The following is a 54,395-nucleotide window of genomic DNA, read 5'->3' on the forward strand; positions in this document are numbered from 1 at the left end:
GAGTACGTCCGGTACACGGGCGCCCCTCCGCCTTGCGAGGCACCGCACCGGACGACCCGGGCTCATCCGACAAGATCCGAAAGAGACGACCTAGCGCTTGCGTTCGACTCTACGTTCGTCCCAGACGGGTTCCTGAGTCTCCCGCACAACACCGTCCGAACCGAAGACCAGGTAACGGTCAAATGTGCGCGCGAACCACCGGTCGTGCGTGACGCACAGCACAGTGCCGTCGTACGCCTCCAGTCCGTCCTGCAGGGCCTCGGCCGACTCCAGGTCCAGGTTGTCCGTCGGCTCGTCCAGCAGCAGCGCCGTGGTACCCGCCAGCTCCAGCAGCAGGATCTGGAAACGCGCCTGCTGCCCGCCCGAGAGCTTCTCGAACGGCTGCTCGCCCTGGCGCTCCAGCTCGTACCGGCGCAGGGCGCCCATCGCCTGCCCCAGCGGCTTGGCCGCCTCCGTCCACAGGATGTCGACGAGGGTCCGCCCGAACAGCTCCGGGTGGGCGTGGGTCTGCGCGAAATGGCCGGGAACCACCCGCGCGCCCAGCTTCCACGTACCCGTGTGCTTGACGTCCTCGCCCGCCATCAGGCGCAGGAAGTGCGACTTGCCCGAACCGTTCGAGCCGAGGACCGCGACCCGCTCCCCGTAGAAGATCTCCAGGGAGAACGGCTTCATCAGGCCGGTCAGCTCCAGGTTCTCCACGGTCAGGGCGCGCACGCCCGTCCGCCCGCCCTTGAGCCGCATCTTGATGTCCTGCTCGCGCGGCGGCTCCGGCGGCGGGCCGGCGTCCTCGAACTTCTTGAAGCGGGTCTGCATCGCGTGGTAGCGCGAGGCCATGTCGGGGCTGATCGCGGCCTGGTTGCGCAGCCGCAGCACCAGCGCCTTCAGCCGCGCGTGCTCCTCGTCCCAACGCCGCTTGAGCTCCTCGAAGCGCGCGAAGCGCTCCTTGCGGGCGTCGTGGTAGGTCGCGAAGCCCGCGCCGTGCACCCAGACGTCGGAGCCCGTCGGGCTCGCCTCCAGGCTGATGATCTTCTCGGCGGCCTGGGTCAGCAGCTCCCGGTCGTGGGAGACGAAGAGCACCGTCTTGCGGGTGGCCTTCAGCTGCTCCTCCAGCCAGCGCTTGCCGGGAACGTCCAGATAGTTGTCCGGCTCGTCGAGCAGCAGCACCTCGTCGGGCCCGCGCAACAGCGCCTCCAGCACGAGCCGCTTCTGCTCACCGCCCGACAGCGTGCGCACCTCGCGGAACTGCGCGGAGTCGTACGGGATCGCCAGCGCGGCCATGGTGCAGACGTCCCACAGCGTCTCCGCCTCGTACCCCTGGACGTCCGCCCAGTCGCTCAGCGCCTGCGCGTAGGCCATCTGGGCGGCCTCGTCGTCCACCGTCAGGATCAGCTGCTCGGCGGCGTCCACCGCCTTGGCCGCCTCCCGGATGCGCGGCTGGGCCACCGAGACCAGCAGGTCCCGTACGGTCGTCTCGTCCCGCACCGAGCCCACGAACTGCGACATCACGCCGAGGCCGCCGGAGACGGTGATCCCGCCGCCGTGCGGCTTGAGCTCACCGGAGATCATCTTCAGCAGGGTGGTCTTACCGGCCCCGTTCGCCCCGACGAGCGCGACGACCGACCCCTCCCCCACACGGAAGGAGACGTCAGGGAGCAGTACCCGCCCGTCGGGAAGGTAGTACTCCAGGTGGCTGGCTTCGAGATGTCCCATGCCGGGCATTGTCCCGGTCCGGCGCCCATCCGCCCAAACGGATTAGCCGGGCGCCGACGGGGGTGGTCAGCAGCAGCCGGCGGCCGGCAGGGTCCGCATGTTGCGGGCTTCCTTGCTGCGGGCGGCCAGCAGCTCGTCGGCCGGGTAGCCGACCTCCTCCAGGGTCAGGCCGTGCGGCTTGACCACGTGCACCGAGGAGTCCCGTACCGCGGCCGCCAGCACCTTGCCGGGCCAGTCGGTGGGCCGGTGCCCGTCGCCGACGTGCAGCAGCGCGCCCACCAGCGAGCGGACCATGTTGTGGCAGAAGGCGTCGGCGCGGACGGTCGCGGTGATGATCCCGTCCTCGGCGCGCTCCCAGCTGAGCTGCTGGAGCGTACGGATGGTCGTGGCGCCCTCGCGCTTCTTGCAGTACGCGGCGAAGTCGTGCTCGCCGAGCAGCGGGGCGGCGGCCTCGTTCATGGCGTCCACGTCGAGCGGCCACTGGTGCCACAGCACGTGCCCGCGGCGCAGCGGGTCGACGCCGCCCTGGTGGTCACCGACGCGGTAGGCGTAGCGGCGCCAGATGGCGGAGAACCGCGCGTTGAACCCCTCGGGGGCCTCGGCGACCTTCCACACCCGTACGTCGTGCGGCAGCCGGCCCGCGAGGCGGCGCAGCAGCCTGTCCTGGTGCTCGGCCCACACCTCCTCGGCGAGGTCGAACTGCGCGACCTGACCGCGGGCGTGCACGCCCGCGTCGGTCCGCCCGGCCACGGTCAGCTCGACCGGGTCCGGCAGCCGCATCACGGTCTGCAGGGCGCTCTCCAGCTCGCCCTGGACGGTCCGCAGCACGCGCTGCTTCGCCCAGCCGGAGAAGTCCTTGCCGTCGTAGCTCAGGTCCAGCCGCACCCGGACGTGCCCGGGCTCCACCTCGTCACTCACGTGACCGATCCTCTCAGAAGCACCCATATGCAGAACGGGCCCGCCCCGGAAGGGGGCGGGCCCGTTCAGAGCCGTTCAAGCAAGCGTGATCCCGAGGGATCAGGCCTCCTTGGTCTCCTCGGCGGGGGTCTCGACAGCCTCCGCCTCCTTGACCGCGCGCTTGGTGGCGGCCTCGGCCTCACCGGTGGCCTGCTGGGCGACCGTAAGGGCCTCGACCAGCTCGATCACGGCCATCGGGGCGTTGTCGCCACGACGGTTGCCGATCTTGGTGATGCGCGTGTAACCACCGGGGCGGTTCTCGTAGCGCGGGGCGATCTCGGTGAACAGCGTGTGCACGATGCTCTTGTCCGTGATCGTCTGCAGCACCAGGCGACGGTTGTGGATGTCGCCCTTCTTGGCCTTGGTGACCAGACGCTCGGCGTAGGGACGCAGGCGACGGGCCTTGGCCTCGGTGGTGGTGATGCGGCCGTGCTCGAAGAGCGCCTTCGCGAGGTTCGCGAGGAGGTGCTTCTCGTGCGCGGCGCTGCCGCCCAGACGGGCACCCTTTGCGGGACGCGGCATGGTGTTACTCCTTCATATCTGCACCGGCCGTGTCAGGTACCGGTGTCAGTTCCCCCGAGGCGGATGCCGCGGGAAAGTGTTCGGTTCAAGCCCGGCCGGCGACCTGGGCGAAAGCCTCGGCCGCCGGCGGCGGGATGAATCAGTACTGCTCGGTCTCGACGAAACCGGCGTCCGCGTCGTCGTCGGCGCCGAAGGCGTCGGCGGCGGCGGTCGGGTCGAATCCGGGCGGGCTGTCCTTGAGGGCCAGGCCCATGCCGGCCAGCTTCGCCTTGACCTCGTCGATCGACTTCGCACCGAAGTTGCGGATGTCGAGCAGGTCGGCCTCGGAGCGGGCGACGAGCTCACCCACGGAGTGGATGCCCTCGCGCTTGAGGCAGTTGTACGAGCGGACCGTGAGCTCGAGCTCCTCGATCGGCAGCGCCAGGTCGGCGGCCAGGGCGGCGTCCGTGGGGGACGGGCCCATGTCGATGCCCTCGGCGTCGATGTTGAGCTCGCGCGCCAGACCGAACAGCTCGACCAGGGTCTTACCGGCGGACGCCATGGCGTCACGCGGGCGCATGGCCTGCTTGGTCTCGACGTCGACGATCAGCTTGTCGAAGTCGGTGCGCTGCTCGACTCGGGTCGCCTCGACCTTGTAGGTGACCTTGAGGACCGGGCTGTAGATGGAGTCGACCGGGATACGGCCGATCTCCTGGCCCAGCTGCTTGTTCTGGACGGCGGAGACGTAGCCGCGACCGCGCTCGACGGTCAGCTCCATCTCCAGCTTGCCCTTGCCGTTGAGCGTGGCGAGGACCAGGTCCGGGTTGTGCACCTCGACACCGGCCGGGGGCGCGATGTCGGCAGCGGTGACCAGGCCGGGACCCTGCTTGCGCAGGTACATCACGACCGGCTCGTCGTGCTCCGAGGAGACGACCAGCTGCTTGATGTTGAGGATGATGTCGGTGACGTCTTCCTTGACGCCCGGCACGGTGGTGAACTCGTGCAGGACGCCGTCCACGCGGATGCTGGTGACAGCGGCACCCGGGATGGAGGACAGGAGGGTACGACGCAGCGAGTTGCCGAGGGTGTAGCCGAAGCCCGGCTCCAGCGGCTCGATCACGAACCGCGAGCGGTACTCGTCGACGACCTCTTCGGTCAGCGAAGGACGCTGAGCGATAAGCATGTCTGTGTTCCTTCATTCGTGGACGCCCACTATTTGACGCCCGACGGGATGCCGTACCGGGGGTACGGCTACTGCAAGGGTACGGGCGGCACGTCCCCCGAAGGGGTCGTACCGCCCGGACACTCAAGAACGCACAGGTGCGTCCGCTGCGTCAGACGCGGCGGCGCTTCGGCGGGCGGCAGCCGTTGTGCGGGGTGGGGGTGACGTCCTGGATCGAGCCGACCTCGAGGCCGGTGGCCTGGAGGGAGCGGATCGCGGTCTCGCGGCCGGAGCCCGGACCCTTCACGAAGACGTCGACCTTGCGCATGCCGTGCTCCTGCGCGCGGCGGGCGGCCGACTCGGCGGCCATCTGCGCGGCGAAGGGGGTGGACTTGCGCGAGCCCTTGAAGCCGACGTGGCCGGCGGAGGCCCAGGAGATCACGTTGCCCGAGGGGTCCGTGATCGAGACGATGGTGTTGTTGAACGTGCTCTTGATGTGGGCGTGCCCGTGAGCGACGTTCTTCTTTTCCTTGCGGCGCACCTTCTTGGCAGCGCCCTGACGACCCTTGGGGGGCATCTAAATCTCCTACGGGAGGTGGTCGGTCCTACAGCGCAAGACCGCTGAACAGGACTACTTCTTGCCCGGCTTCTTCTTACCGGCGATCGCGCGACGCGGGCCCTTGCGGGTACGCGCGTTGGTGCTGGTGCGCTGACCGTGCACCGGGAGGCCGCGACGGTGGCGGATACCCTGGTAGCACTGGATCTCGATCTTGCGGCGGATGTCGCCCTGGATCTCGCGGCGGAGGTCACCCTCGGTACGGAGGTTGGCGTCCACGTACTCGCGGATCTTGACGAGGTCCTCTTCGGCCAGGTCACGAACGCGGGTGTTCGGGTTCACGCCGGTGGAGGCGAGGATCTCCTTGGACCGGGTGCGCCCGATACCGAAGACGTAGGTGAGTGCGATCTCCACGCGCTTTTCGCGCGGGATGTCAACACCGGAAACGCGTGCCATTCAATGGCTCCTGTGTGTTCGGGGGTCTTCAGCAGAACCGACCCCGACCGCCGACCACCCGAAAGTGGGTGATGGTACGCCCGGGTCCCCGGCCCCCGCCGGAGGTGCCGCCGGCCCCGTGAAGGGCTGGGCGGGTTCTGCGTATGTACGTTTTCTTACGTCGCGCGAAGAACTGCGGAAGGCAGGTCGGTCGGCGTGCGTCAGCCCTGGCGCTGCTTGTGGCGCAGGTTGTCGCAGATGACCATGACCCGGCCGTGACGGCGGATCACCTTGCACTTGTCGCAGATCTTCTTGACGCTCGGCTTGACCTTCATGTTGGTGAGGTTCTCCGGGTCAGTGCCACCACCCGCACCGGGACGGATGCCCAGGCAGGAGTGAGAGCAAGATCTACTTGTATCGGTAGACGATCCGGCCACGCGTCAGGTCGTACGGAGACAGCTCCACAACGACCCGGTCATCGGGGAGGATGCGGATGTAGTGCATACGCATCTTGCCGCTGATGTGCGCGAGGACCTTGTGACCGTTCTGGAGTTCCACCTTGAACATCGCGTTCGGGAGGGACTCGATCACGGTGCCCTCGATTTCGATGGCACCTTGCTTCTTGGCCACGCTTCGCCTTTCGAATCGGCTACCTTGATCGGCTCCGTGCGCCATGCAGACATGGAAGTGCACGAGAGCCGACGAGTCAGTCTACGTCAGGGCACCCAGAAAGACGAATCCGGAAAGTTTGCCCCAGAGTCTAGATCATTAACCGAGGGGGTCCGGAGCCGTGGTGACTCCGTACTCCGCCAGCTTCGCCTTGCCGCAGTCCGGGCTGGTCAGGACGATGGGCCCGGCCTCCGTCAGCGCGATGGAGTGCTCCCAGTGCGAGGACCAGGTGCCGTCCGTGGTGATGACCGTCCAGTCGTCCGAAAGGACCTCCGTCTGGGCGGTGCCCAGGGAGACCATCGGCTCGATCGCCAGGCAGAGACCCGGCACGAGCTTGATCCCCTTGCCCCGCTTGCGCGAGACGTAGTTCAGCAGGTGGGGGTCCATGTGCATCTCGGACCCGATGCCGTGGCCGCCGTAGTCCTCGATGATCCCGAACTTGCCGAGGCTGTGCTCACCGGTGGTGGGGCGGGGCTGGCGCTTGATGTACGTCTCGATCGCCTTGGAGATGTCCACGAGGCGGTTGCCGAGCTTCATGGCGGCGATCCCGGCCCACATGGACTCCTCGGTCACCCGGGACAGCTCCACCAGCTCGGGCGCGTGCCCGGTGCCGACGAAGGCGGTGTACGCCGCGTCACCGTGCCAGCCGTCCACGATCGCGCCGGCGTCGATCGAGATGATGTCGCCGTCCTTGAGGACCGTCTTGTCGTCCGGGATGCCGTGGACGACGACCTCGTTCACCGAGGTGCAGATCGTCGCGGGGAAGCCGCCGTAGCCGAGGAAGTTCGACTTGGCACCGGCATCGGCGATGACCTTGCGGGCCACCATGTCCAGATCCCGCGTCGTGGCGCCCGGCACGGCCGCCTCACGGGTCGCAGCGTGGATCGCGGCGACGACCAGCCCTGCCTCGCGCATCTTCGCGATCTGCTCGGGGGTCTTGATCTGGACCATGGGAAATGCCTGCCCTTCTGTGCGGCCGAACCGCCGCCGCTCTCGCGGAGGTGGTTGCTCTCCGCTGTGGTTCCTCAATTATTGGCTGAGGTCGTCAGCATCCGCTTCACGCAGACGGCCGCGGCGTCTCGAGGACACCGCGGCCGTAGGCACGAACGGAGTACTACTTCTTGAGGGCGTCCATCGCGCGCTTCGTGACGTCCGCGACCTCACCGAGGGCCGGGATGGTCACCAGCAGGCCCTGGGCCTTGTAGTAGTCGATGATCGGCTCGGTCTGCGTGTGGTAGACCTCGAGCCGGTTGCGCACCGTGGCCTCGGAGTCGTCGCCGCGCTGGTACAGCTCGCCGCCGCAGGTGTCGCAGACACCCTCGGCCTTCGGCGGGGCGTACGTCACGTGGAAGACGTGCGAGGAGTCGTTGCGGCAGATCCGACGACCGGCGATCCGCTTGACGACCTCGTCCTCCTCGACCTCCAGGTCGAGGACGGCGTCGAGCTTCATGCCCTCGGCCTGGAGCATCACGTCGAGCGCCTCGGCCTGCGAGACGTTGCGCGGGAATCCGTCGAGCAGGAAGCCGTTCACGGCGTCCGGCTGTTCCATACGGTCCTTCGCCATGCCGATGGTCACCTCGTCGGGCACCAGGTCGCCGGCGTCCATGTACGCCTTCGCCTGCTTGCCCAGGTCGGTGCCCTGGCTGATGTTGGCCCGGAACAGGTCGCCCGTGGAGATGTGCGGAATCGACAGGTTCTTGGCAAGGAACGCGGCCTGCGTTCCCTTGCCCGCACCGGGCGGTCCAACGAGGACGATTCGCATCAGCGGAGGAACCCTTCGTAATTACGCTGCTGGAGCTGGCTCTCGATCTGCTTCACGGTTTCCAGACCCACACCCACGATGATCAGGATGCTCGTCCCGCCGAACGGGAAGTTCTGGTTCGCTCCGAAGCCGGCCAACGCCATCGTCGGCACAAGAGCGATGAGACCCAGGTACAGCGACCCCGGCCAGGTGATCCGGTTGAGTACGTAGCTGAGGTACTCGGCGGTAGGCCGACCCGCGCGGATGCCCGGGATGAACCCACCATACTTCTTCATGTTGTCTGCAACTTCCTCGGGGTTGAACGAGATCGCCACGTAGAAGAACGCGAAGAAGACGATCAGGAGGAAGTAGGCGGCGATGTAGTACGGGTGGTCGCCCTTGACGAAGTGCTTCTGGATCCACGTGGCCCAGCCGGCCTGGGATCCGCTGAACTGCACGACCAGCGCCGGGATGTAGAGCAGCGACGAGGCGAAGATGACGGGGATGATGCCCGCCTGGTTCACCTTGAGCGGGATGTAGGTCGAGGTACCGCCGTACGCACGGCGGCCGATCATGCGCTTCGCGTACTGGACCGGGATCCGGCGCTGCGCCTGCTCGACGAAGACCACCAGGCCGACCATCGCGAGGCCCACGAGCATCACGACACCGAACTCGACCCAGCCGTCCGCGATCTTGCCCTGGAGCTTGATCTGCCAGAGGGCGCCGATGAAGCCGGCGGCGATCGAGATGAACATGAGGATCGACATGCCGTTGCCGATGCCGCGGTCGGTGATCAGCTCACCGAGCCACATGACGACGCAGGTACCGGCGGTCATGGTGATCACCATGACGACCGTGGTGAAGATCGAGCGGTCGGGGACGATATCGCGGGCGGCCGAGCAGCCCTGGAACAGGGCACCCGTGCGGGCCGTGGCGACGAGGCCCGTGCCCTGCAGGATCGCCAGCGCGACCGTCAGATAGCGCGTGTACTGAGTGATCTTCGCCGTGCCGGACTGGCCCTCTTTCTTGAGGGTCTCCAGCTTCGGGATGACCACGGTCAGCAGCTGCAGAATGATGCTCGCCGTGATGTAGGGCATGATCCCGAGCGCGAAGATCGTGATCTGCAGCAGCGCACCGCCGCTGAACATGTTGACCAGACCGAACAGCCCATTGCTGCTGCCCGCCTGGTCGACACAGATCTGAACGTTCTTGTAGCTCACGCCGGGTACCGGGATATGGGACCCGAGCCGGAACAGCACGATGATGCCGAGCGTGAAGAGCAGCTTCTTGCGCAGGTCGGGCGTCTTGAACGCCCGGGCGAACGCGGTGAGCACGGTGCCTCCTGCGACCCCCGCGCTACTGCGTCAGAGGTGACGGTCTGAGGGATCGACGAATACGACAAAGCAAAGGTGCACGCCACCTTACCGGCGAGTGTGCCTTCCGTGGAACGACCGACCGGGGATGCCCCATATGTGAGGCATCCCCGGTCGGGTTTCGAGCTATTCAGCCACTGAAATCGTCTTAGACGAGCTCGGTGACGGTGCCGCCGGCAGCGGCGATCTTTTCCTTGGCGGAGGCGGAGACGGCGTCAACCGAAACCTGCAGCGCCACGGAGATCTCGCCCTGGCCCAGGACCTTGACGAGGCTGTTCTTGCGAACCGCGCCCTTGGCGACCAGGTCGGCCACCGTGACTTCTCCACCCTCGGGGTAGAGAGCGCCGAGCTTGTCCAGGTTGACAACCTGGAACTCGGTGCGGAACGGGTTCTTGAAGCCCTTGAGCTTCGGCAGGCGCATGTGGAGGGGCATCTGCCCACCCTCGAAGCGCTGCGGGATCTGGTAACGGGCCTTCTGGCCCTTCGTACCACGACCGGCCGTCTTACCCTTCGACGCCTCACCACGACCGACACGGGTCTTCGCGGTCTTGGCGCCGGGGGCGGGACGGAGGTTGTGGGCCTTCAGCGGGCTGTTCTCAGCCATGATTAGTCAACCTCCTCAACCGTCACGAGGTGGCGGACGGTGTGCACCATTCCGCGGAACTCGGGGCGGTCCTCCTTGACGACGACGTCGTTCAGGCGCTTGAGCCCGAGCGAACGCAGCGTGTCGCGGTGGTTCTGCTTGCTACCGATGTACGACTTCGTCTGCGTGATCTTGAGGCGAGCCATTACGCACCCGCCCCAGCACGCGCACGGAGCAGAGCCGCGGGGGCGACGTCCTCGAGGGGCAGACCACGGCGAGCCGCGATCTCCTCGGGACGCTGCAGGCCCTGGAGGGCCGCCACGGTCGCGTGCACGATGTTGATCGCGTTGTCGGAGCCGAGCGACTTCGACAGGATGTCGTGAACGCCGGCGCACTCCAGAACGGCGCGCACCGGGCCACCGGCGATAACACCGGTACCGGGGGAAGCAGGCTTCAGCAGGACAACGCCGGCCGCCTTCTCGCCCTGGATCGGGTGCGGGATGGTGCCCTGGATGCGCGGAACCTTGAAGAAGTTCTTCTTGGCTTCCTCGACACCCTTGGCGATGGCCGCGGGAACTTCCTTGGCCTTGCCGTAACCGACACCTACAGTGCCGTCACCGTCGCCCACCACGACCAGCGCGGTGAAGCTGAAGCGGCGACCACCCTTGACAACCTTGGCGACGCGGTTGATCGCGACAACGCGCTCAACGTAAGCGGTCTTCTCGGCGGCAGGGCCACCGTCGCGACCCTTCCGGTCCCGCCGCTCGCCGCCACCGGCACCGCTTCCGCGGCGCTGGGGTCCAGCCATTGGATTACCTCTCTCTGTTACGTCCGTGAGTCCCGGAACCGGGGCTTAGAACTTCAGCCCGGCTTCGCGGGCGGCGTCAGCCAGAGCGGCAATGCGCCCGGCGTATCGGTTGCCACCGCGGTCGAACACGACGGTCTCGACACCCGCGGCCTTGGCACGCTCGGCGACGAGCGCGCCGACAGCCTGGGCCTGCGAGCTCTTGTCGCCTTCGCCACCACGGATCGAAGCGTCCAGGGTCGACGCGGACGCCAGGGTGTGACCCTGGAGGTCGTCGATGACCTGAGCAACGATGTTGCGGTTGGAACGCGTCACGACGAGGCGCGGACGCTCCGCCGTACCCGAGACGTTCTTGCGGATGCGGATGTGGCGGCGAGCCTTGGCAGCGCGCTTGTACGCGTCGCCCTTGGCGATCTTCACACCGTATGCCATGGCTACTTACCAGCCTTTCCGACCTTGCGGCGGATGACCTCGCCGGCGTACTTGACACCCTTGGCCTTGTACGGGTCGGGCTTCCGCAGCTTGCGGATGTTGGCGGCGACCTCGCCGACCTTCTGCTTGTCGATGCCCTCGACCGAGAACTTGGTCGGCGACTCGACCTTGAAGGAGATGCCCTCGGGCGCCTCCACCAGGATCGGGTGGCTGTAACCCAGCTGGAACTCCAGGTTGGAGCCCTTCGCCAGGACACGGTAACCGACACCGCTGATCTCGAGAGCCTTGACGTATCCCGTGGTCACACCGGTGATCATGTTCGCCACCAGCGTGCGGGACAGGCCGTGGAGGGCCTTGTTCTGACGCTCGTCGTTCGGACGGGTGACGTTCAGAACGCCGTCCTCGCCCTTGGCGACGGCGATGGGAGCCTTAACGGTGTGGCTCAGGGAACCCTTGGGGCCCTTCACCGAGACCGTGCTGCCATCGATGGTGACGTCCACACCGGCGGGAACCTGGATGGGGAGCTTGCCGATTCGCGACATTGCTTTTCCTCCGTTCCCGACTACCAGACGTAGGCGAGGACTTCCCCACCTACGCCCTTCTTGCCTGCCTGCTGGCCGGTGAGCAGACCGTGCGACGTGGAGATGATCGCCACGCCCAGGCCGCCGAGCACCTTCGGCAGGTTGGTGGACTTCGCGTACACGCGCAGACCGGGCTTCGAGATCCGCTTGATGCCCGCGATGGAGCGCTCACGGTTCGGCCCGAACTTCAGCTCGAGGACGAGGTTCTTGCCGACCTCGGCGTCCTCGACCTTCCAGCCGGTGATGAAACCCTCCTGCTTGAGGATCTCTGCGATGTGCGACTTGATCTTGCTGTGCGGCATCACGACGGTGTCGTGGTACGCCGAGTTAGCGTTACGCAGACGGGTCAGCATGTCTGCGATCGGGTCAGTCATGGTCATGAAGTGGCCTTCGGCCTCTCTCGCCGGGGTTTCCTGTATGCGCCATCCCTCTCCCCACTCAGTGGCGGGACGGGTGCGGTGCGGGGACCTACGGCGTAGTAAGTCGATAGGGCGGCGGACGCCCAACCCCACAAGCCTACGGCATGCGGCGCTGGGCACCCACCGACCAGATGCTTACCGAGAGTCTCTGGAACTTCCCAAGTCCTTACGGACGGAAGGGAATTACCAGGAGCTCTTGGTCACGCCCGGCAGCTCGCCACGGTGAGCCATCTCACGAAGGCAGACGCGGCACAGGCCGAACTTGCGGTACACGGAGTGGGGACGACCGCAGCGCTGGCAGCGGGTGTACGCACGCACACCGAACTTGGGCTTGCGGGCAGCCTTCGCGATGAGAGCCTTCTTCGCCATCTCGCTTACGCCTCCTTGAAGGGGAAGCCGAGGTGACGAAGGAGCGCGCGGCCCTCAGCGTCGTTGGTCGCCGTGGTGACCACGGTGATGTCCATACCCCGGGTACGGTCGATCTTGTCCTGGTCGATCTCGTGGAACATGACCTGCTCCGTGAGACCGAAGGTGTAGTTGCCACGGCCGTCGAACTGCTTCGGCGACAGACCACGGAAGTCACGGATACGCGGCAGCGCGAGCGACAGCGTACGGTCCAGGAACTCCCACATGCGGTCACCACGGAGGGTGACGTGGCAGCCGATCGGCTGACCCTCACGCAGCTTGAACTGCGCGATGGACTTGCGGGCCTTCGTGACGGCCGGCTTCTGACCGGTGATCGTCGTCAGGTCGCGGATGGCGCCGTCGATCAGCTTGGAGTCGCGGGCGGCGTCGCCCACACCCATGTTGACCACGATCTTCACGAGGCCGGGGATCTGCATGACGTTCTCGTAGGAGAACTCCTCACGCAGCTTGCCCGCGATGTCCTCGCGGTACTTCGTCTTGAGACGCGGAGTGGTAGCCATCAGATGTCCTCACCCGTCCGCTTGGCAACGCGGATCTTGTTGCCCTCGTCGTCGAAGCGGTAGCCGACGCGGGTGACGACCTTCTTGCCGTCCTTCTCCACAACCAGCTGAACGTTGCTGACGTGGACCGGGGCCTCGGTGATCACAATGCCACCGGCCTGGTTCTGCGCAGCCTTGGTGTGCTTCTTGACCCGGTTGACACCCTCGACGAGGACACGGTTGTCGGCGGGGAAGGCAACGATGACCTTGCCCTGCTTGCCCTTGTCCTTACCGGTGATGACCTGGACCAGGTCGCCCTTCTTGATCTTCATGCTTACAGCACCTCCGGCGCGAGCGAGATGATCTTCATGAACTTCTTCTCGCGCAGCTCACGGCCCACCGGGCCGAAGATACGGGTGCCGCGAGGGTCGCCGTCGTTCTTCAGAATGACGGCGGCGTTCTCGTCAAAGCGGATGTACGAGCCGTCCTGGCGGCGACGCTCCTTGACGGTGCGAACGATGACCGCCTTGACGACGTCACCCTTCTTCACGTTGCCACCGGGGATCGCGTCCTTGACGGTGGCGACGATGACGTCACCGATGCCCGCGTAGCGGCGACCGGAACCACCGAGAACACGGATGCAAAGGATTTCCTTGGCACCAGTGTTGTCGGCGATACGCAGTCGCGACTCCTGCTGGATCACGTGTATCTCCTGTTTGTCTGCCGGTTCCCGGCGGGGGCTTCACTCCGGAGAGCGTCGCCCCCACCGAGCCTGGCGGAACGAATCCGGGGGAAACCCCCCGGACGAATTACTTGGCCTTCTCGAGGATCTCGACGATGCGCCAGCGCTTGCTCGCCGACAGCGGACGCGTCTCCATGATGAGGACGCGGTCGCCGACGCCGGCAGCGTTCTGCTCGTCGTGAGCCTTGAGCTTGTTCGTACGGCGGATGACCTTGCCGTACAGGGCGTGCTTCACGCGGTCCTCGACGGCGACGACGACGGTCTTGTCCATCTTGTCGCTGACGACCAGACCCTCACGGGTCTTGCGGAAACCGCGCTCGGTCTTCTCAGTCACGTTGTTCTCGCTCATCAGGCGCTCTCCACCGTCTCGATACCGAGCTCACGCTCGTGCATCAGGGTGTAGATGCGAGCGATGTCCTTACGGACGGACTTGAGCCGGCCGTTGTTCTCCAGCTGACCCGTGGCCGCCTGGAAGCGGAGCTTGAACAGCTCCTCCTTGGCCTCGCGCAGCTTGCCAACGAGCTCCTCGTTGCCGAGCTCACGCAGCTCGGACGCCTTGGTTCCCGTCGCCATCACGACTCACCTGCCTCGCGCCGAACAATCCGGCACTTCATCGGAAGCTTGTGAGCAGCGCGGGTGAGCGCCTCACGAGCAATCTTCTCGTTCGGGTAGGACAGCTCGAACATGACCCGGCCCGGGTGCACGTTGGCGATCCACCACTCAGGAGAACCCTTACCGGAACCCATGCGGGTCTCGGCAGGCTTCTTCGTCAGCGGGCGGTCCGGGTAGATGTTGATCCAGACCTTGCCGCCACGCTTGATGTGGCGGGTCATCGCGATACGAGCCGCCTCGATCTGGCGGTTCGTCACGTACGCCGGGGTCAGCGCCTGGATGCCGTACTCGCCGAACGTGACCTCAGTACCGCCCTTGGCCATACCGCTGCGCTTCGGGTGGTGCTGCTTGCGGTGCTTGACCCTACGAGGGATCAGCATGTCGGTCAGGCCTCCGTTCCGGTGCTCTCGGCCGGAGCGGCGGCGGGAGCGTCGGCCTTGGGGGCCTCCACACCAGCAGCCTGCTGCGGCTTGCGGCCACCACGGCCGCCGCGCTCGCCACCACGGCCACCACGGCCGGCGGGACGGTCGCCAGCGCCCTGCGCGCCACGGGCCGGGCGGTTACCCGCACGGGCCGCAGCGTTCTCGGCGCGAACCTCGGCGATGTTCTTGACGTCGCCCTTGTAGATCCAGACCTTCACACCGATACGGCCGAAGGTGGTCTTGGCCTCGAAGAAGCCGTAGTCCACGTTCGCGCGCAGCGTGTGCAGCGGCACACGACCCTCGCGGTAGAACTCGGAGCGGGACATCTCGGCGCCGCCGAGACGACCGCCACACTGGATCTTGATGCCCTTGGCGCCGGCCTTCATCGTGCCCTGCATGCTCTTACGCATGGCGCGACGGAAGGAGACGCGGGAGGAGAGCTGCTCGGCAACGGCCTGGGCGACCAGCTGGGCATCGAGCTCGGGGTTCTTGACCTCGAGGATGTTCAGCTGGACCTGCTTGCCCGTGAGCTTCTCGAGGTCACCGCGGATGCGGTCGGCCTCGGCGCCACGGCGGCCGATGACGATGCCCGGACGAGCGGTGTGGATGTCCACACGCACGCGGTCACGGGTGCGCTCGATCTCAACCTTCGAGATGCCGGCGCGCTCCATGCCGGACGTCATCATCCGACGGATGGCGACGTCTTCCTTGACGTAGTCCTTGTACAGCTTGTCGGCGTACCAACGCGACTTGAAGTCGGTGGTGATGCCGAGCCGGAACCCGTGCGGGTTTACCTTCTGGCCCATTACCGGGAACCTTCCTTGCTGCTGACGACCACGGTGATGTGGCTGGTCCGCTTGCGGATCCGGTAGGCACGGCCCTGGGCACGCGGACGGAACCGCTTCAGGGTCGGGCCCTCGTCCACGTACGCCTCGCTGATGACCAGCGTGGAGGCGTCGGGGTGGTTGTAGTTGTGTGCGGCGTTGGCAATGGCGCTGTCCAGCACCTTGCCGACCGGCACGCTCGCGGCCTGCGGGGCGAAACGCAGGACCGCCTGAGCCTCCGTGGCATCCATGCCACGGATAAGGTCCACCACTCGGCGGGCCTTCATGGGCGTGACGCGGATGTACCGCGCCTGGGCCCTGGCTTCCATGGTTGTCCCTTCGGTGTAAGTCATAGTCGTAACCACCCCGCCTTTAGCGGCGCTTCGACTTCCGGTCGTCCTTGACGTGGCCGCGGAAGGTGCGAGTCGGCGAGAACTCGCCGAGCTTGTGGCCGACCATCGACTCGGTGACGAACACCGGGACGTGGGTCTTGCCGTTGTGCACCGCGATGGTGTGACCCAGCATGCTGGGGATGATCATCGAGCGACGGGACCAGGTCTTGATGACGTTCTTGGTGCCGGCTTCGTTCTGGACGTCCACCTTCTTTACGAGGTGGTCGTCGACGAAGGGCCCCTTCTTGAGACTGCGCGGCATCTAAACCCGCTCCTAGCGCTTCTTGTTCGTCTTGCGGCGGCGGACGATGTACTTGCTCGAAGCCTTCTTCGGCGAGCGAGTACGACCCTCCTTCTGACCCCACGGGGAGACCGGGTGGCGACCACCACTGGTCTTGCCCTCACCACCACCGTGCGGGTGGTCAACCGGGTTCATCGCGACACCGCGGACGGACGGGCGAACGCCCTTCCAGCGCATACGGCCGGCCTTGCCCCAGTTGATGTTCGACTGCTCGGCGTTGCCGACCTCGCCGACCGTGGCGCGGCAGCGGGCGTCGACGAGACGGATCTCGCCCGACGGCATACGAAGGTGGGCCATCGTGCCCTCCTTCGCCAGCAGCTGCACGGAGGCACCCGCGGAACGGGCGAACTTGGCGCCACCACCGGGACGGAGCTCGATCGCGTGGATCGTGGTACCGACCGGGATGTTGCGGAGCGCGAGGTTGTTACCGGGCTTGATGTCGGCCGTGGGGCCGTTCTCAATCCGGTCGCCCTGCTTCAGAGCCTTCGGCGCGATGATGTAGCGCTTCTCGCCGTCCGCGTAGTGCAGGAGCGCGATGCGCGCGGTGCGGTTGGGGTCGTACTCGATGTGCGCGACCTTGGCCGGCACGCCGTCCTTGTCGTGACGACGGAAGTCGATCACGCGGTAGGCGCGCTTGTGTCCACCACCCTGGTGGCGAACGGTGATCCGACCGGTGTTGTTACGGCCGCCCTTGCTGTGCAGGGGGCGAACCAGCGACTTCTCCGGCGTGGACCGCGTGATCTCGACAAAGTCGGCGACGCTGGAGCCACGACGGCCCGGGGTCGTCGGCTTGTACTTGCGGATACCCATTTCTCAGTCCTCGTCCGATTCCGGACGACTAGACCTCCGTTAGGAGGCCTGGCCGCCGAAGATGTCGATACGGTTGCCCTCGGCAAGGGTCACGATGGCGCGCTTGGTGTTGGCGCGCTTGCCGAAACCGGTCTTGGTGCGCTTGCGCTTACCCTGACGGTTGATCGTGTTGACCCCGGTGACCTTGACCGAGAAGACCGCTTCCACGGCCTGCTTGATCTGGGTCTTGTTGGCGCCGGGCGCGACGATGAACGTGTACTTGTTCTCGTCCAGCAGCGCGTAGCTCTTCTCCGACACAACCGGCTTGATCAGCAGGTCGCGCGGGTCGGTGAAGGTCTTGCTGGTAACGGTCGCCTCAGACATCAGGCGTCGCTCCCTTCGGTCTCATCGGCCTTGGGGCCAGACACGAAGGACTCGAAAGCGGCCTGGGTGAAGACCACGTCGTCAGAGACGATCACGTCGTACGTGTTCAGCTGGCCCGGCTCCAGGATGTGAACCTGGGGCAGGTTGCGGGCGGACAGCCACGCGGCCTCTTCGGCGCGGTCGACGACCAGGAGCAGGTTCTTGCGCTCCGAGATCTTGCCGAACAGCGTCTTGGCGGCCTTCGTGGAGGCGGCACCCTCGACCACGCCGGTGACGACGTGGATGCGGGAGTGACGCGCACGGTCCGAGAGGGCACCGCGGAGGGCGGCGGCCTTCATCTTCTTCGGGGTCCGCTGGGAGTAGTCACGCGGCTGCGGGCCGTGGACCACGCCACCGCCGACGAACTGCGGCGCGCGGGTCGAACCCTGGCGCGCACGGCCGGTGCCCTTCTGGCGGTACGGCTTGCGGCCACCACCACGGACTTCGCCGCGACGCTTGGTCTTGTGCGTGCCCTGACGGGCAGCAGCCAGCTGAGCGACAACGACCTGGTGGATCAGCGGAACGCTGGTCTTCGCGTCGAAGATCTCCGCGGGGAGCTCGACGGTACCGGCCTTGTCGCCTGCCGGCGAAAGGATGTCAATGGTGCTCATTACCTCAAGCCCCCTTGGCCGCGGTACGGACCAGGACGAGGCCGCCGTTCGGACCGGGGACCGCACCCTTGATGAGGAGCAGACCCTTCTCCGCGTCAACCGCGTGGATGGTCAGGTTCTGGGTGGTGACGCGCTCGTTACCCATACGACCGGCCATGCGCATGCCCTTGAAGACACGCCCAGGGGTGGCGCAGCCACCGATCGAACCGGGGGAGCGGTGCTTGCGCTGCACACCGTGACCGGCGCCGAGGCCCCGGAAGTTGTGCCGCTTCATGACACCGGCGAAGCCCTTGCCCTTGCTGTTGCCCGTGACGTCGACCTTGACGCCGGACTCGAACACCTCAGCAGTGATCTCCTGGCCGAGCGTGTACTCGCTGGCGTCGGAGGTGCGGAGCTCCACCAGGTGGCGGCGGGGGGTGACGTCGGCCTTGGCGAAGTGACCCTTGAGGGGCTTGTTCACCTTGCGCGGGTCGATCTCGCCGAAGGCGATCTGGACCGACTCGTAGCCGTCGATGTCGTTCGTACGGACCTGGGTAACGACGCAGGGTCCGGCCTTGACCACGGTGACCGGGACGACACGGTTGTTCTCGTCCCAGACCTGGGTCATGCCGAGCTTCTCGCCCAGGACGCCCTTGATCTGCTTTGCCATCTTCTCGACGCCTCTCAGAGCTTGATCTCGATGTCAACGCCGGCCGGAAGGTCCAGGCGCATCAGCGAGTCAACGGTCTTGGGGGTCGGGTCGAGGATGTCGATCAGGCGCTTGTGCGTGCGCATCTCGAAGTGCTCGCGCGAGTCCTTGTACTTGTGCGGCGACTTGATGACGCAGTACACGTTCTTCTCAGTGGGCAGCGGCACCGGGCCCGCGACCGACGCACCAGTGCGCGTCACCGTCTCGACGATCTTCTTCGCCGAGGAATCGATGACCTCGTGGTCGTAGGCCTTGAGCCGGATGCGGATCTTCTGTCCCGCCATGGCTACTCCGTAGTCCTGTCTGTATGTGGAAACGCTCTGGCTCCCGGTCGGCCGTGGGACGGATCCCACTGCCTCTCCTCCGACCCACGCGGTCGGGCGTGTCGCACTCCCTCTACAGAAAATTCCCATACGGAAATTCCCTCGTCCAAGGGGGTACGGTCCCAGTGACCGCGATTCGGGGGAGAAACACCCACCGAGTGCCTGGTGGGCACCGTGCTGACACTTCCCAGAAGATTCCCGTACGTCCGTCCCCATTGCTGCCCCGAGAGGCAGATTAAGGACGACGAGTACTGTGGGACTCGCTTCCGGTCCTCCCGGCGGGAGGCGCGCAGCATCGGCACTCAGCCGAGCAACTTGAGTAGTCTGCCATACGAGGCACGTACCTGGCTAATCGGGCCGAAGAGAATACCCCGCCACGCTGCGTGGTCAAACCGCACCACGCGCGGGCGCGGCAAGGCCTCCGCCGCCGAGGGATCAGCGCGTCATGAGGTCAGACCTCGGCGAGCTGTCCTTCGGTCGCCGCCGTGACCGTACGGGCCGGAACGGCGCCGCGCAGGGTCAGCAGCATCGCCGCGGCCGTGGCCATCGAACCGACCGCGTAGGCGAGGCCCACGCGCAGGGCGATGTCCCCGGGCACCAGCGTGATGCCGAGCAGCACCGCGGTGCCGAACACCCAGCACACCAGCTGGGCCCGGTGCTTGTGCAGCACCATCTGGGCCTGGCCGAGCACCATGGCCAGCATGTAGCAGGTCGTCCCGATGGCGAACCAGAGGAAGTCGAGGCGGCCGAGCTGCCCGGGCTCCGCGCGGAACAGGACCTCGATGAGCCAGGGTCCGATCAGCACGGCCGGCACACCGCCGAGGGTGCCGAGTCCGAGCACCACCAGGCAGGCCTTGCGGAGCATCCGGGCGAAGCCCTGATGATCGCCGCCGGCCACCACGGTGGACAGCCCGGACAGCAGCGAGGCCTGCAGCGAGCCGAAGACGAAGAGCGGGATCCGGGCCAGCACCAGGGCGCTGAGCAGGCCCGCGATCAGTGCGGTACGGGTCGGCTCCAGCAGCTGCGTGCTCATCACCGCCGCGTTGACGACCACCTGCGCCAGCAGCGTGGAGGCGGTCAGCGGACCGAGGCCACGCACCAGCTCCCGGGTGGTGATCGGCCCGCCGGGCCGGGTCGCGGACCGGGTCGGGGACAGCGTGAGCAGCAGGGCGACGAACGGTGCCACGACGAGGATCAGGCTGAACGCGAGCGCCGAGTGCAGCCCGGCGACGGCGCAGGCGAAGGCCAGCACGATCCGCAGACCGCCGTCGATCGCGAGCTGGGTGCCGTACGCGGTGAACCGGCCGGTGCCGGCCAGGACGCCCCGGGTGAGGTAGCACAGGGCCATCCCGGTGAAGGCGGCGCCGAGTACGGCGACCATCGCCCGGTCGCCGCGGAACAGCCGGTCGGCGATCGGCCCCGCGAAGAGGGTGAGCGCGCCGAGGACCACGGCGAGGACACCCGCGGTGAGCAGCCCCGCCTTGCGGAGCACCGGTGCGGCGCCCTCACCGCGTACGGCGCGGGCGGCGACGATCCGGGTGAGCTCCTGCTCGATCGGGAAGAACAGGCCGATCCCGACGGACATCACCAGCGTCCACAGCACCGAGACCCCGGCCTTGTCGGCCGTCCCGAGGCTGTGTCCGGCCACCGCGAGGTGGATGTAGGAGGCGGCGCCGAGCACAGCGGTGCCCCCCGCGACCATGGCGGTCCCAGGGGGCAGGGCCTTGAGCAGTTTTGCTATCGGGTTCATGCCGTGGCTTTCATCGGCCGGACGCTCAGCGCGTGGCGTGGCGGAGCATGGCGCTGACACCGGGCCGGCCGGCCTTCATCGCGGCGCCGGGCAGCAGGGTGATCGCGTGCAGCCGGGAGGAGAGGTGCAGCCGGGACACCTTGGCGGCGCGCGGCCAGCCGTGTCGGTCCAGGCGGTCGGCGGTCTCCACGAAGAAACGCTTGGCCTCCTCGAAGCGGCGGCCCGTGTAGGCCGTCGCCGAGGACTCGCTCTCGGCGTGCCGACGGTAGCTGAAGCAGACCTCCGGCGTGGTGGCCAGGGTCTCCCCCGCCACCAGCAGGTCCACGACCAGGGCGAGGTCCTGGATCACGCCCAGGTCGGCCCGGAACGGGAAGCGCTTGATCGCCTCGGTGCGCCAGCAGATGGACGGGAAGTACAGCCAGTTCCCGCGCAGCAGGCTGGTGGCCAGCTCCTCGCCGCCGAGCAGGGCCCGGCCCGGGCCCTTGGGCGCGTACAGCTTGCGCTTGGTCCGGTCGGCCAGGGTGTCGTACGGGAGGCCGTCGGTGCCGATCACCTGGACGCCGGGCTGGATCATCGCCGCGGTCGGCTCCCGGTCGGCGGTCGCCCGCACCACCTGGAGGTAGTTCGGCTTCATGAGGTCGTCGCAGCCCATGAGCACGAGGTACTCGTACTCGGCGAGCTCGACGCAGCGGTTGAAGTTGCCGGTCACACCGAGGTTGCGCTCGTTGCGGAGGTAGCGGACCCGGGGGTCGGCGAGCTGCTCGAACCACTCGGGGACGCCCGGCTCGGTGCCGTCGTCGACGACGGTCAGCCGCCAGTCGTCGCCGTCCTGGGCCAGGACGCTGCGGACGGCGTCCTGCATCAGCGCGACATCGCCGTAGTACGGCAGGAGGAACTCGAAACGCGACATGTTCTCCGCCTAGGCCTTGGTCAGCTCGCGGTCGACCAGCTCGGCGGTGCGCTGCTGGAAGGCGGTGTACGCCGGGGTGCCGGGCGTGAAGGTCTTGAGCTCGCCGGGCATCCGGCGGATCATCGCGAGCAGCAGCACGAGGCCGGCGCGGGTGAGGTAGACCATCGCCCTGAACGGCGAGGCGCTCGGCCGGCCGGTGGTGCGTTCACGCATCGCCACGGGGATCTGACGCACGGTGAAGCCGGAGCGGGCGGCGCCCACCATGGACTCGATGGTGTCCCCGAGGTACTCCACGGGGTACCAGCGGGCGAAGAACTCTATGAGCGGCCGGTTGCAGGCGCGGAAGCCCGAGGTGGTGTCGGTGAGCTTGGTCCGGGTGATGCGCGACAGCACCACGGACAGCAGCGACATCGCCCACTTGCGCGGGCCGCGCACGGTGTAGTCGCCGTCGCCGGCGAAGCGGGCGCCTATGACCAGGTCGGCGTCGCCGACGGCGAGTCGCTCCAGCAGGGCCGGCACGTACGCCGGGTCGTGCTGGCCGTCGGCGTCCACCTGGATCGCCACGTCGTAGCCGTGCTGCTGCGCGTAGCGGTAGCCGAGCCGCATCGCGCCGCCGACACCGAGGTTGAAGGGCAGCTGGGCGACGGCCGAGCCGGCCGCACGGGCCACCTCGGCGGTGTTGTCCGCCGAGCCGTCGTCGACCACGAGGGTGTCCACGGAGGGCAGTTGCTGCTGGATCTCACGCAGGACGGACGGCAGCCCGTCCTCCTCGTTCCAGGCGGGAAGAATGATCAGAACGCGACGACCGTCGTTCACGAGTTCACCTGTGCCTCGATGGCGCCGGATTCCTCCGCGCGCGGCGACGTGCTGGGGTAACCGCCCTGCTGGACGAGGTGCGCGCGGATCAGCGCGACGTCCTCCGCCAGGGTGCGCGTCTCCGCCTCCAGCCGGCTGGTCTCCCAGCTGAGGTGCAGGCTCACCAGCAGGACCAGGACGAACCCGATGAAGAACACCAGGCTCACGCCGGATGCGACGCCGAGGCTCTTGGCCACCGGGTCCAGCAGGTCGGGGACGAACCCGAGCGGGGCGGCCAGCAATCCGATGGCGAGCCATATCGCCGCGTACTTCTCCCGCAGTTGCTGGCGGCGCAGCAGCTCGAGGATGTACCCCAGCACCAGAAGACCGGTGATGGAGGTCAGAACGGAGAGTCGCACAGCGGACGGCGCCTTTCGCGCGAAGGGGCCAACATCTTTATAGGAGAAGCATATGGCACGGCACATGACGCCAACGGGGCCCGAAAGGTTGCGTCCCGGGCCCCGTCGACGATGTGGACGTGGGGGTGATCAGCCGTGCCGGCTCAGCTCGTGGAGGGCGATCTCAGCAGATCAGCGAAGGCCGGGCGAGTGATCGCCTCGGCGAGCTGCGTCCGCCAGTCGGCCAACGGTTCGAGCCCCGCGGCCGACCAGCCGTCGTGAGCAAGGACACTGAAGGCCGGGCGCACGGCGGGGCGCACGAACGCCTCGGAGGTGGTCGGCCGGATCCGCTCGGGGTCGAGCCCGCTCAGCCGGTAGGCCTCGCGCGCCAGACCCATCCAGGTGGTCCGGCCGCTCGCGGTGCCGTGGTAGATCCCGCCCGGGGCCTTGCCCGCCAGCGCGGCGAGGCCCAGGTCGACGAGGTGGCGGGCCAGCGCGTAGGACCAAGTGGGCTGGCCGTGCTGGTCGTCGACCACGTCGAGGGTGTCCCGCAGGCCGGCCAGCTTCAGCATGGTGGCGACGAAGTTCGCCCCGTGCTCGCCGTACAGCCACGCGGTCCGCACGATGTAGCCGTCCCGCGGGAGCAGCTCGGCGACGGCCTGTTCACCGACCAGCTTCGAGCGCCCGTAGGCGTTGACGGGACCGGTCTCGGCGTCCTCGCGGTACGGCTGCGTGGCGTTGCCGGGCAGCACGTAGTCGGTGGAGACGTGCAGCAGGCGCGCGCCGGCGTCGACGCAGGCCGCGGCGAGGACGCGTACGCCGGTGCCGTTGACGGCGGTGGCGGCCTCCTCGGCGGTCTCGGCGCCGTCCACGTCGGTCCAGGCGGCGCAGTTGACGACGACCGCGGCACCCTCGACCGCGGCCCGGACGGCTGCCGGGTCGGTGATGTCGAGGTCGGCGCGGCGCAGGCCCTCGGCTTCGATGCCGGCGTCCTCGAGGACGGCCAGGACGTCCTGTCCGAGCATTCCGGCGGCACCGGTGACGAGCCAGCGGCCGGCTCGGGGGTCGGCGGTCACTTCTGCAGGGCCGCCTTCACCTTGAGCGGCTCCCACCAGGCACGGTTCTCGCGGTACCAGTCGATGGTGGCCTTGATGCCGTCCTCGAAGGTGACCTGCGGGGCGTAGCCGAGTTCGGCGCCGATCTTGCTGATGTCGATGGAGTAGCGCAGGTCGTGGCCCTTGCGGTCCTCGACGTGCTCGACCATGTCCCAGCCGAGGCCGGCGGCCTCCAGCAGGACACCGGTGAGCTCCTTGTTGGTGAGCTCGGTACCGCCGCCGATGTTGTAGACCTCGCCGGCCCGGCCCTTGCGCATGGCCAGGTCGATGCCGCGGCAGTGGTCGGAGACGTGCAGCCAGTCGCGGACGTTGCCGCCGTTGCCGTACAGCGGGACCTTCTTGCCGTCCATCAGGTTCGAGACGAACAGCGGGATGACCTTCTCCGGGAACTGGTAGTGCCCGTAGTTGTTGGAGCAGCGGGTGACCACCACGTCCATGCCGTGCGTGCGGGCGTAGGCCAGCGCCAGCAGGTCGGACGACGCCTTCGAGGCGGAGTACGGGGAGTTCGGCACCAGCGGCCACTCCTCCGTCCAGGAGCCCTCGGTGATCGAGCCGTAGACCTCGTCGGTGGAGATGTGGACGAAGCGGCCGACGCCGTGCTTGCGGGCGGAGTCGAGCAGCACCTGGGTGCCGACCACGTTGGTCATCACGAACGGGCCCGCGCCGGCGATCGAGCGGTCCACGTGGGACTCGGCCGCGAAGTGCACGACGACATCGTGACCGGGCATGACCTGGTCGACGGCGTCCGCGTCGCAGATGTCGCCCTTGACGAAGGTGTATCCGGGGTGGTCGGCGACCGGGGCGAGGTTCGCCTCGACGCCCGAGTACGTCAGCTTGTCGAAAACAGTGATCTGCGCCGTGGCATCAACAGCGAGCTGCTGGCGGACGAATTCTGAACCGATGAAGCCGGCGCCGCCGGTCACAAGAATGCGCATAATACGAAGAGTCTAGCGGTCCGCCCAACGTCACATGTGCTCAGCTCCGCTCCCCCACGCCCTCTCGCATAGGGTTCTCCCCATGCGTGGAATCCTCTTGGCCGGTGGCACCGGATCGCGACTCTGGCCGCTGACCCGGGCAGTCTCGAAGCAGCTGCTGCCCGTCTTCGACAAGCCGATGATCTATTACCCCCTTTCCACCCTGGTGATGGCGGGGATCAGTGAAATTCTGATCATCACCACCCCGGACGACCGCGAACAGTTCGAGCGACTGCTCGGCGACGGTTCGCAGTTCGGCCTGCGGCTGGAATACGCCGTCCAGGAGCGCCCGGAGGGCATCGCCCAGGCGTTCGTCCTCGGCGCCGACTTCATCGGTGACGAGTCCGTCGCCCTGATCCTCGGCGACAACATCTTCCACGGCAGTGGCCTCGGCACCCGCCTCGCCCAGCACACGGACGCCAAGGGCGGCCGCGTGTTCGCGTACCCGGTGGCCGACCCCACCGCCTACGGCGTGGTCGAGTTCGACGAGCACGGCCAGGCCATCTCCATCGAGGAGAAGCCGGAGAAGCCCAAGTCCCGCTACGCGGTGCCGGGTCTGTACTTCTACGACAACCAGGTCGTCGAGATCGCCAAGGGCCTGAAGCCCAGCGCCCGCGGCGAGCTGGAGATCACCGCCGTCAACGACGCGTACCTCCAGGCCGGCGAGCTCAACGTCACCATCCTCGACCGCGGTACCGCGTGGCTGGACACCGGCACCTTCGTCTCGATGGTGCAGGCCTCCGAGTTCGTCCGCGTGATCGAGGAGCGCCAGGGCTTCAAGATAGGTTGCATCGAGGAGGCGGCCTGGCGGGCCGGCCTGATCGACTCCGCGCAGCTGCGCGCGCTCGCCGAGCCGCTGACCAAGAGCGGCTACGGCGACTACCTGCTGATGCTGCTCGCCGAGGAGGACGCCCGATGAAGTTCCGCGAACTGTCCATCGCCGGCGCCTTCGAGGTCACCCCGCAGCTGCACGGCGACCCGCGCGGCCTGTTCACCGAGTGGTACCGCTTCGACCGGCTCGCCGAGGTCGTCGGCCACCCGCTGAACCTGGCGCAGGCGAACCTCTCGGTCTCCTCCGCAGGCGTGGTCCGCGGCATCCACTTCGCCGACGTACCGCGCGGCCAGGCCAAGTACGTGACCTGCGTACGCGGCGCCGTGCTCGACGTCATCGTCGACCTGCGGGTCGGCTCCCCCACCTTCGGCCGGTGGGAGGGTGTCCGCCTCGACGACGTGGACCGCCGCGCGGTCTACATCCCCGAGGGTCTCGGCCACGGCTTCTGCGCGCTGAGCGACGACGCGACCCTGTCGTACCTCTGCTCGGAGACGTACAACCCGACCGGCGAGCACTCGGTGCACCCGCTCGACCCCGACCTGGGCATCGAGTGGCCGGCCGACGTCCCGCTGCTCTCCGCCCGCGACGAGGCCGCCCCTTCGCTGGCCGAGGCCCTCGCGACCGGTCTGCTGCCCGACCACGCCGCTTGCGTGGAGTTCACCGAGTCCCTGCGCGTGAACTGACCCACCGCCGTACGTGGCCGAGGGCCGCACCCCGTCCGGGGTGCGGCCCTCGCTCGTACCCGGCCGGTGCCCCGTACGCGTACGAGCGGTGCCCGGACATGCCGAAGGGCCCCGTCCCACCGCCGAAGCGATGGGCCGGGGCCCTTCAGTGCAACTTGGTGCCCGGTGAACGGGCTACCAGGTCAGAGCACGAAATTACTTCGTGATCTTGGTGACCTGGCCGGCGCCCACGGTACGACCACCCTCACGGATGGCGAACTTCAGGCCCTCCTCCATGGCGACCGGCTGGATCAGCGCGACCGTCATCTCGGTGTTGTCGCCCGGCATGACCATCTCCGTGCCGGCCGGCAGGGTGACGACACCCGTGACGTCCGTGGTACGGAAGTAGAACTGCGGACGGTAGTTGTTGAAGAAGGGGGTGTGACGGCCACCCTCGTCCTTCGACAGGATGTAGGCCTGGGCCTCGAACTCGGTGTGCGGGGTGACCGAACCGGGCTTGATGATGACCTGGCCGCGCTCGACGTCCTCGCGCTTGATGCCACGGAGGAGCAGACCGACGTTCTCGCCCGCCTGGCCCTCGTCGAGGAGCTTGCGGAACATCTCGATACCGGTGACCGTGGTGGTGGTCTTGGTCTCCTTGATACCGATGATGTCGACGGTCTCGTTGACCTTCAGGACACCACGCTCGATACGGCCGGTGACGACGGTACCGCGACCGGTGATCGTGAAGACGTCCTCGACGGGCATGAGGAACGGCTTCTCGGTGTCACGCGGCGGGGTCGGGATGGCCTCGTCGACGGCGGTCATGAGGCCGAGAAGCTTCTCGCCCCACTCCTTGTCGCCCTCGAGAGCCTTCAGCGCGGAGACGCGGACGACCGGCAGGTCGTCGCCCGGGAACTCGTACTCGGAGAGGAGCTCACGGACCTCGAGCTCGACGAGCTCCAGGATCTCCTCGTCGTCCACCATGTCGGCCTTGTTCAGGGCGACGACGATGTACGGAACGCCGACCTGGCGGGCCAGGAGCACGTGCTCCTTGGTCTGCGGCATCGGGCCGTCGGTGGCGGCGACCACGAGGATCGCGCCGTCCATCTGCGCGGCACCGGTGATCATGTTCTTGATGTAGTCGGCGTGACCCGGGCAGTCGACGTGGGCGTAGTGACGCGCCTCGGTCTGGTACTCGACGTGCGCGATCGAGATGGTGATACCGCGCTGGCGCTCCTCAGGAGCCTTGTCGATCTGGTCGAAGGCCGAGGCCTCGTTCAGGTCCGGGTACGCGTCGTGCAGCACCTTGGTAATGGCGGCCGTGAGGGTCGTCTTACCGTGGTCAATGTGACCGATGGTGCCGATGTTGACGTGCGGCTTAGTCCGCTCGAACTTCGCCTTCGCCACGGGGTCCTCCTGGAGAGTGGTTCTGTACGCCTTACAGATCGGCGCCAGGTGATCTTTGCTGGAAAGCCGGTCCCTCCGGGGCAACGGAGTGTGACTCCTGTTGCCCCAGAGGCTCCGGTGACAAGCCTAAAGCGTGTACTCGGAAGAGTTACTCGCCCTTGGCCTTCGCGATGATCTCCTCGGCGACGTTCCGGGGAACCTCGGCGTAGGAGTCGAACTGCATCGAGTAGCTGGCGCGACCCGAGGTCTTGCTGCGGAGGTCTCCGACGTAGCCGAACATCTCCGAAAGGGGCACGAGGCCCTTCACGACGCGAGCACCGTGACGCTCCTCCATGGCCTGGATCTGGCCACGGCGGGAGTTGATGTCACCGATGACGTCACCCATGTAGTCCTCGGGCGTGGTGACCTCGACGGCCATCATCGGCTCAAGGAGCACGGGAGAAGCCTTGCGCGCGGCCTCCTTGAAGGCCTGCGAACCGGCGATCTTGAAGGCGAGCTCGGAGGAGTCGACCTCGTGGTAGCCACCGTCGAGAAGCGTGACGCGAACGCCAGTCATCTCGTAGCCGGCCAGGATGCCGAACTGCATGGCTTCCTGCGCACCGGCGTCGACCGAAGGGATGTACTCCTTCGGGACGCGTCCACCGGTGACCTTGTTCACGAACTCGTACGCCGGACCGTCGGTCTCGGTGATGGGCTCGATCGCGATCTGCACCTTGGCGAACTGACCGGTACCACCGGTCTGCTTCTTGTGCGTGTAGTCGTGACGCTCGACGGCCTTGCGGATCGTCTCGCGGTACGCGACCTGCGGCTTGCCGACGTTGGCCTCGACCTTGAACTCGCGCTTCATACGGTCGACCAGCACCTCGAGGTGCAGCTCGCCCATACCGCCGAGGATGGTCTGGCCCGTCTCCTCGTCCGAGTGAACGTGGAAGGAGGGGTCCTCCTCCGCGAGACGCTGGATGGCGACACCCAGCTTCTCCTGGTCACCCTTGGACTTGGGCTCGATGGCGACCTGGATGACCGGCGCCGGGAAGTCCATGGACTCCAGGATCACCTGGTTCTTGTCGTCACACAGCGTCTCACCGGTGGTGGTCTGCTTCAGGCCCATCACGGCGACGATGTCGCCGGCGCCCACCGAGTCGATCTCCTCACGCTTGTTCGCGTGCATGCGGTAGATCTTGCCGATGCGCTCCTTCTTGCCCTTGACGGAGTTCAGCACCGCGGTGCCGGCCTCCAGGCGGCCCGAGTAAACCCGGACGAAGGTGAGCTTGCCGAGGTGCGGGTCGCTCATGATCTTGAACGCGAGCGCGGCGAGGGGCTCCTCGTCGGACGGCTTGCGCTTCACGACGACCTCGGGGTCGCGGACGTCGTGGCCCTCGATGGCCTCGATGTCCAGCGGCGACGGCAGGTAGCGGACGACAGCGTCGAGCAGGGGCTGAACGCCCTTGTTCTTGAACGCCGTGCCACAGAACACCGCGGTGATCGTGGGCTCGCCCTTGCCCTTGCCGGAGTTCAGGATGATCCGACGGACGGCGGCGTGCAGCTGCTCGACGGAGGGCTCGTTGCCCTCGAGGAACAGCTCCATGATCTCGTCGTCGTTCTCGGCGACGGTCTCGACCAGCTTGCCGCGCCACTCTTCAGCGGCCTCGGTGTGCGTGGCCGGGATGTCGACGATGTCGTACATCTCGCCCTTGGTCGCCTCGGCGGACCAGACGAACGCCTTCATCGTGACGAGGTCGACGACACCCTGGAAGTCGGCCTCGGCACCGATGGGGAGCTGCATGACGATCGGAACCGCACCGAGGCGGTCCTTGATCATGTCGACGCAGCGGTGGAACTCGGCGCCGGTGCGGTCGAGCTTGTTGACGAAGCAGATACGCGGCACGCCGTAGCGGTCCGCCTGACGCCAAACGGTCTCGGACTGCGGCTCGACGCCGGCCACACCGTCGAAGACGGTGACGGCGCCGTCGAGGACGCGGAGCGAACGCTCCACCTCGACGGTGAAGTCGACGTGACCCGGGGTGTCGATGATGTTGATGGTGTGGTCAACATCTTCGAGCGGCCAGTGGCAGGTCGTAGCGGCAGACGTGATGGTGATACCACGCTCCTGCTCCTGCTCCATCCAGTCCATCGTGGCGGCGCCGTCGTGGACCTCACCGATCTTGTACGACACACCGGTGTAGAACAGGATGCGCTCGGTGGTGGTCGTCTTGCCCGCGTCGATGTGGGCCATGATCCCGATGTTGCGGACCTTGGCCAGGTCAAGCGAAGTGGTAGCCATAAGGCTTCGGTCTTCTCTCGGTCTCGATGTGGGGTGGGACTACCAGCGGTAGTGCGCGAAGGCCTTGTTGGACTCGGCCATCTTGTGCGTGTCCTCGCGCTTCTTGACGGCAGCGCCAAGACCGTTGGAGGCGTCGAGCAGCTCGTTCATGAGGCGCTCGGTCATGGTCTTCTCACGACGGGCGCGGGAGTAACCCACGAGCCAGCGGAGGGCCAGGGTCGACTGACGACCCGGCTTGACCTCGACGGGAACCTGGTAGGTCGCGCCACCGACACGGCGGGACTTGACCTCGAGGGACGGCTTGACGTTCTCCAGCGCGCGCTTCAGCGTGATGACCGGGTCGTTACCGGTCTTCTCGCGGAGGCCTTCCATGGCGCCGTAGACGATGCGCTCGGCGGTGGAGCGCTTGCCGTTCAGGAGGATCTTGTTGATGAGCGACGTCACCAGAGGAGATGCGTAGACCGGGTCGATGATGACCGGGCGCTTCGGGGCGGGGCCCTTACGAGGCATTCTTACTTCTCCTTCTTGGCGCCGTAGCGGCTGCGGGCCTGCTTGCGGTTCTTGACAGCCTGGGTGTCAAGCGCACCGCGGATGATCTTGTAACGAACACCCGGCAGGTCCTTCACACGGCCACCACGCACGAGCACGATCGAGTGCTCCTGCAGGTTGTGTCCCTCACCCGGAATGTAAGCGGTGACCTCGATGCCGGAGGTCAGACGCACACGCGCGACCTTACGGAGCGCCGAGTTCGGCTTCTTCGGGGTGGTCGTGAACACACGCGTGCAGACGCCGCGACGCTGGGGCGAAGCCTCGAGCGCGGGGGTCTTTGTCTTCTCGACCTTGTCCTGCCGGCCCTTACGGACCAGCTGCTGGATCGTAGGCACTACTTCTCCGGTTTCTGTGTGCCGTGTAGTGAAACTAACCTGGAACTTCCCCGACCCACGCGGTCGGGTGTGTCGAACACTGCACGCTTTCACCGAGGTGAGTCGGGCGCAGATTGCGGTGTGGTCTTCTCGGCTCTCCGCGGGGTCTTGAGCACACGCGGGAGCCCAGGGCACACCCCAGGCACAAGGTCAGAGCGTACCTACCTCACAGAGGTAGGTCAAAACAAATGCCCAGCACGAAAACACGCCGCGCGCAAGTGGGGAGCGGCCCGATCGGCCCTGTACGTGCCCCCGCGCCCTAAACTGACGGCTTGACCGGGCGCGGGGCGCCGACGAGTCGATCAGCAGGGAGCAGCACATTGGGGACCGTGGCACCCGAACCGACCACAGTCGACGCCCGCCTCCCCGCCCCCCGCAGACCCGCCCCGCACAGAACGGCCATCCGCCGGATCACCCGTTCCCGCGGTCCGCTGCTGGCCTTATTGATCGCCGCGGGTGCCTTCTGCGCGGCGTGGGTGGCCCGCGGCACCTTCCCCTTCGGGAACACGGGCCGGGCCCTGAACGACCAGGCCAACCAGTACGTGCCCTTCCACCGGGCGCTGTGGGACCTCGTCCACGGGCAGGCCGCCGGAGACCTGCTCTTCACCTGGCGCGGCGGATTCGGACAGCAGTTCCTCGCCGACTACCACACCTACCTCGGCAACCCCTTCTCCTGGCTGACCGTCCTGGTCCCCCGCGCCCACGTCGACCTCGCCGTCTTCGCGATCACCCCCCTCACGCTGGGTACCGCCGCGGCCGTGATGACGGTCTACCTCGGCAAGCTGCACCCCGGCCCGTGGTGGCAGCGGGGCGTGCTCGGAGCGACGTACGGCCTGTGCGGCTGGGCGCTCAGCGACGCCTCGTACATTCCCATGTGGCTCTGGGGCCTGGTCGCCTTCCCGATGCTCGGCATCGCCGTCGAGTGGTGCCTGGAGGAGCGCCGCTGGCCGGGCGTGGCCCTGCTGGTCGCGCTCGCCTGGTTCGGGAACTTCTACACCGCGATGATGGCCACGATGGCCGCCTGCGTCCTGCTGGCCGTCCGTATGACCACCCGCGACATGACGGCTCGGCAGCGGCTGCGCGCGCTGTGGCGGGCCGCGACGGCCACCGGCACCGGGATCCTGCTGACCCTGCCACTGCTCCTGCCGTCGTTCCTGGCCAGCGGGGCCGCGCAGCCCACCAGGGCCGCCGCCTTCGACCCCGTACGCATCGAGCTCTTCCTCGCCGGCATGCTCCCGGCCACGCACCTGTGGGGCGGCCGTCCCCGGCTCTACGTCGCCTCGCTCGGGCTCATCCTGGCCGGCAGCTTCGTGCTCAACACGCGGGTGGCGAAGCGGACCCGCCTGGTGTGGGTGACCGCGATCCTGCTCGTGGCCGCCTCCTTCCAGTTCCCGCCCACCCAGTACGTGTGGCACGGGCTGGCGGTGCCGAACGGCAACCCGTACCGGGAGGCCTTCGTCTTCAGCGGGATGGTCGTGGTCGTGGCCTGGCTGGCGCTGGCGAACCGGCCGCGCCCGCTGCACCTGGCCCTGGTCACCGCCCTCCTGGTGGCGGCCACCTTCGTCCTGCGGCGGGCCGACGACTTCGGCGGCTGGACCTGGCCGGCGGTGCTCGGCGGCGGCGCCCTCTCGCTGCTGGCCCTGGTCCTGCTCCGGCTCGGCGAGAAGCGCCGGTACCTGATCCCGGTGGCCGCCGCCCTGATGATCGGCGTGGTGTTCGCCGAGTCCACGGTGGCCGCCGCCAACGCGGACGCCCGCCGGGCCCGTGAGCGCTGGGCCAAGCCCGTCGCCACCTCGAACCGGTCGATCGGCAACCACGTCGAGGCCGTACGGGACGTGGCCGACTGGCCCGCCCACCGGACCGACTCGGGCGCCCCGCAGAGCGCGTACAACGACGCCCTGGCGCTCCGGGCGGAGGGGCCGCAGTACTACAGCAGCTACCTCCCCGCGGCCACGTACCAGGCCCTGGAGCCCCTGGGCTACGGCTTCAAGAACGACGGCCGGACCTTCTTCGGCGCCGACGACCCGGTGCTCGACGCGATCTTCTCGATCGGCGCCCGGGTCCGCACAGGGACCGCGCCGGGCACGTGGACGGCCTCGACGTTCCCCGCGCCCCCGCTGGTCACCGTCCGCGGCACGCCGTACACCTCCCCCAACCCGGCGGACAGCGTCTACGCCCGCCAGGAGAACGTCCTGGGCGCCACCGTCCACCAGGTCCCGCCCGTCACCCGCGGCGGCACCGCCACCGAGCAGACGTACGCCGCCCGCTGCACCCCGGGCTCCGAGGCCTACTGGTACTCCCCCGCCCTCTACGGCACCGTCCGCGCCGGCGACGGCCCCCGGCGGCTCCTGGAGGACCGGATGACCGGCGTGACCCCGCTGGGCACCGTGCCCGCCTCGGGCCGGGTCGACGTGACCGTGCAGACCCGTACGAAGGACGCGGACGCGGGCCCGTACCCGCTCGGCTGTCTGGACCGCGCGGCGCTCGACGGGGCCGTCCGGCACCTCACCGCCACCGGCGCCACCACGGTCCGGCCGGGCGGGCACACCGTCCGGGCCACCCTCCCCACGCCCGCCGGCGGCACGGCGGTCATCGCCACGACCGCCGTCCCCGGCTGGAGCTGCTCGGCCCCCGTCAAGCCCTTCCACGGCCTGCTGGCCGTGGACCTCCCGCCCGGCACCACCACGTTCTCCTGCACCTTCACCCCGAAGGGCCTGCACCCGGGCCTGGCAGGAGCGGCCCTGGCGCTCCTGACCCTGGCCGCCGTCCAGGCCTCGACCCGCCTGCGCCGCCGCCGCTGACGCCTGGTGCGCCCCCGGCTGCCGCCCGGCCGCCGGGAGCACAGCCCGACGGCCACCCCCCGTGGGAACGAAAAGGCCCCCCGCCGCTCCTCTCGGAGCGACGGGGGGCTTCTTCTTACGAGCTCTTAGCCGTTGTACGGGCCGTAGTCGTAGTCCTCCAGCGGGACAGCCTGGCCGGAGCCGGAGCCGAAGGGCGAGTAGTCGATGTCGTCGTAACCGACGGCCGAGTACATCGCTGCCTTGGCCTCTTCGGTGGGCTCCACCCGGATGTTGCGGTAGCGGGCGAGGCCCGTACCGGCCGGGATGAGCTTACCGATGATGACGTTCTCCTTGAGGCCGATGAGGCTGTCGGACTTGGCGTTGATCGCCGCATCCGTCAGGACTCGGGTCGTCTCCTGGAAGGAGGCGGCCGACAGCCAGGATTCCGTCGCCAGCGAGGCCTTGGTGATACCCATCAGCTGCGGACGGCCGGAGGCGGGGTGACCGCCCTCGGTGACCACACGACGGTTCTCGGTCTCGAACTTCGACCGCTCGACCAGCTCGCCCGGCAGGAGCTCCGCGTCGCCGGACTCGATGATCGTCACGCGGCGCAGCATCTGCCGGATGATGATCTCGATGTGCTTGTCGTGGATCGACACGCCCTGCGAGTTGTAGACCTTCTGGACTTCGCCGACCAGGTGGACCTGGACGGCACGCTGGCCGAGGATGCGCAGCACGTCGTGCGGGTTGGTGGCACCCATGGTGAGCTTCTGGCCCACCTCGACGTGGTCGCCCTCGTGCACGATGACCTTGGCGCGCTTCGAGATCGGGAACGCCGTCTCGTCGCTGCCGTCGTCGGGCGTGATGACGATCTTCTTCGTCTTCTCGGTCTCCTCGATCCGCACGCGACCGGCGGCCTCGGAGATCGGGGCGACACCCTTCGGGGTACGGGCCTCGAAGAGCTCGACGACACGCGGCAGACCCTGCGTGATGTCGTCACCGGCCACACCACCGGTGTGGAAGGTACGCATCGTCAGCTGGGTACCGGGCTCACCGATGGACTGGGCGGCGATGATGCCGACCGCCTCACCGATGTCGACCAGCTTGCCGGTGGCGAGCGAGCGTCCGTAGCAGAAGGCACAGGTGCCGACCGCGGACTCACAGGTCAGGACCGAGCGGGTCTTGACCTCCTCGACGCCGTTGGCGACCAGGGCGTCGATCAGGACGTCACCGAGGTCGACGTTGGCCGGCGCGATGACCTTGCCGTCGATGACGACGTCCTCGGCCAGCATGCGGGCGTAGATCGAGGTCTCGACGTCGTCGGCCTTGCGCAGCACGCCGTCCTCGCCGCGAACGGCGATCTTCAGCTTCAGACCGCGCTCGGTGCCACAGTCCTCCTCGCGGATGATCACGTCCTGCGAGACGTCCACCAGACGACGGGTCAGGTAACCCGAGTCGGCGGTACGCAGGGCGGTGTCCGCCAGACCCTTACGGGCACCGTGCGTGGAGATGAAGTACTCCAGAACGGTGAGGCCCTCACGGAAGGACGCCTTGATCGGACGCGGGATGGTCTCGTTCTTCGCGTTCGACACCAGACCACGCATACCGGCGATCTGTCGCATCTGCATCATGTTTCCTCGGGCACCCGAGTCAACCATCATGAAGATGGGGTTCGTCTTGGGGAAGTTCGCGTTCATCGCCTCGGCAACCTCGTTGGTCGCCTTGGTCCAGATCGCGATGAGCTCCTGCGTGCGCTCGTCCTTGGTGATCAGACCGCGCTCGTACTGCTTCTGGACCTTCTCGTCCATCGCCTCGTAGCCCGCGACGATGGCCTTCTTGGCCTCGGGCACGACGACGTCGGAGATGGCCACGGTGACGCCCGAACGGGTCGCCCAGTGGAAGCCGGCCGCCTTCAGGTTGTCGAGCGTCGCCGCCACGATGACCTTGGGGTAGCGCTCCGCCAGGTCGTTGACGATCTCGGAGAGCTGCTTCTTGCCCACCGAGTAGTCGACGAACGGGTAGTCCTCGGGCAGCAGCTCGTTGAAGAGCGCGCGACCCAGGGTCGTCTTCAGACGGAAGCTGTCGCCCGGCTGGAACTCCTGCTCGCCCTCTTCGGCGACCGGCGCCACCCAGCCGCGCGGCGGGATGGTGCCCACCGGGAAGCGGATGTCGACGGACGACTGGAGCGCGAGCTCGCCGTTGTCGAACGCCATGGTCGCCTCGGCCGTGGAGCCGAACGCGCGGCCCTCGCCCTTGGTGTCACGGAGCTCACCGTCGGTGGTCAGGAAGAACAGACCGAGGACCATGTCCTGGGTCGGCATCGTGACCGGACGGCCGTCGGCCGGCTTGAGGATGTTGTTCGAGGACAGCATCAGGATGCGGGCCTCGGCCTGCGCCTCCGCGGAGAGCGGCAGGTGCACGGCCATCTGGTCACCGTCGAAGTCCGCGTTGAACGCGGTGCAGACGAGCGGGTGGATCTGGATGGCCTTGCCTTCGACCAGCTGGGGCTCGAAGGCCTGGATGCCGAGGCGGTGCAGCGTGGGCGCACGGTTCAGCAGGACCGGGTGCTCGGCGATGACCTCTTCGAGGACGTCGTAGACGACCGTGCGGCCGCGCTCGACCATCCGCTTGGCGCTCTTGATGTTCTGCGCGTGGTTCAGGTCGACCAGGCGCTTCATCACGAACGGCTTGAAGAGCTCCAGCGCCATGGCCTTGGGGAGACCGCACTGGTGCAGCTTCAGCTGCGGACCGACGACGATCACGGAACGCGCGGAGTAGTCCACACGCTTACCGAGAAGGTTCTGACGGAATCGACCCTGCTTACCCTTCAGCATGTCGCTGAGGGACTTCAGGGGACGGTTACCGGGACCGGTCACCGGACGACCACGACGACCGTTGTCGAAGAGGGCGTCCACGGCCTCCTGAAGCATGCGCTTCTCGTTGTTCACGATGATCTCGGGGGCACCGAGGTCGAGGAGACGCTTCAGACGGTTGTTGCGGTTGATCACGCGGCGGTACAGGTCGTTCAGGTCGGAGGTCGCGAAGCGGCCACCGTCCAGCTGCACCATCGGACGCAGGTCCGGCGGGATCACCGGCACGCAGTCCAGAACCATGCCCTTGGGCTTGTTGCTGGTCTGCAGGAACGCGGAGACGACCTTGAGGCGCTTGAGCGCACGGGTCTTCTTCTGGCCCTTACCGGTACGGATGATCTCGCGGAGGCGCTCGGCCTCCTCCTCGAGGTCGAAGGACTCCAGGCGCTTCTGCAGCGCGGCGGCGCCCATGCAACCGTCGAAGTACGTGCCGAAGCGGTCACGCAGCTCGCGGTAGAGGAGCTCGTCGCCCTCCAGGTCCTGGACCTTGAGGTTCTTGAAGCGGGCCCACACCTCGTCGAGGCGGTCGATCTCGCGCTGGGCGCGGTCACGGAGCTGCTTCATCTCACGCTCGGCACCTTCGCGCACCTTGCGGCGTACGTCGGCCTTCGCGCCCTCGGCCTCGAGCTCGCCCAGGTCGGTCTCGAGCTTCTTGGCACGGCCTTCGAGGTCCGCGTCACGGCGGTTCTCGATCTGCTGGCGCTCGACGGAGACGTGCGCCTCCAGCGACGGGAGGTCGCGGGTGCGACGCTCGTCGTCGACGAACGTGATCATGTACGCGGCGAAGTAGATGACCTTCTCGAGGTCCTTCGGCGCGAGGTCCAGCAGGTATCCGAGGCGCGACGGGACGCCCTTGAAGTACCAGATGTGGGTGACGGGAGCGGCAAGCTCGATGTGGCCCATCCGCTCACGGCGCACCTTGGCGCGCGTGACCTCGACGCCACAACGCTCACAGATGATGCCCTTGAAGCGGACACGCTTGTACTTGCCGCAGTAGCACTCCCAGTCCCGGGTAGGACCGAAGATCTTCTCGCAGAAGAGTCCGTCCTTCTCGGGCTTGAGGGTGCGGTAGTTGATGGTCTCCGGCTTCTTGACCTCGCCGTGCGACCAGGTTCGGATGTCGTCCGCGGTGGCAAGGCCGATCCGCAGCTCGTCGAAGAAGTTGACGTCGAGCACTGTGCGTCAATCCCTCTTTCGGGGTCGAGTCTCAATCATGGTCTGAACGGTCCCGGGGATGACGGGGGGCTCTTGAGCGAGCCCCCCGTCAGGCCCGTCAGACCTCTTCGACGCTGCTCGGCTCGCGCCGGGACAGGTCGATACCGAGCTCCTCCGCCGCGCGGAAGACGTCCTCGTCGGTGTCGCGCATCTCGATGGACATGCCGTCCGAGGACAGCACCTCCACGTTGAGGCAGAGCGACTGCATTTCCTTGATGAGCACCTTGAAGGACTCGGGAATGCCCGGCTCGGGGATGTTCTCGCCCTTGACGATGGCCTCGTAGACCTTCACGCGGCCGGTGACGTCGTCGGACTTGATGGTCAGCAGCTCCTGGAGGGCGTAAGCGGCGCCGTAAGCCTCGAGCGCCCACACCTCCATCTCACCGAAGCGCTGGCCACCGAACTGCGCCTTACCACCCAGCGGCTGCTGCGTGATCATCGAGTACGGACCGGTCGACCGAGCGTGGAGCTTGTCGTCGACCAGGTGGTGGAGCTTGAGGATGTACATGTACCCGATCGAGATCGGGTCCGGGAACGGCTCGCCGGAGCGGCCGTCGAACAGGCGCGCCTTACCGGACGGGAGGACCAGGCGGTCACCGTCGCGGTTCGGGATGGTGTGCTCGAAGAGGCCGGCGAGCTCATCCTCGCGGGCACCGTCGAACACGGGGGTGGCGACGTTGGTACCGGGCTCGACGCGGTCGGCCCCGATGACCTTCAGACGCTCGGCCCACTCCTCGCCGAGCCCGGAGACGTCCCAGCCGCGGCTGGCGAGCCAGCCGAGGTGGATCTCCAGGACCTGTCCCGGGTTCATTCGGGACGGGACACCCAGCGGGTTCAGGATGATGTCGACCGGCGTGCCGTCCTCAAGGAAGGGCATGTCCTCGATCGGAAGGATCTTGGAGATGACACCCTTGTTGCCGTGACGGCCGGCGAGCTTGTCACCGTCGGTGATCTTGCGCTTCTGGGCGACGTAGACGCGGACCAGCTGGTTCACGCCCGGAGGAAGCTCGTCGCCCTCCTCGCGGTCGAAGACGCGGACACCGATGACCTTGCCGATCTCACCGTGAGGGACCTTGAGCGAGGTGTCACGCACCTCGCGGGCCTTCTCACCGAAGATCGCGCGGAGCAGACGCTCCTCCGGGGTCAGCTCGGTCTCACCCTTGGGCGTGACCTTGCCGACCAGGATGTCGCCGGCGACGACGTCCGCACCGATGCGGATGATGCCGCGCTCGTCGAGGTCGGCGAGGACCTCCTCGGAGACGTTCGGGATGTCCCGGGTGATCTCCTCGGGGCCCAGCTTCGTGTCACGGGCGTCGACCTCGTGCTCCTCGATGTGGATCGAGGAGAGGACGTCGTCCTGTACGAGGCGCTGCGACAGGATGATCGCGTCCTCGTAGTTGTGACCTTCCCAGGGCATGAACGCCACGAGCAGGTTCTTGCCGAGGGCCATTTCGCCCTCTTCGGTCGCGGGACCGTCGGCGAGGACCTGGGACTCGATGATCCGGTCACCCTCGTTGACGATGACCTTCTGGTTGACCGAGGTGCCCTGGTTCGAGCGGGAGAACTTGGCGACGCGGTACGTGGTGTACGTGCCGTCGTCGTTGGCGACGGTGATGTAGTCGGCCGAGACCTCCTGGACGACACCGTCCTTCTCCGCACGGATCGAGTCACCGGCGTCGACCGCACAGCGGTACTCCATGCCGGTGCCGACGAGCGGGGCCTCCGCCTTGATGAGCGGAACGGCCTGGCGCATCATGTTCGCGCCCATGAGGGCACGGTTGGCGTCGTCGTGCTCCAGGAAGGGGATCATCGCGGTCGCGACGGACACCATCTGGCGCGGGGAGACGTCCATGTAGTCGACGTCGTCGCCGGCGATGTAGTCGATCTCGCCGCCACGACGACGCACCAGCACGCGGTTCTCGGTGAAGCGCATGTCCTCGGACAGGCCGGCGTTGGCCTGGGCGATGACGAAGCGGTCTTCCTCGTCGGCCGTGAGGTAGTCGACCTCGTCGGTGACGACACCGTCGATGACCTTGCGGTACGGGGTCTCGACGAAACCGAACGCGTTGACGCGACCGTAGGAGGCGAGCGAGCCGATCAGACCGATGTTCGGGCCTTCAGGGGTCTCGATCGGGCACATGCGGCCGTAGTGCGACGGGTGGACGTCACGGACCTCGAAGCCGGCCCGCTCACGGGACAGACCGCCGGGGCCCAGTGCCGACAGGCGGCGCTTGTGGGTCAGGCCCGAGAGCGGGTTGTTCTGGTCCATGAACTGCGACAGCTGGCTGGTGCCGAAGAACTCCTTGATGGAGGCGACGACCGGCCGGATGTTGATCAGGGTCTGCGGCGTGATGGCCTCGACGTCCTGGGTCGTCATGCGCTCGCGGACGACGCGCTCCATACGAGCCAGACCCGTGCGGACCTGGTTCTGGATGAGCTCGCCGACGTTGCGCAGACGACGGTTGCCGAAGTGGTCGATGTCGTCGGTCTCGACGACGATCGAACGGCCGGACTCACCGGTGGTCTCGGTCTCGCCGGCGTGCAGCTTGACCAGGTACTTGATGGTCGCGATGACGTCGTCGGTGGTGAGCACACCGGCGTCGAGCGGCTCGTCGGCGCCGAGCTTCTTGTTCACCTTGTAGCGGCCGACCTTGGCGAGGTCGTAGCGCTTCGGGTTGAAGTAGAGGTTCTCGAGCAGCGTCTGAGCGGCCTCGCGGGTCGGCGGCTCGCCCGGACGCAGCTTGCGGTAGATGTCGAGCAGCGCGTCGTCCTGGCCCTGGGTGTGGTCCTTCTCCAGGGTGGCGCGCATGGACTCGTACTCGCCGAACTCCTCGAGGATCTGCTCGGTGGTCCAGCCGAGAGCCTTCAGGAGGACGGTGACGGACTGCTTGCGCTTACGGTCGATGCGGACGCCGACCATGTCGCGCTTGTCGATCTCCATCTCCAGCCAGGCACCCCGGGACGGGATGATCTTGGCGGAGAAGATGTCCTTGTCGGACGTCTTGTCGATGGAGGAGTCGAAGTAGACACCGGGGGAGCGGACAAGCTGCGACACGACGACACGCTCGGTGCCGTTGATGACGAAGGTGCCCTTGTTGGTCATGAGCGGGAAGTCGCCCATGAAGACCGTCTGAGACTTGATCTCTCCGGTCTCGTTGTTCGTGAACTCGGCCGTGACGAACAGCGGAGCCGCGTACGTGAAGTCGCGCTCCTTGCACTCGTCGACAGAGTTCTTCGCCGGCTCGAAACGGTGGTCGCGGAAGGTCAGCGACATCGACCCGGAGAAGTCCTCGATCGGCGAGATCTCCTCGAAGATCTCTTCCAGACCGGACTTGGTGGGGACGTCCTGTCCACTCTCAAGCGCCGACTCGACGCGAGACTTCCAGGCGGCATTGCCGAGAAGCCAGTCAAAGCTCTCGGTCTGCAGCGCCAGGAGGTTCGGAACCTCGAGGGGCTCCTTGATCTTTGCAAAGGAGATGCGCAGCGGGGCGGTGCTGGCACCGTTGTTCGTATTGGTCGAGGCGTTGCGCGAGGCGGCCAAGAGGGGGTCCTTCCGAGGGCTCGGACTCACTACGCGCGTACCGGTCCCAGCAGACACAGAAGACAAGCCCCCCAAATCCAACCGAAAAGGCCAGGTCAGGGTGGATCAATCAAGTGTGCTCAAGCGTGGGCATGTCCCTGGCGACGGGCAGGGGACAGCTAACAGGCAGCGCAAAGGGTCAGTGTAGCCACTCGGCTCACTGATGTCCAGACCAGGTTTCCGGAAACCGGCAACAGGCCTTCCCCATGTCGTTCAACCAACACCGTGTCCAACGCTGCGGCGCCCGTACTCGTACACAGAGCGCGTATCAGTACTGCCCTCTTCGTAGTCGATCCATGCCTCGGATCTCGGATCGAGGTGGTCGACCTCTCGACGGGTCTGAGAATGCTGCGCCGCGTCCCGTTCGTCAAGGCCCCCTGCTCCGAGCGGATCATCTTCGGACCCTGCGTCGGGGCAACGATGATCACCCTACTCCCCAACGAGAGCAGGGCAAATCAGGCACTGCGGGTACGCCAAAGGGCGACCACCCTTACGGGTGATCGCCCTTGGTTGAGGCCCCAGAGGGGCCTCAGAGGTGTTACTTGACCTCGACCGAGGCGCCGGCGCCCTTGAGGGCCTCGGCGGCCTTGTCAGCGGCCTCCTTGGCGACCTTCTCGAGGACGGGCTTCGGCGCACCGTCGACGAGGTCCTTGGCCTCCTTCAGGCCCAGGGAGGTCAGCTCACGCACGACCTTGATGACCTGGATCTTCTTGTCACCGGCGGCGGTGAGGACGACGTCGAACTCGTCCTGCTCCTCGGCGGCGGCACCGGCGTCGCCACCAGCGACACCCGCGGGGGCAACGGCGACGGCCGCGGCGGCGGTGACGTCGAACTTCTCCTCGAAGGCCTTCACGAACTCGGAGAGCTCGATGAGGGTCATCTCCTCGAACTGGGCGAGGAGGTCGTCCTGAGAGAGCTTCGCCATGATGGGCGATCCTTCCACTAATTCGGCAGGTGCCGATATGTCTAAAGAGGCGGGCGTAACGGCCCGCTACGACCCGCGCACTAGGCGGCGCGGATCAGTGCGCGAGCCGAATTACTCGGCACCGCCCTGCTCGGCGAGCTTGACGCGAAGCGCTTCCGCGGTGCGGACGAACTTCGACGGCAGCGCCTGGAAGAGCGAGGCAGCCTGAGACTGCTTGCCCTTGAACGCGCCGGCCAGCTTGCTGAGCAGAACCTCGCGGGACTCGAGGTCCGCAAGCTTCTTGATGTCATCGGCGGAGAGCGCCTTACCATCAAGGACACCCGCCTTGATGATCAGGTTGGGGTTTTCCTTGGCGAAGTCACGCAGGCTCTTCGCCGACTCCACCGGGTCACCGGTGATGAAGGCGACCGCGGTCGGACCAGCGAAGTGCTCGTCCAGCGCGGTGATCCCGGCCTGGTTGGCCGCAATCTTGGTCAGCGTGTTCTTCACCACGGCGTACTGGGCGTTCTCACCAAGGGAGCGACGCAGCGTCTTGAGCTGCGCGACGGTGAGACCCCGGTACTCGGTCAGCACGGCGGCGTTCGAGCTCTGGAACGCGTCCTTGAGCTCGGCTACCGATGCAGCCTTGTTGGGCGTCGGCATGGTGCGTTCGCCTCCTTCCGGGTGATGAGGACCGCTCAGAAGGGGCTGAACAAAAAACGCCCCGGCGCAGGCGCCAGGGCGTGGCTCGACCGGAACGAATTCCGGGAACCTTCCACAGTCACCTACGCGGGTCGTCCGCATTCAACGGATCCTTCGGCCACCGAACCCTTGCGGGCACGGCAACGACCAGCGGTCTTTGGCTTCTGGGGAAGACTACGTGAAGGGGTGCAGCCGAGGCAAATCGCCTCAGGAGTCGAGGTCAGGGCCCGCCCGGTCCGGCGCCCCGGAGCTCCTTGTCGGCCTCCCGGCAGCCGCACTGACGGTGTCGGGGCGGACGTGAGCCCCGTCCCAGGGCCGTTCCAGGCCCGTGTGCCCCCGACACGGCAGCGGGCCCCCCGCCACCCTGTGAAGGGGGCGAGGGGCCCGCTGAGCCACTCGATGAGCCGTCAGGCTCAGACAGCAGCCGGGTCTTCCTCGACGAGGAGGTTCCGGGTGCGGTTCGGGTCCAGGTGGATGCCGGGGCCCATGGTGGTGCTGATGGCGGCCTTCTTGATGTAGCGGCCCTTCGCGGCGGACGGCTTCAGACGAAGGATCTCGTCCAGGGCCGCGCCGTAGTTCTCGACCAGCTTGTCATCGGAGAAGGAGACCTTGCCGATGATGAAGTGCAGGTTCGAGTGCTTGTCGACGCGGAACTCGATCTTGCCACCCTTGATCTCGGTGACAGCCTTCGCGACGTCCATCGTGACGGTGCCGGTCTTCGGGTTCGGCATCAGGCCACGGGGACCGAGCACGCGGCCGAGGCGGCCGACCTTGCCCATGAGGTCCGGGGTGGCCACAACGGCGTCGAACTCGTTCAGGCGGTTGCCCTTGGCGATCTCGTTGATCAGCTCGTCGTCGCCGACAATGTCGGCGCCGGCGGCTTCCGCGGCCGCAGCACGGTCACCGGTCGCGAAGACCAGGACCCGGGCGGTCTTGCCGGTGCCGTGCGGGAGGTTCACGGTGCCACGGACCATCTGGTCGGCCTTGCGCGGGTCGACACCCAGGCGGAAGGCGACCTCGACGGTGCCGTCGAACTTGGTCGTGGAGGTCTCCTTGGCGAGACGGACGGCCTCGAGCGGGGCGTACAGCTTCTCCCGGTCGACCTTGGCGTCCGCAGCGCGGAGAGTCTTGCTGCGCTTCACTTCTGCTCCTGTATTTCGGCTTCAGGCATGGAGTCGTGGTGCGGACCAGCGCTTGGTCCTACCACTGATGGTGCTGGGGGTGGCTGGATCAGCCTTCGACGGTGACGCCCATCGAACGCGCGGTGCCGGCAATGATCTTGACGGCGGCGTCGATGTCGTTGGCGTTCAGGTCGGGCATCTTCAGCTCGGCGATCTCCTTGACCTGGGCAGCCGTGAGCTTGGCGACCTTGGTCTTGTGGGGCTCGCCGGAGCCCTTCTCGATGCCCGCGTGCTTCAGGATGAGGCGCGCGGCCGGCGGAGTCTTGGTGATGAAGGTGAAGGAACGGTCGTCGTAGACCGTGATCTCCACCGGCACGACCATGCCACGCTGCGACTCGGTCGCGGCGTTGTAGGCCTTGCAGAACTCCATGATGTTGACGCCGTGCTGACCGAGCGCGGGGCCGACCGGCGGAGCCGGGTTGGCCGCGCCGGCCTTGATCTGGAGCTTGATAAGCCCCGTGACCTTCTTCTTCTTGGGAGGCATTGCTCTCTCCGGGTCCTAGTGAGAGTTTTCAGCCGCCGATCCGGTCATCCGGATGGAGGCATACCGCACCACGATAACGGGTATCGCTGCGGGGCTAAAAACCGAGCAGGTCAGACCGCCCTTCACGGGGCGATCTGACCTGTCCGGAAGCTGTCGCTCAGAAGATCAGTTCTTCTGGATCTGGTCGAAGCTGAGCTCGACCGGGGTCTCGCGGCCGAAGATCTCGACGAGGCCCTTGACCTTCTTCGAGTCGGGGTTGATCTCGTTGATGGTCGCCTGCAGCGTCGCGAACGGGCCGTCGGTGACGGTGACCGAGTCGCCGACCTCGAAGTCCAGGACCTCGATGGTGCGCTTGACGGCGGGCGCGGGCAGACCGGCCTCTTCCGCGGCGGCCTTGGCGGCCTTCTCCTGCGCCTCCGGGGCGAGCATCTTGACGATCTCGTCCAGGGTCAGCGGGTACGGGTCGTACGCGTTGCCGACGAAGCCGGTGACGCCAGGCGTGTTGCGGACGACGCCCCAGGACTCGTTCGTCAGATCCATGCGGACGAGAACGTAACCGGGCAGCTTGTTCTGCCGGACGTTCTTGCGCTCGCCGTTCTTGATCTGGACGATCTCTTCCTCGGGCACCTCGGCCTGGTAGATGAACTCCTCGACGTTCAGCGAGACGGCGCGCTGCTCCAGGTTGGCCTTCACGCGCTTCTCGTAGCCGGCGTAGGTGTGGATCACGTACCACTCGCCGGGGAGCAGGCGCAGCTCCTCGCGCAGGGCCTGGATGGGGTCGACGGGCTCGGCGGGCTCGACCGGAGCGGCCTCTTCGGCCTCTTCCTCGTCGGCCTCGGCGTCGTCAGCAGCCTCTTCGACCTCGGCGTCGACCTCGGCGTCAGCCGCGTCCTCGTCCTCGTCGGACTCGACGTGCAGCGCGGCTTCCTCGGCGGCACCGGCCTCGGCGTCGGCGAGCTCGGCCTCGTCGGGGTCCACAGCGTCTGCCGCCTCGACGATGTCGAGCTCGTCCTCGACGGACTCGACGGAGTCGTGGCTCGCGTTCAGGTTCGGGTCAGACACGGTGGCTGCTTCTTCCTGGATACAAAAGGTGGTGGAACATGCGAAAACGGGCGACACCATCAAGGCGCCGCCCTCCGCGGGGATCAGCCGAAGACGAACTTGATGGCTTTTTCGAACCCAAAGTCAATCACGGTCACCAGACCGATCATGATGACCACGAAGACAATCACCACGGTGGTGTACGTCGTGAGCTGGTTGCGAGTGGGCCAGACAACCTTGCGGAGTTCCGCGACGATCTGGCGGTAGAAAAGCGCGAGTCGACCCAGAGGGCCCTTCTTGCCGCGCTTGCCGCCCTTGCGGGCCTTCTTCTCGCGCGTCTCGTCCTCGGCGTCAGGCATGTCGATGGAGCCCAGGGCGTCCGTCACGTCTCTCACCTGAATCCGGGTCGTGGCCGTACCGCGCCCGGTTGCGCCGCACGGCGTTGCAATCTAAGTACGTACCTGCGCACACACGTCCGAGAAGGAGTGTGGAGCAGGGCCGGAGGGACTCGAACCCCCAACCGCTGGTTTTGGAGACCAGTGCTCTACCAATTGAGCTACGACCCTTTGCGTCCCCCAACCTACCGCATCCGAGCGAGTGCACGGAGTGCTCGCGCTCTGCAGCGGCCGGTGAGGTCCAACGACAGGTGAGTGTACGTGAACCGGGCCGTGACGTCGAACAGCACCCGAGCTGACATGCGTCGGTCCGTTGACTGAAACGGTGTGCGGCGGTTCTTTGCCGTCTGGGACGATTGCTCGCATGACCTCTGCAACGCCTTCCTCCGAGCGCCGGGTGTCCGCCCGAATCGGCGCCATTTCCGAGTCCGCCACCCTCGCCGTGGACGCCAAGGCCAAGGCCCTCAAGGCCGCCGGGCGCCCGGTGATCGGCTTCGGCGCCGGCGAGCCCGACTTCCCGACCCCGGACTACATCGTCGAGGCCGCGGTCGAGGCCTGCCGCAACCCCAAGTACCACCGCTACACGCCGGCGGGCGGTCTGCCCGAGCTCAAGGCCGCGATCGCCGCCAAGACGCTGCGCGACTCCGGCTACGAGGTCGAGGCCTCGCAGGTCCTGGTGACCAACGGCGGCAAGCAGGCGATCTACGAGGCCTTCGCGGCCATCCTGGACCCGGGTGACGAGGTCATCGTCCCGGCTCCGTACTGGACCACCTACCCGGAGTCCATCCGGCTCGCCGGCGGTGTGCCGGTCGACGTCGTCGCCGACGAGACCACCGGCTACCGCGTCTCCGTCGAGCAGCTGGAGGCCGCGCGCACCGAGCGCACCAAGGTCGTCCTGTTCGTCTCCCCGTCCAACCCGACCGGTTCGGTCTACAGCGAGGCCGACGCGAAGGCGATCGGCGAGTGGGCCGCCGAGCACGGCCTGTGGGTGCTGACGGACGAGATCTACGAGCACCTGGTCTACGGCGAGGCGAAGTTCACCTCGCTGCCGGTCCTGGTCCCGGCCCTGCGCGACAAGTGCATCATCGTCAACGGTGTCGCCAAGACGTACGCCATGACGGGCTGGCGCGTGGGCTGGGTCATCGCCCCGCAGGACGTCATCAAGGCGGCGACCAACCTGCAGTCGCACGCCACCTCCAACGTCTCCAACGTGGCCCAGGTCGCCGCGCTGGCCGCCGTCTCGGGCAACCTCGACGCGGTCGCGGAGATGCGCAAGGCCTTCGACCGCCGTCGCCGGACGATGGTGAAGATGCTCAACGAGATCGAGGGCGTCTTCTGCCCGACCCCCGAGGGCGCGTTCTACGCGTACCCGTCGGTCAAGGAGCTCCTCGGCAAGGAGATCCGTGGCAAGCGCCCGCAGAGCTCGGTCGAGCTCGCCGCCCTGATCCTGGACGAGGTCGAGGTCGCGGTCGTCCCGGGCGAGGCCTTCGGCACCCCCGGCTACGTACGCCTGTCCTACGCCCTGGGCGACGAGGACCTGGTGGAGGGCGTGTCCCGCATCCAGAAGCTCCTGGCCGAGGCCAAGGCCTAGGCCTGACGCGGCCGGCTGCAGGACCTGAGCGGCGTCGCCCCCACCGGGGGCGACGCCGCTCCGTCATGTCCGGCCCACAGTCACCTTCCCTGGGGCTGGCCCAGATCTTTCAGCCTCGCCGCCTCTCCCAGCCCCGCCGGCGTTCGAGGCGCGGGGTCCGGGGCGGAGCCCCGATCTTTCAGCCCAGCCGGCGTTCGAGGCGCGGGTCCGGGCGGCGCCCGGAAGGCCCCCGCGCAGCGGATCCGCACCCGCTCACCCGTTCGCGCAAGCCCCCGATCGGTAAAACCCCCTCCCGCCGAGCGCGGCGGTACGGCAGGATCACCAGATGGAGCACGCACGCGATCTCACGCTTCTGCCCAAGGCCCACCTCCACCTGCACTTCACCGGGTCGATGCGACCATCGACCCTCCTGGAGCTCGCCGACAAATACGGTGTGCGCCTTCCCGACGCCCTGACGGCCGGGGAGCCGCCCAAGCTCCGCGCCACCGATGAGCGTGGCTGGTTCCGCTTCCAGCGGCTCTACGACGCCGCCCGCTCCTGCCTGCGCGAGCCCGACGACATCCGGCGCCTGGTCCGCGAGGCCGCGGAGGAGGACGTACGGGACGGCAGCGGCTGGCTGGAGATCCAGGTGGATCCCACCTCCTACGCCCCCCTGCTCGGCGGCATGATCCCGGCCGTCGAGATCATCCTGGACGCCGTGGACGCGGCCTCCCGCGAGACCGGCCTCGGCATGCGGGTCCTCATCGCCGCGAACCGCATGAAGCACCCCCTCGACGCCCGCACCCTCGCCCGCCTCGCCGTCCGGTACGCCGACCGCGGCATCGTCGGCTTCGGCCTCTCCAACGACGAGCGCCGCGGCATGGCCCGCGACTTCGACCGGGCCTTCGCGATCGCCCGCGAGGGTGGCCTCCTCGCCGCCCCGCACGGCGGCGAGCTCACCGGCCCGTCCTCCGTACGCGACTGCCTCGACGATCTGCACGCCTCCCGCATCGGGCACGGGGTGCGGGCCGCCGAGGACCCCCGGCTGCTGAAGCGGCTCGCCGACCGGCAGATCACCTGCGAGGTCTGCCCGGCCTCCAACGTCGCCCTCGGCGTCTACGAGCGGCCCGAGGACGTCCCGCTGCGCACCCTCTTCGAGGCCGGGGTCCCCATGGCGCTGGGCGCCGACGACCCGCTGCTCTTCGGGTCCCGGCTCGCGGCCCAGTACGAGATCGCCCGTCGCCACCACGCCTTCACGGACGCGGAGCTCGCCGAGCTGGCCCGCCAGTCGGTGCGCGGCAGCGCGGCGCCCGACGACGTACAGGCCAAGCTGCTGGCGGGGATCGACCACTGGCTCACCGGGTGAGCCGCAGGTCCCCCTCGTAGCAGTCGGCGCGTACCCGCCCGCCGTCCAGGAAGCCGATCTCCAGGTGGGTGCGGCCCTGCTCGGGCAGGGCGAACTCGGCGACCGAGGCGACGGTCTCGCCGAGGTGCCGTAGGAAGGGGTGGTCGCCGAGGTCCTCGCCGACCTCGATGCGGCCCCACTCCCCCATGTCGTAGGCGGCGTGCGGGGTGGCGGACTCGACGATGAGGCACTGGTCGGACCCGGTGGTGATGCGGATCGTGTCGCCGATGCTGTCGATCAGCCAGATGTCGAGGGGCGCCTCGGAACGTTCGCCGTCGCTGATGTGCCAGGACGCCACGACTCGGCTGAGCGTGCGCCCCACGAGACGGGTGGGGTCCGTACCGGCCCCGTGCAGGGGACAGAGCATGGGCGGCCGGGGCTCCTCAGATGCTGACGCCGACCGTCACCGGTTCGTTGACCAGGGTGACGCCGAAGGCCGCGTGGACGCCCGCGACGACCTCGCGGGCCAGGGTGAGGAGATCCTCGGTGGTGGCCTCGCCGCGGTTGGTGAGGGCGAGGGTGTGTTTGGTGGAGATGCGCGCCGGGCCGGTGCCGTAGCCCTTGGTGAAACCGGCCTTGTCGATCAGCCAGGCCGCGCTGGTCTTCGTACGGCCGTCGCCGGCGGGGTACGCGGGCGGGGCGGTGTCGGGGCCGAGGCGGTCCTGGGCGCGGGCGAGGAAGGTGGCGTAGGCCTCGTCGGTCAGGATCGGGTTGTGGAAGAAGGATCCGGCCGACCAGGTGTCGTGGTCGGCGGGGTCGAGGACCATGCCCTTGCCGGCGCGCAGCCGCAGCACCGTCTCGCGGGCGGTGGCGGCGGGGACCCGGTCGCCGGCCTCGACGCCGAGGGCGCGGGCGGTCTCGGGGTACTTGATCGGCGCGGACAGGCCGCCGGCGTCCTCCAGGGCGAAGCGCACGCGCAGGACGACGTAGCGGTCGGGCTGGTCCTTGAAGGTGCTGTTGCGGTACCGGAAGGCGCATTCGGCGGCGCTCAGAGTGACCGTTTCGCCGGTGCTGCGGTCGTAGGCCACGACCTCGGTGATGGTGTCGCAGACCTCCTGGCCGTACGCACCGACGTTCTGGATCGGGGTGGCGCCGGCCGAGCCGGGGATTCCGGCGAGGCACTCGATACCGGCGAGGCCGGCGTCGACGGTGCGGGCGACGGCGTCGCTCCAGTTCTCGCCCGCGGCGAGTTCCAGGGTGGTGCCGTCGAGGGTGAAGCCGGCGGTCGCGATGCGCAGGGCGGTGCCGTCGAATCCCCGGTCGCCGATGACCAGGTTGCTGCCGCCACCGATGACCAGGAGCGGCGTGCCGCTCTCGTCCGCGGCGCGCACGGTGGCGACGACCTCGGCATCGGTGGTCGCGGTGACCAGGCGGGCGGCGGGACCACCGAGACGGAAGGTGGTCAGCGGGGCGAGGGGGGCATCGTGGAGTTCCTGCACGTGGACAAGAGTACGGTCCGTGCCCCTCGCATCCCTGCGGGGCCACGGACCGTACTCACTCGTCCCCCGTGCCGGGCGGGTCAGCGGCTCGTGTTCTGCTCGGCGAGGCGGCGTTCGGCGTCGGCCCAGCTGAGGGGGAGCTCGCGGGCCGGCACGGTCCAGTAGGTGAAGGCCGATTCCTTCATGTACGCGCCGGCGACGCGGGAGCTGGTGCGGTGGGGCTCGCTACGGGCGAAGCGGAAGAGCGCGTCCCGGTCCTCCCACGCGGAGAGGGTGAGGAAGGTCCGGCCGAGGACGCGGGCGCGCAGGGCGACTCCGTGGGCGCCGGGGGCCTTGCGGATCTGGCGGATGATGCCGGGCGCCTTGAGAAAGAACCTGACGGCGCCGGTGAGCGTGGCGGTCTCGAAGCGGGACGCCATGACGTAGACCTCGGCGTCGGGGGCTGCCTGGGTGGGCGTGGACCAGGGGATGTCGGGCATGGCGGGCACTCCTTGGCTGCGAGGTGGGGCGTGCGGGGTGCTGTGTACGGGGTGCTGTGTACGGGGTGGTGTGTACGGGGTGCTCCGTACGGGGTGGTGTCCCGACGGATCAGCGCGCGGCCGGGACCTTCTCGGGGACTGCGGCGGTCCGGTCGGCGTGGGCTCCGTCGGCCTTGGTCCTGCGGGGCACCAGCAGGGCCAGCCCGGCGGCGAGGGCGACCGCGCCGGCGCCGATGCACAGGGCGGGGACGGTGCCGTCGGTGAAGGCCTGCGGGGATTCGTAGCCGCCCTGCGCGGAGAAGACCGAGGCCAGGACCGCGACGCCGAGGGCTCCGCCGACCTCGCGCAGGGCGGTGTTGGCGCCGGAGGCCCTGCCCTGGTCGGCCGGGGCGACGGTGGACATCAGGACGTTGGCGGCGGGGGCGAAGTAGAGGGCCATTCCGATCCCGCTGAGGATCAGCGGCGGGAGCTGGGCCGCGTAGGAGACGTCCGCGCTCAGGATCGCCGCGAACCAGCCGAGACCGAGGGCCTGGAAGGCGAGCCCGGCGGCGACGACGGGGCGGCCGCCGATGCGGTCGGAGAGGATCCCGGCCAGTGGGGCGACGATCATCGGCATTCCGGTCCAGGGGAGCATGCGCAGGCCGGCCTCGGTGGGCGAGTAGCCGGCGACGCCCTGGAGGAACTGGCTGAGCAGGAAGATCGAGCCGAACATGCCGAGGAACATCAGCAGGCCGGCCAAGTTGATCCCGAGGAAGCCGCGGTCACGGAAGAGCCGCATGGGGAGCATGGGGTTGGCGTTGTGGAAGCCGTGGTGGATGAAGCCGCCGACGAGCGCGGCGCCGACGATCAGGCCGGTCAGGACGGTGGCGCTGGTCCAGCCCTCGGAATTGGCGTTGACCAGGGCGTAGACGATGCCGAAGAGGCCGCCGCTGATGAGCAGGGTGCCGGGGATGTCGAGGCGCGCGTCGGGGGCGGTGGACTCGGCGAGGCGGAGGCGGGCGAGCGGAATCAGGGCGAGGCCTGTCGGCACGTTCAGCCAGAAGATCCACTGCCAGGAGATGTGCTCGGTGAGGCTGCCGCCGATGAGGGGGCCGCTGGCGACGGCGAGGCCGGTGACGGCGCCGTAGATCCCGAGGGCCATGCCGCGGCGGGCAGCCGGAACGGCGGCGGTGAGCAGGGTGAGGGTGAGCGGCATCATGATCGCCGCGCCGATGCCCTGTACGGCGCGGGCGGCGATGAGCGCGTCGATGCCGGGCGAGAGGGCGGCCGCGGCGGAGGCGCCGGTGAAGATCGCGAGGCCCACGATGAACAGCCGGCGGCGGCCGAAGCGGTCCCCGAGGGCGGCACCGAACATGAGGAGGACGGCGAAGGTGAGCGTGTACGCGTTCACCGTCCATTCCAGGTCCTCCAGCTTGCCGCCGAGGTCCTCCCGGATGGCGGGAAGGGCGGTGGTGACGACCAGGTTGTCGAGCGCGGCCATGAAGCTGGCCACGCCGGTGAGGATCAGGGCCCAGACGGCGGGCCCCCGGAGCTTGGTGTCTTGCGTCTGCACGATGTCCCCCTGCGGTTCGTTAGTTATTGATGACTAACTTTCTTGGCCATGCGAAAGCGCGTGAACGGATCACGCGCCGCCCTCACTTCTCCAGCCGGCCGGTGGTGCGGGCCGACGGATAGAACCCCTCCCAGACCCGATGGTCCAGCGGGAACCCCATGGCGGCCAGGACATTGATCAGCATCCCGTAGGCCATGAAGGTCGTGGTCTCGCCCGTGTCCGCCCCCAGCGGCACGTGGGCGGTGTCCCACAGCTCCATCCACCCGGCCCGGACGACTTCGCCGAATTCGTGGTCGCCGGCCGCCTCGGCCGCCGCCACGGCGACATACATCTGGAGCTGCATCTGGAGCTTGTCGGGATCTTCGGTGATCAGACGGGTGTACGCGTTGGCGATGGCCTGCTGGGCCTCCTCGCCCTGCAGGCCTTCGACGGCGGTGACGAAGAGCTCCCGCGTGTCCTTCAGGCAACGCTCGGACGCGGCCAGGAAGATCGCCTGCTTGTTGGGGAAGAGCCTGAACAGATAGGGCTGCGAGACGCCCACCCGCTTGGCGATCGCCTCGGTGGACGTCCCGTGGTAGCCACCCCGGGCGAACTCGTGCATCGCCGCCCGAATGACGCTCTCACGTCGCTCGTCCGCGCTCATCCTGACCATGAGACAAAGTTAGTGCTCAATCACTAACCAAGTCAAGGGCGGATCCCCTTCGGGACTCGGGCTCGGGGCTCGGGGCCGGGTGCTCGGGGCCGGGTGCTCGGGCCCGGGCTCGGGGCCGGGTGCTCGGGCTCCCGGACCGCAGCGCCCGTCGAAAGGGCGGGGGCGCACGTCGACGCGCGCCCCCGCCCTGCTCGTTCCGTGCCGTCGGCTCAGGCCAGTGCGACCACCGCACGGGACATGCCCAGGACCTTCTGGCCCGTGCTCATGGCCGTCAGGTCGACGCGGACACGGTTGTCGTCCAGCTTCGCGGCGACCTTCGCGGTGACCTCGATCAGCCCGCCCCGGTCGTCGTCGGGGACCACGACCGGCCTGGTGAAGCGCACGCCGTACTCGACCACCGCGCCCGGGTCGCCGACCCAGTCGGTGACCACGCGGATCGCCTCGGCCATGGTGAACATGCCGTGCGCGATCACGTCCGGCAGTCCCACCTCCTTGGCGAACTTCTCGTTCCAGTGGATCGGGTTGAAGTCGCCCGAGGCGCCCGCGTACTGGACGAGCGTGGCGCGCGTCACGGGGAAGGACGCTGCCGGCAGCTCGGTGCCGACCTCGACGTCGGCGTACTGGATCTGTGCTGCCATGTCAGGCCTCCTCGGGGGCGCGGGAGACGAGCTTCGTCCACGCCGTCACCACGTGCTCGCCGGTCTCGTCGTGGACCTCGCCGCGGATGTCGATGACGTCATTGCCCGCGAGCGACTTCACGGACTCGATGGTGGAGGTCACCGAGAGGCGGTCACCGGCGCGCACCGGGCGGGAGTACGCGAACTTCTGGTCACCGTGCACGACGCGGCTGTAGTCCAGCCCCAACTGCGGGTCCTCGACGACCTGGCCGGCGGCCTTGAAGGTGATGGCGAACACAAAAGTCGGCGGCGCGATCACATCGGGGTAGCCGTACGACTTCGCGGCCTCGGGATCGCTGTAGACGGGATTGGTGTCGCCCACCGCAGCCGCGAATTCGCGGATCTTCTCCCGGCCGACCTCGTACGGATCGGTGGGCGGGTAGCTCCGCCCCACGAAGGACTGGTCGAGAGCCATGACTCACTACCTCCTGTTGAAGGGACACGAATGACGCAAGTGACGCAA

The 54,395-nt window shown here is 67.7% G+C and carries 62 protein-coding genes and 1 tRNA gene; 5 read left to right on the forward strand and 58 right to left on the reverse strand.

Features of this window, described 5'->3' with window-relative positions; translation table 11 throughout:
• Positions 1-90: 90 nt before the first annotated feature.
• From ACGFYY_RS19780 to rfbB, 38 genes are all read right to left on the reverse strand, one after another.
• Positions 91-1,719, reverse strand: coding sequence for an ATP-binding cassette domain-containing protein (locus ACGFYY_RS19780; RefSeq protein ID WP_365267925.1), 1,629 nt, complete (start codon positions 1,717-1,719; stop codon positions 91-93).
• Positions 1,720-1,776: 57 nt separating this feature from the next.
• The gene (gene truA / locus ACGFYY_RS19785) at positions 1,777-2,628 is read right to left on the reverse strand and encodes a tRNA pseudouridine(38-40) synthase TruA (RefSeq protein WP_365267923.1); all 852 of its coding nucleotides are present in this window, start codon (positions 2,626-2,628) and stop codon (positions 1,777-1,779) included.
• A 99-nt stretch (positions 2,629-2,727) separates the two neighbouring features.
• Positions 2,728-3,189: a 50S ribosomal protein L17 gene (gene rplQ, locus ACGFYY_RS19790; RefSeq protein ID WP_030154710.1), complete on the reverse strand. Its 462-nt coding sequence runs from the start codon at positions 3,187-3,189 to the stop codon at positions 2,728-2,730.
• Between the two features lie 139 nt (positions 3,190-3,328).
• Complete coding sequence (locus ACGFYY_RS19795) at positions 3,329-4,351, reverse strand: DNA-directed RNA polymerase subunit alpha (RefSeq protein WP_007265920.1); 1,023 nt, start codon at positions 4,349-4,351, stop codon at positions 3,329-3,331.
• A gap of 151 nt (positions 4,352-4,502) precedes the next feature.
• Positions 4,503-4,907, reverse strand: a complete 405-nt coding sequence (gene rpsK, locus ACGFYY_RS19800) for a 30S ribosomal protein S11 (RefSeq protein WP_003956432.1) — start codon at positions 4,905-4,907, stop codon at positions 4,503-4,505.
• Between the two features lie 54 nt (positions 4,908-4,961).
• A complete protein-coding gene (gene rpsM / locus ACGFYY_RS19805) occupies positions 4,962-5,342 on the reverse strand; it encodes a 30S ribosomal protein S13 (RefSeq protein WP_007265919.1) in 381 nt (126 codons plus the stop codon).
• Positions 5,343-5,542: 200 nt separating this feature from the next.
• Positions 5,543-5,656, reverse strand: a complete 114-nt coding sequence (gene rpmJ / locus ACGFYY_RS19810) for a 50S ribosomal protein L36 (protein WP_003956441.1) — start codon at positions 5,654-5,656, stop codon at positions 5,543-5,545.
• Between the two features lie 73 nt (positions 5,657-5,729).
• Positions 5,730-5,951, reverse strand: coding sequence for a translation initiation factor IF-1 (infA, locus tag ACGFYY_RS19815; RefSeq protein ID WP_003956442.1), 222 nt, complete (start codon positions 5,949-5,951; stop codon positions 5,730-5,732).
• Positions 5,952-6,089: 138 nt separating this feature from the next.
• Positions 6,090-6,941: a type I methionyl aminopeptidase gene (gene map, locus ACGFYY_RS19820; RefSeq protein WP_109778530.1), complete on the reverse strand. Its 852-nt coding sequence runs from the start codon at positions 6,939-6,941 to the stop codon at positions 6,090-6,092.
• A 163-nt stretch (positions 6,942-7,104) separates the two neighbouring features.
• Entirely contained in the window at positions 7,105-7,752 is a 648-nt protein-coding gene (locus ACGFYY_RS19825; RefSeq protein ID WP_030767309.1) for an adenylate kinase, read from the reverse strand.
• Complete coding sequence (gene secY, locus ACGFYY_RS19830; protein WP_365267920.1) at positions 7,752-9,065, reverse strand: preprotein translocase subunit SecY; 1,314 nt, start codon at positions 9,063-9,065, stop codon at positions 7,752-7,754. The genes ACGFYY_RS19825 and secY overlap by 1 nt, the downstream gene beginning before the upstream one ends.
• Positions 9,066-9,252: 187 nt before the next feature.
• Entirely contained in the window at positions 9,253-9,708 is a 456-nt protein-coding gene (gene rplO, locus ACGFYY_RS19835) for a 50S ribosomal protein L15 (RefSeq protein ID WP_030008473.1), read from the reverse strand.
• Between the two features lie 2 nt (positions 9,709-9,710).
• Positions 9,711-9,893 (reverse strand): 50S ribosomal protein L30, encoded by a 183-nt coding sequence (rpmD, locus tag ACGFYY_RS19840; RefSeq protein ID WP_005313525.1) that lies wholly within the window; start codon positions 9,891-9,893, stop codon positions 9,711-9,713.
• Positions 9,893-10,495, reverse strand: coding sequence for a 30S ribosomal protein S5 (gene rpsE, locus ACGFYY_RS19845; RefSeq protein ID WP_030388857.1), 603 nt, complete (start codon positions 10,493-10,495; stop codon positions 9,893-9,895). Before rpsE ends, rpmD begins: the two co-directional genes overlap by 1 nt.
• 45 nt (positions 10,496-10,540) lie before the next feature.
• The gene (gene rplR, locus ACGFYY_RS19850) at positions 10,541-10,924 is read right to left on the reverse strand and encodes a 50S ribosomal protein L18 (RefSeq protein ID WP_030008471.1); all 384 of its coding nucleotides are present in this window, start codon (positions 10,922-10,924) and stop codon (positions 10,541-10,543) included.
• Between the two features lie 2 nt (positions 10,925-10,926).
• On the reverse strand, positions 10,927-11,466 hold the full coding sequence (gene rplF, locus ACGFYY_RS19855; RefSeq protein WP_365267918.1) for a 50S ribosomal protein L6: 540 nt from the start codon (positions 11,464-11,466) through the stop codon (positions 10,927-10,929).
• 20 nt (positions 11,467-11,486) lie between these two features.
• On the reverse strand, positions 11,487-11,885 hold the full coding sequence (gene rpsH / locus ACGFYY_RS19860) for a 30S ribosomal protein S8 (protein ID WP_007265911.1): 399 nt from the start codon (positions 11,883-11,885) through the stop codon (positions 11,487-11,489).
• 222 nt (positions 11,886-12,107) lie between these two features.
• A complete protein-coding gene (locus ACGFYY_RS19865; RefSeq protein WP_003956452.1) occupies positions 12,108-12,293 on the reverse strand; it encodes a type Z 30S ribosomal protein S14 in 186 nt (61 codons plus the stop codon).
• A gap of 5 nt (positions 12,294-12,298) precedes the next feature.
• The gene (gene rplE, locus ACGFYY_RS19870; RefSeq protein ID WP_030154702.1) at positions 12,299-12,850 is read right to left on the reverse strand and encodes a 50S ribosomal protein L5; all 552 of its coding nucleotides are present in this window, start codon (positions 12,848-12,850) and stop codon (positions 12,299-12,301) included.
• The gene (gene rplX / locus ACGFYY_RS19875) at positions 12,850-13,161 is read right to left on the reverse strand and encodes a 50S ribosomal protein L24 (RefSeq protein WP_030008468.1); all 312 of its coding nucleotides are present in this window, start codon (positions 13,159-13,161) and stop codon (positions 12,850-12,852) included. Before rplX ends, rplE begins: the two co-directional genes overlap by 1 nt.
• Positions 13,162-13,163: 2 nt before the next feature.
• Positions 13,164-13,532 (reverse strand): 50S ribosomal protein L14, encoded by a 369-nt coding sequence (gene rplN / locus ACGFYY_RS19880; RefSeq protein WP_008739701.1) that lies wholly within the window; start codon positions 13,530-13,532, stop codon positions 13,164-13,166.
• 106 nt (positions 13,533-13,638) lie between these two features.
• Positions 13,639-13,920, reverse strand: a complete 282-nt coding sequence (gene rpsQ, locus ACGFYY_RS19885; RefSeq protein WP_030008467.1) for a 30S ribosomal protein S17 — start codon at positions 13,918-13,920, stop codon at positions 13,639-13,641.
• Positions 13,920-14,144, reverse strand: a complete 225-nt coding sequence (rpmC, locus tag ACGFYY_RS19890; RefSeq protein WP_008739703.1) for a 50S ribosomal protein L29 — start codon at positions 14,142-14,144, stop codon at positions 13,920-13,922. The genes rpsQ and rpmC overlap by 1 nt, the downstream gene beginning before the upstream one ends.
• Complete coding sequence (gene rplP, locus ACGFYY_RS19895; protein ID WP_008739704.1) at positions 14,144-14,563, reverse strand: 50S ribosomal protein L16; 420 nt, start codon at positions 14,561-14,563, stop codon at positions 14,144-14,146. The genes rpmC and rplP overlap by 1 nt, the downstream gene beginning before the upstream one ends.
• A gap of 5 nt (positions 14,564-14,568) precedes the next feature.
• Entirely contained in the window at positions 14,569-15,411 is an 843-nt protein-coding gene (gene rpsC, locus ACGFYY_RS19900; protein ID WP_030230639.1) for a 30S ribosomal protein S3, read from the reverse strand.
• Positions 15,411-15,758 (reverse strand): 50S ribosomal protein L22, encoded by a 348-nt coding sequence (gene rplV / locus ACGFYY_RS19905; protein ID WP_007265904.1) that lies wholly within the window; start codon positions 15,756-15,758, stop codon positions 15,411-15,413. Before rplV ends, rpsC begins: the two co-directional genes overlap by 1 nt.
• A 43-nt stretch (positions 15,759-15,801) precedes the next feature.
• Positions 15,802-16,083, reverse strand: coding sequence for a 30S ribosomal protein S19 (rpsS, locus tag ACGFYY_RS19910; RefSeq protein WP_008739713.1), 282 nt, complete (start codon positions 16,081-16,083; stop codon positions 15,802-15,804).
• A 12-nt stretch (positions 16,084-16,095) separates the two neighbouring features.
• On the reverse strand, positions 16,096-16,932 hold the full coding sequence (gene rplB / locus ACGFYY_RS19915; RefSeq protein WP_008739715.1) for a 50S ribosomal protein L2: 837 nt from the start codon (positions 16,930-16,932) through the stop codon (positions 16,096-16,098).
• Between the two features lie 39 nt (positions 16,933-16,971).
• The gene (gene rplW / locus ACGFYY_RS19920; RefSeq protein WP_007265901.1) at positions 16,972-17,295 is read right to left on the reverse strand and encodes a 50S ribosomal protein L23; all 324 of its coding nucleotides are present in this window, start codon (positions 17,293-17,295) and stop codon (positions 16,972-16,974) included.
• Positions 17,295-17,945, reverse strand: coding sequence for a 50S ribosomal protein L4 (gene rplD / locus ACGFYY_RS19925; protein ID WP_030388861.1), 651 nt, complete (start codon positions 17,943-17,945; stop codon positions 17,295-17,297). Before rplD ends, rplW begins: the two co-directional genes overlap by 1 nt.
• A gap of 4 nt (positions 17,946-17,949) precedes the next feature.
• The gene (gene rplC / locus ACGFYY_RS19930) at positions 17,950-18,594 is read right to left on the reverse strand and encodes a 50S ribosomal protein L3 (protein WP_007265899.1); all 645 of its coding nucleotides are present in this window, start codon (positions 18,592-18,594) and stop codon (positions 17,950-17,952) included.
• A gap of 14 nt (positions 18,595-18,608) precedes the next feature.
• On the reverse strand, positions 18,609-18,917 hold the full coding sequence (rpsJ, locus tag ACGFYY_RS19935) for a 30S ribosomal protein S10 (RefSeq protein WP_003948644.1): 309 nt from the start codon (positions 18,915-18,917) through the stop codon (positions 18,609-18,611).
• 490 nt (positions 18,918-19,407) lie between these two features.
• The gene (locus tag ACGFYY_RS19940; protein WP_393710952.1) at positions 19,408-20,706 is read right to left on the reverse strand and encodes a lipopolysaccharide biosynthesis protein; all 1,299 of its coding nucleotides are present in this window, start codon (positions 20,704-20,706) and stop codon (positions 19,408-19,410) included.
• 25 nt (positions 20,707-20,731) lie between these two features.
• A complete protein-coding gene (locus ACGFYY_RS19945) occupies positions 20,732-21,616 on the reverse strand; it encodes a glycosyltransferase (RefSeq protein WP_365267914.1) in 885 nt (294 codons plus the stop codon).
• 9 nt (positions 21,617-21,625) lie between these two features.
• Entirely contained in the window at positions 21,626-22,432 is an 807-nt protein-coding gene (locus ACGFYY_RS19950; RefSeq protein ID WP_393710954.1) for a glycosyltransferase family 2 protein, read from the reverse strand.
• Complete coding sequence (locus ACGFYY_RS19955; protein ID WP_365267911.1) at positions 22,429-22,830, reverse strand: DUF2304 domain-containing protein; 402 nt, start codon at positions 22,828-22,830, stop codon at positions 22,429-22,431. The genes ACGFYY_RS19950 and ACGFYY_RS19955 overlap by 4 nt, the downstream gene beginning before the upstream one ends.
• Positions 22,831-22,973: 143 nt before the next feature.
• Positions 22,974-23,885 (reverse strand): dTDP-4-dehydrorhamnose reductase, encoded by a 912-nt coding sequence (gene rfbD, locus ACGFYY_RS19960; RefSeq protein ID WP_393710956.1) that lies wholly within the window; start codon positions 23,883-23,885, stop codon positions 22,974-22,976.
• On the reverse strand, positions 23,882-24,859 hold the full coding sequence (gene rfbB, locus ACGFYY_RS19965; protein WP_365267908.1) for a dTDP-glucose 4,6-dehydratase: 978 nt from the start codon (positions 24,857-24,859) through the stop codon (positions 23,882-23,884). The genes rfbD and rfbB overlap by 4 nt, the downstream gene beginning before the upstream one ends.
• A gap of 82 nt (positions 24,860-24,941) precedes the next feature.
• Here rfbB and rfbA point away from each other — a divergent pair, with 82 nt between their 5' ends.
• The gene (gene rfbA / locus ACGFYY_RS19970) at positions 24,942-25,817 is read left to right on the forward strand and encodes a glucose-1-phosphate thymidylyltransferase RfbA (protein WP_365267907.1); all 876 of its coding nucleotides are present in this window, start codon (positions 24,942-24,944) and stop codon (positions 25,815-25,817) included.
• Positions 25,814-26,413, forward strand: a complete 600-nt coding sequence (rfbC, locus tag ACGFYY_RS19975; protein WP_365267905.1) for a dTDP-4-dehydrorhamnose 3,5-epimerase — start codon at positions 25,814-25,816, stop codon at positions 26,411-26,413. Before rfbA ends, rfbC begins: the two co-directional genes overlap by 4 nt.
• Positions 26,414-26,608: 195 nt before the next feature.
• On the opposite strand, the gene tuf is transcribed toward rfbC, so the two are convergent.
• The 4 genes from tuf to rpsL form a co-directional block, all read right to left on the reverse strand.
• A complete protein-coding gene (gene tuf, locus ACGFYY_RS19980; protein WP_365267903.1) occupies positions 26,609-27,802 on the reverse strand; it encodes an elongation factor Tu in 1,194 nt (397 codons plus the stop codon).
• Positions 27,803-27,950: 148 nt separating this feature from the next.
• Positions 27,951-30,083, reverse strand: coding sequence for an elongation factor G (gene fusA / locus ACGFYY_RS19985; RefSeq protein WP_202200162.1), 2,133 nt, complete (start codon positions 30,081-30,083; stop codon positions 27,951-27,953).
• A gap of 39 nt (positions 30,084-30,122) precedes the next feature.
• The gene (gene rpsG / locus ACGFYY_RS19990; protein ID WP_007265894.1) at positions 30,123-30,593 is read right to left on the reverse strand and encodes a 30S ribosomal protein S7; all 471 of its coding nucleotides are present in this window, start codon (positions 30,591-30,593) and stop codon (positions 30,123-30,125) included.
• Positions 30,594-30,595: 2 nt separating this feature from the next.
• Complete coding sequence (gene rpsL / locus ACGFYY_RS19995; protein ID WP_007265893.1) at positions 30,596-30,967, reverse strand: 30S ribosomal protein S12; 372 nt, start codon at positions 30,965-30,967, stop codon at positions 30,596-30,598.
• A gap of 368 nt (positions 30,968-31,335) precedes the next feature.
• On the opposite strand from rpsL, the gene ACGFYY_RS20000 reads away from it, so the two are divergent.
• Positions 31,336-33,807: a YfhO family protein gene (locus tag ACGFYY_RS20000; protein WP_393710960.1), complete on the forward strand. Its 2,472-nt coding sequence runs from the start codon at positions 31,336-31,338 to the stop codon at positions 33,805-33,807.
• Positions 33,808-33,932: 125 nt separating this feature from the next.
• On the opposite strand, the gene ACGFYY_RS20005 is transcribed toward ACGFYY_RS20000, so the two are convergent.
• The 9 genes from ACGFYY_RS20005 to ACGFYY_RS20045 form a co-directional block, all read right to left on the reverse strand.
• Positions 33,933-37,832 carry a DNA-directed RNA polymerase subunit beta' gene (locus tag ACGFYY_RS20005; protein ID WP_030725970.1) on the reverse strand — a complete coding sequence of 1,300 codons (3,900 nt, stop codon included), beginning with the start codon at positions 37,830-37,832 and terminating at the stop codon, positions 33,933-33,935.
• A gap of 97 nt (positions 37,833-37,929) precedes the next feature.
• A complete protein-coding gene (gene rpoB, locus ACGFYY_RS20010; protein ID WP_030008451.1) occupies positions 37,930-41,412 on the reverse strand; it encodes a DNA-directed RNA polymerase subunit beta in 3,483 nt (1,160 codons plus the stop codon).
• Between the two features lie 577 nt (positions 41,413-41,989).
• Entirely contained in the window at positions 41,990-42,376 is a 387-nt protein-coding gene (gene rplL / locus ACGFYY_RS20015; RefSeq protein ID WP_150258766.1) for a 50S ribosomal protein L7/L12, read from the reverse strand.
• A 111-nt stretch (positions 42,377-42,487) separates the two neighbouring features.
• Positions 42,488-43,018, reverse strand: a complete 531-nt coding sequence (gene rplJ, locus ACGFYY_RS20020) for a 50S ribosomal protein L10 (protein WP_054222541.1) — start codon at positions 43,016-43,018, stop codon at positions 42,488-42,490.
• Between the two features lie 452 nt (positions 43,019-43,470).
• Complete coding sequence (rplA, locus tag ACGFYY_RS20025; RefSeq protein ID WP_365267887.1) at positions 43,471-44,199, reverse strand: 50S ribosomal protein L1; 729 nt, start codon at positions 44,197-44,199, stop codon at positions 43,471-43,473.
• Positions 44,200-44,287: 88 nt separating this feature from the next.
• Positions 44,288-44,722, reverse strand: a complete 435-nt coding sequence (gene rplK / locus ACGFYY_RS20030) for a 50S ribosomal protein L11 (RefSeq protein ID WP_030008445.1) — start codon at positions 44,720-44,722, stop codon at positions 44,288-44,290.
• Between the two features lie 165 nt (positions 44,723-44,887).
• Positions 44,888-45,784: a transcription termination/antitermination protein NusG gene (nusG, locus tag ACGFYY_RS20035; RefSeq protein ID WP_393710964.1), complete on the reverse strand. Its 897-nt coding sequence runs from the start codon at positions 45,782-45,784 to the stop codon at positions 44,888-44,890.
• Between the two features lie 83 nt (positions 45,785-45,867).
• On the reverse strand, positions 45,868-46,149 hold the full coding sequence (gene secE / locus ACGFYY_RS20040; RefSeq protein WP_030388883.1) for a preprotein translocase subunit SecE: 282 nt from the start codon (positions 46,147-46,149) through the stop codon (positions 45,868-45,870).
• Between the two features lie 107 nt (positions 46,150-46,256).
• Positions 46,257-46,329 (reverse strand) — tRNA-Trp (locus tag ACGFYY_RS20045).
• A 193-nt stretch (positions 46,330-46,522) separates the two neighbouring features.
• Here ACGFYY_RS20045 and ACGFYY_RS20050 point away from each other — a divergent pair.
• Positions 46,523-47,749, forward strand: a complete 1,227-nt coding sequence (locus ACGFYY_RS20050; RefSeq protein WP_365267883.1) for a pyridoxal phosphate-dependent aminotransferase — start codon at positions 46,523-46,525, stop codon at positions 47,747-47,749.
• Positions 47,750-48,074: 325 nt separating this feature from the next.
• Positions 48,075-49,094 (forward strand): adenosine deaminase, encoded by a 1,020-nt coding sequence (locus tag ACGFYY_RS20055; RefSeq protein ID WP_161289589.1) that lies wholly within the window; start codon positions 48,075-48,077, stop codon positions 49,092-49,094.
• Here the strand turns inward: ACGFYY_RS20055 and ACGFYY_RS20060 are convergent.
• The 7 genes from ACGFYY_RS20060 to ACGFYY_RS20090 all read right to left on the reverse strand — a co-directional run bounded on the left by ACGFYY_RS20060 (position 49,084) and on the right by ACGFYY_RS20090 (position 54,347).
• Positions 49,084-49,500: a hypothetical protein gene (locus ACGFYY_RS20060; RefSeq protein WP_393710968.1), complete on the reverse strand. Its 417-nt coding sequence runs from the start codon at positions 49,498-49,500 to the stop codon at positions 49,084-49,086. The genes ACGFYY_RS20055 and ACGFYY_RS20060 overlap by 11 nt on opposite strands.
• Before the next feature lie 16 nt (positions 49,501-49,516).
• On the reverse strand, positions 49,517-50,656 hold the full coding sequence (locus ACGFYY_RS20065) for a UDP-N-acetylmuramate dehydrogenase (RefSeq protein WP_365275845.1): 1,140 nt from the start codon (positions 50,654-50,656) through the stop codon (positions 49,517-49,519).
• Positions 50,653-51,051, reverse strand: coding sequence for a DUF3291 domain-containing protein (locus tag ACGFYY_RS20070; protein ID WP_393710970.1), 399 nt, complete (start codon positions 51,049-51,051; stop codon positions 50,653-50,655). The genes ACGFYY_RS20065 and ACGFYY_RS20070 overlap by 4 nt, the downstream gene beginning before the upstream one ends.
• A gap of 109 nt (positions 51,052-51,160) precedes the next feature.
• The gene (locus ACGFYY_RS20075; RefSeq protein ID WP_393710972.1) at positions 51,161-52,603 is read right to left on the reverse strand and encodes an MFS transporter; all 1,443 of its coding nucleotides are present in this window, start codon (positions 52,601-52,603) and stop codon (positions 51,161-51,163) included.
• An 82-nt stretch (positions 52,604-52,685) separates the two neighbouring features.
• Positions 52,686-53,255 carry a TetR/AcrR family transcriptional regulator gene (locus ACGFYY_RS20080; RefSeq protein ID WP_393710974.1) on the reverse strand — a complete coding sequence of 190 codons (570 nt, stop codon included), beginning with the start codon at positions 53,253-53,255 and terminating at the stop codon, positions 52,686-52,688.
• 209 nt (positions 53,256-53,464) lie between these two features.
• Complete coding sequence (locus ACGFYY_RS20085; protein ID WP_365275826.1) at positions 53,465-53,893, reverse strand: MaoC family dehydratase; 429 nt, start codon at positions 53,891-53,893, stop codon at positions 53,465-53,467.
• A gap of 1 nt (position 53,894) precedes the next feature.
• Complete coding sequence (locus ACGFYY_RS20090; RefSeq protein ID WP_393710977.1) at positions 53,895-54,347, reverse strand: MaoC family dehydratase N-terminal domain-containing protein; 453 nt, start codon at positions 54,345-54,347, stop codon at positions 53,895-53,897.
• Positions 54,348-54,395 lie beyond the last annotated feature (48 nt).

Origin of the sequence: Streptomyces sp. NPDC048331, from assembly GCF_043201215.1 — a bacterium.
GTDB lineage: Bacteria > Actinomycetota > Actinomycetes > Streptomycetales > Streptomycetaceae > Streptomyces.

Excerpts from the sequence above, each read along its gene's own strand:
- rplB (WP_008739715.1), bottom strand. The coding sequence starts at position 16,932 with ATGGGTATCCGCAAGTACAAGCCGACGACCCCGGGCCGTCGTGGCTCC.
- rplE (WP_030154702.1), bottom strand. The coding sequence starts at position 12,850 with ATGGCTACCACTCCGCGTCTCAAGACGAAGTACCGCGAGGACATCGCG.
- ACGFYY_RS19825 (WP_030767309.1), bottom strand. The coding sequence starts at position 7,752 with ATGCGAATCGTCCTCGTTGGACCGCCCGGTGCGGGCAAGGGAACGCAG.
- fusA (WP_202200162.1), bottom strand. The coding sequence starts at position 30,083 with ATGGCTACCACTTCGCTTGACCTGGCCAAGGTCCGCAACATCGGGATC.
- rpsC (WP_030230639.1), bottom strand. The coding sequence starts at position 15,411 with ATGGGCCAGAAGGTAAACCCGCACGGGTTCCGGCTCGGCATCACCACC.
- ACGFYY_RS20050 (WP_365267883.1), top strand. The coding sequence starts at position 46,523 with ATGACCTCTGCAACGCCTTCCTCCGAGCGCCGGGTGTCCGCCCGAATC.
- ACGFYY_RS20090 (WP_393710977.1), bottom strand. The coding sequence starts at position 54,347 with ATGGCTCTCGACCAGTCCTTCGTGGGGCGGAGCTACCCGCCCACCGAT.
- rplD (WP_030388861.1), bottom strand. The coding sequence starts at position 17,945 with ATGAGCACCATTGACATCCTTTCGCCGGCAGGCGACAAGGCCGGTACC.
- ACGFYY_RS19865 (WP_003956452.1), bottom strand. The coding sequence starts at position 12,293 with ATGGCGAAGAAGGCTCTCATCGCGAAGGCTGCCCGCAAGCCCAAGTTC.
- rpsH (WP_007265911.1), bottom strand. The coding sequence starts at position 11,885 with ATGACCATGACTGACCCGATCGCAGACATGCTGACCCGTCTGCGTAAC.
- rplX (WP_030008468.1), bottom strand. The coding sequence starts at position 13,161 with ATGAAGATCAAGAAGGGCGACCTGGTCCAGGTCATCACCGGTAAGGAC.
- rfbB (WP_365267908.1), bottom strand. The coding sequence starts at position 24,859 with ATGCGCATTCTTGTGACCGGCGGCGCCGGCTTCATCGGTTCAGAATTC.
- rplJ (WP_054222541.1), bottom strand. The coding sequence starts at position 43,018 with ATGCCGACGCCCAACAAGGCTGCATCGGTAGCCGAGCTCAAGGACGCG.
- rpmJ (WP_003956441.1), bottom strand. The coding sequence starts at position 5,656 with ATGAAGGTCAAGCCGAGCGTCAAGAAGATCTGCGACAAGTGCAAGGTG.
- rplO (WP_030008473.1), bottom strand. The coding sequence starts at position 9,708 with ATGGCTGAGAACAGCCCGCTGAAGGCCCACAACCTCCGTCCCGCCCCC.
- rplF (WP_365267918.1), bottom strand. The coding sequence starts at position 11,466 with ATGTCGCGAATCGGCAAGCTCCCCATCCAGGTTCCCGCCGGTGTGGAC.
- rplR (WP_030008471.1), bottom strand. The coding sequence starts at position 10,924 with ATGGCATACGGTGTGAAGATCGCCAAGGGCGACGCGTACAAGCGCGCT.
- rpmD (WP_005313525.1), bottom strand. The coding sequence starts at position 9,893 with ATGGCTCGCCTCAAGATCACGCAGACGAAGTCGTACATCGGTAGCAAG.
- rplQ (WP_030154710.1), bottom strand. The coding sequence starts at position 3,189 with ATGCCGCGTCCCGCAAAGGGTGCCCGTCTGGGCGGCAGCGCCGCGCAC.
- rplP (WP_008739704.1), bottom strand. The coding sequence starts at position 14,563 with ATGCTGATCCCTCGTAGGGTCAAGCACCGCAAGCAGCACCACCCGAAG.
- map (WP_109778530.1), bottom strand. The coding sequence starts at position 6,941 with ATGGTCCAGATCAAGACCCCCGAGCAGATCGCGAAGATGCGCGAGGCA.
- ACGFYY_RS19780 (WP_365267925.1), bottom strand. The coding sequence starts at position 1,719 with ATGCCCGGCATGGGACATCTCGAAGCCAGCCACCTGGAGTACTACCTT.
- rplK (WP_030008445.1), bottom strand. The coding sequence starts at position 44,722 with ATGCCTCCCAAGAAGAAGAAGGTCACGGGGCTTATCAAGCTCCAGATC.
- ACGFYY_RS20085 (WP_365275826.1), bottom strand. The coding sequence starts at position 53,893 with ATGGCAGCACAGATCCAGTACGCCGACGTCGAGGTCGGCACCGAGCTG.
- rpsM (WP_007265919.1), bottom strand. The coding sequence starts at position 5,342 with ATGGCACGCGTTTCCGGTGTTGACATCCCGCGCGAAAAGCGCGTGGAG.
- rpsK (WP_003956432.1), bottom strand. The coding sequence starts at position 4,907 with ATGCCCCCCAAGGGTCGTCAGGGCGCTGCCAAGAAGGTGCGCCGCAAG.
- ACGFYY_RS19940 (WP_393710952.1), bottom strand. The coding sequence starts at position 20,706 with ATGAACCCGATAGCAAAACTGCTCAAGGCCCTGCCCCCTGGGACCGCC.
- rfbC (WP_365267905.1), top strand. The coding sequence starts at position 25,814 with ATGAAGTTCCGCGAACTGTCCATCGCCGGCGCCTTCGAGGTCACCCCG.
- rpsQ (WP_030008467.1), bottom strand. The coding sequence starts at position 13,920 with ATGAGCGAGAACAACGTGACTGAGAAGACCGAGCGCGGTTTCCGCAAG.
- rpsE (WP_030388857.1), bottom strand. The coding sequence starts at position 10,495 with ATGGCTGGACCCCAGCGCCGCGGAAGCGGTGCCGGTGGCGGCGAGCGG.
- rpmC (WP_008739703.1), bottom strand. The coding sequence starts at position 14,144 with ATGGCGACGGGAACCAAGGCGTCCGAGCTGCGTGAGCTCGGCAACGAG.
- rpsS (WP_008739713.1), bottom strand. The coding sequence starts at position 16,083 with ATGCCGCGCAGTCTCAAGAAGGGGCCCTTCGTCGACGACCACCTCGTA.
- rplC (WP_007265899.1), bottom strand. The coding sequence starts at position 18,594 with ATGGCAAAGCAGATCAAGGGCGTCCTGGGCGAGAAGCTCGGCATGACC.
- ACGFYY_RS20055 (WP_161289589.1), top strand. The coding sequence starts at position 48,075 with ATGGAGCACGCACGCGATCTCACGCTTCTGCCCAAGGCCCACCTCCAC.
- rplL (WP_150258766.1), bottom strand. The coding sequence starts at position 42,376 with ATGGCGAAGCTCTCTCAGGACGACCTCCTCGCCCAGTTCGAGGAGATG.
- ACGFYY_RS19795 (WP_007265920.1), bottom strand. The coding sequence starts at position 4,351 with ATGCTTATCGCTCAGCGTCCTTCGCTGACCGAAGAGGTCGTCGACGAG.
- rplV (WP_007265904.1), bottom strand. The coding sequence starts at position 15,758 with ATGGAAGCCAGGGCCCAGGCGCGGTACATCCGCGTCACGCCCATGAAG.
- rpsJ (WP_003948644.1), bottom strand. The coding sequence starts at position 18,917 with ATGGCGGGACAGAAGATCCGCATCCGGCTCAAGGCCTACGACCACGAG.
- rfbA (WP_365267907.1), top strand. The coding sequence starts at position 24,942 with ATGCGTGGAATCCTCTTGGCCGGTGGCACCGGATCGCGACTCTGGCCG.
- rplW (WP_007265901.1), bottom strand. The coding sequence starts at position 17,295 with ATGTCTGAGGCGACCGTTACCAGCAAGACCTTCACCGACCCGCGCGAC.
- ACGFYY_RS20060 (WP_393710968.1), bottom strand. The coding sequence starts at position 49,500 with ATGCTCTGTCCCCTGCACGGGGCCGGTACGGACCCCACCCGTCTCGTG.
- ACGFYY_RS20070 (WP_393710970.1), bottom strand. The coding sequence starts at position 51,051 with ATGCCCGACATCCCCTGGTCCACGCCCACCCAGGCAGCCCCCGACGCC.
- ACGFYY_RS20080 (WP_393710974.1), bottom strand. The coding sequence starts at position 53,255 with ATGGTCAGGATGAGCGCGGACGAGCGACGTGAGAGCGTCATTCGGGCG.
- rpsG (WP_007265894.1), bottom strand. The coding sequence starts at position 30,593 with ATGCCTCGTAAGGGCCCCGCCCCGAAGCGCCCGGTCATCATCGACCCG.
- ACGFYY_RS19945 (WP_365267914.1), bottom strand. The coding sequence starts at position 21,616 with ATGTCGCGTTTCGAGTTCCTCCTGCCGTACTACGGCGATGTCGCGCTG.